The 56,671-nt window shown below is 72.2% G+C and carries 52 protein-coding genes (1 of these 52 only partly in view); 31 read left to right on the top strand and 21 right to left on the bottom strand.

Annotated elements, in window-relative coordinates:
- The first annotated feature begins 61 nt into the window (after positions 1 to 61).
- A complete protein-coding gene (locus tag ACWED2_RS17730) occupies positions 62 to 547 on the top strand; it encodes an AMIN-like domain-containing (lipo)protein (protein WP_449691551.1) in 486 nt (161 codons plus the stop codon).
- 34 nt (positions 548 to 581) lie between these two features.
- On the opposite strand, the gene ACWED2_RS17725 is transcribed toward ACWED2_RS17730, so the two are convergent.
- The 3 genes from ACWED2_RS17725 to ACWED2_RS17715 all read right to left on the bottom strand — a co-directional run bounded on the left by ACWED2_RS17725 (position 582) and on the right by ACWED2_RS17715 (position 3,600).
- Entirely contained in the window at positions 582 to 1,364 is a 783-nt protein-coding gene (locus ACWED2_RS17725; RefSeq protein ID WP_449691550.1) for a DUF1684 domain-containing protein, read from the bottom strand.
- Between the two features lie 84 nt (positions 1,365 to 1,448).
- Entirely contained in the window at positions 1,449 to 2,450 is a 1,002-nt protein-coding gene (locus ACWED2_RS17720; RefSeq protein WP_449691549.1) for a hypothetical protein, read from the bottom strand.
- Between the two features lie 445 nt (positions 2,451 to 2,895).
- A complete protein-coding gene (locus ACWED2_RS17715) occupies positions 2,896 to 3,600 on the bottom strand; it encodes a Crp/Fnr family transcriptional regulator (protein WP_449691548.1) in 705 nt (234 codons plus the stop codon).
- Positions 3,601 to 3,674: 74 nt separating this feature from the next.
- On the opposite strand from ACWED2_RS17715, the gene rnhA reads away from it, so the two are divergent.
- From rnhA to ACWED2_RS17695, 4 genes are all read left to right on the top strand, one after another.
- Positions 3,675 to 4,136 (top strand): ribonuclease HI, encoded by a 462-nt coding sequence (gene rnhA, locus ACWED2_RS17710; RefSeq protein WP_360180212.1) that lies wholly within the window; start codon positions 3,675 to 3,677, stop codon positions 4,134 to 4,136.
- 62 nt (positions 4,137 to 4,198) lie between these two features.
- Positions 4,199 to 4,579 (top strand): YchJ family protein, encoded by a 381-nt coding sequence (locus ACWED2_RS17705; protein ID WP_449691547.1) that lies wholly within the window; start codon positions 4,199 to 4,201, stop codon positions 4,577 to 4,579.
- 31 nt (positions 4,580 to 4,610) lie between these two features.
- Positions 4,611 to 5,843, top strand: a complete 1,233-nt coding sequence (locus ACWED2_RS17700) for a hypothetical protein (RefSeq protein WP_449691546.1) — start codon at positions 4,611 to 4,613, stop codon at positions 5,841 to 5,843.
- Positions 5,844 to 5,958: 115 nt separating this feature from the next.
- On the top strand, positions 5,959 to 9,030 hold the full coding sequence (locus tag ACWED2_RS17695; RefSeq protein ID WP_449691545.1) for a glycosyl hydrolase 2 galactose-binding domain-containing protein: 3,072 nt from the start codon (positions 5,959 to 5,961) through the stop codon (positions 9,028 to 9,030).
- 34 nt (positions 9,031 to 9,064) lie between these two features.
- Here the strand turns inward: ACWED2_RS17695 and ACWED2_RS17690 are convergent, their stop codons facing one another.
- Positions 9,065 to 10,450 (bottom strand): carboxylesterase/lipase family protein, encoded by a 1,386-nt coding sequence (locus tag ACWED2_RS17690; RefSeq protein WP_449691544.1) that lies wholly within the window; start codon positions 10,448 to 10,450, stop codon positions 9,065 to 9,067.
- A gap of 122 nt (positions 10,451 to 10,572) precedes the next feature.
- Between ACWED2_RS17690 and ACWED2_RS17685 the strand changes: the two genes are divergently transcribed.
- Both ACWED2_RS17685 and ACWED2_RS17680 read left to right on the top strand, forming a co-directional pair.
- Positions 10,573 to 12,456 carry a Na+/H+ antiporter gene (locus ACWED2_RS17685; protein ID WP_449691543.1) on the top strand — a complete coding sequence of 628 codons (1,884 nt, stop codon included), beginning with the start codon at positions 10,573 to 10,575 and terminating at the stop codon, positions 12,454 to 12,456.
- 64 nt (positions 12,457 to 12,520) lie between these two features.
- Positions 12,521 to 13,207: a histidine phosphatase family protein gene (locus ACWED2_RS17680; protein WP_449691542.1), complete on the top strand. Its 687-nt coding sequence runs from the start codon at positions 12,521 to 12,523 to the stop codon at positions 13,205 to 13,207.
- Here ACWED2_RS17680 and ACWED2_RS17675 read toward each other — a convergent pair.
- Positions 13,191 to 13,934, bottom strand: a complete 744-nt coding sequence (locus ACWED2_RS17675) for an ABC transporter permease (RefSeq protein ID WP_449691541.1) — start codon at positions 13,932 to 13,934, stop codon at positions 13,191 to 13,193. The genes ACWED2_RS17680 and ACWED2_RS17675 overlap by 17 nt on opposite strands.
- 17 nt (positions 13,935 to 13,951) lie before the next feature.
- Positions 13,952 to 14,422, bottom strand: a complete 471-nt coding sequence (locus ACWED2_RS17670) for an MmpS family transport accessory protein (RefSeq protein WP_449691540.1) — start codon at positions 14,420 to 14,422, stop codon at positions 13,952 to 13,954.
- 166 nt (positions 14,423 to 14,588) lie between these two features.
- Here ACWED2_RS17670 and ACWED2_RS17665 point away from each other — a divergent pair, with 166 nt between their 5' ends.
- From ACWED2_RS17665 to ACWED2_RS17650, 4 genes are all read left to right on the top strand, one after another.
- Positions 14,589 to 15,401, top strand: coding sequence for a helix-turn-helix domain-containing protein (locus tag ACWED2_RS17665; protein ID WP_449691539.1), 813 nt, complete (start codon positions 14,589 to 14,591; stop codon positions 15,399 to 15,401).
- 105 nt (positions 15,402 to 15,506) lie between these two features.
- A complete protein-coding gene (locus ACWED2_RS17660; protein WP_449691538.1) occupies positions 15,507 to 16,484 on the top strand; it encodes a LacI family DNA-binding transcriptional regulator in 978 nt (325 codons plus the stop codon).
- A gap of 465 nt (positions 16,485 to 16,949) precedes the next feature.
- The gene (locus ACWED2_RS17655) at positions 16,950 to 17,531 is read left to right on the top strand and encodes a DNA-binding protein (protein ID WP_449691537.1); all 582 of its coding nucleotides are present in this window, start codon (positions 16,950 to 16,952) and stop codon (positions 17,529 to 17,531) included.
- A 51-nt stretch (positions 17,532 to 17,582) separates the two neighbouring features.
- Entirely contained in the window at positions 17,583 to 18,239 is a 657-nt protein-coding gene (locus ACWED2_RS17650; RefSeq protein WP_091315215.1) for an RES family NAD+ phosphorylase, read from the top strand.
- On the opposite strand, the gene ACWED2_RS17645 is transcribed toward ACWED2_RS17650, so the two are convergent.
- From ACWED2_RS17645 to ACWED2_RS17635, 3 genes are read right to left on the bottom strand one after another with little or no spacing between them, the layout of a single operon-like run.
- A complete protein-coding gene (locus ACWED2_RS17645; RefSeq protein ID WP_449691536.1) occupies positions 18,221 to 18,856 on the bottom strand; it encodes an HAD family hydrolase in 636 nt (211 codons plus the stop codon). The two genes, ACWED2_RS17650 and ACWED2_RS17645, sit on opposite strands and share 19 nt — an antisense overlap.
- A complete protein-coding gene (locus tag ACWED2_RS17640) occupies positions 18,853 to 20,790 on the bottom strand; it encodes a S9 family peptidase (RefSeq protein WP_449691535.1) in 1,938 nt (645 codons plus the stop codon). Before ACWED2_RS17640 ends, ACWED2_RS17645 begins: the two co-directional genes overlap by 4 nt.
- 54 nt (positions 20,791 to 20,844) lie before the next feature.
- Positions 20,845 to 21,807 (bottom strand): TerC family protein, encoded by a 963-nt coding sequence (locus tag ACWED2_RS17635; RefSeq protein ID WP_449691534.1) that lies wholly within the window; start codon positions 21,805 to 21,807, stop codon positions 20,845 to 20,847.
- Between the two features lie 304 nt (positions 21,808 to 22,111).
- On the opposite strand from ACWED2_RS17635, the gene ACWED2_RS17630 reads away from it, so the two are divergent.
- The 3 genes from ACWED2_RS17630 to ACWED2_RS17620 are packed head-to-tail and all read left to right on the top strand — an operon-like array spanning position 22,112 to position 26,720.
- Positions 22,112 to 24,982 (top strand): alpha/beta fold hydrolase, encoded by a 2,871-nt coding sequence (locus ACWED2_RS17630; RefSeq protein ID WP_449691533.1) that lies wholly within the window; start codon positions 22,112 to 22,114, stop codon positions 24,980 to 24,982.
- A gap of 31 nt (positions 24,983 to 25,013) precedes the next feature.
- Entirely contained in the window at positions 25,014 to 25,943 is a 930-nt protein-coding gene (locus ACWED2_RS17625; RefSeq protein WP_449691532.1) for an ABC transporter permease, read from the top strand.
- Positions 25,944 to 25,979: 36 nt separating this feature from the next.
- A complete protein-coding gene (locus tag ACWED2_RS17620) occupies positions 25,980 to 26,720 on the top strand; it encodes an enoyl-CoA hydratase/isomerase family protein (RefSeq protein ID WP_449691531.1) in 741 nt (246 codons plus the stop codon).
- Here ACWED2_RS17620 and ACWED2_RS17615 read toward each other — a convergent pair.
- Positions 26,717 to 27,220, bottom strand: a complete 504-nt coding sequence (locus ACWED2_RS17615; protein ID WP_449691530.1) for an SRPBCC family protein — start codon at positions 27,218 to 27,220, stop codon at positions 26,717 to 26,719. The genes ACWED2_RS17620 and ACWED2_RS17615 overlap by 4 nt on opposite strands.
- Positions 27,221 to 27,442: 222 nt before the next feature.
- On the opposite strand from ACWED2_RS17615, the gene ACWED2_RS17610 reads away from it, so the two are divergent.
- Together ACWED2_RS17610 and ACWED2_RS17605 are read left to right on the top strand one after the other, a co-directional pair.
- On the top strand, positions 27,443 to 28,828 hold the full coding sequence (locus ACWED2_RS17610; protein WP_449691529.1) for a S28 family serine protease: 1,386 nt from the start codon (positions 27,443 to 27,445) through the stop codon (positions 28,826 to 28,828).
- Between the two features lie 60 nt (positions 28,829 to 28,888).
- A complete protein-coding gene (locus tag ACWED2_RS17605) occupies positions 28,889 to 29,278 on the top strand; it encodes a VOC family protein (RefSeq protein WP_449691528.1) in 390 nt (129 codons plus the stop codon).
- Between the two features lie 174 nt (positions 29,279 to 29,452).
- Here ACWED2_RS17605 and uvrB read toward each other — a convergent pair whose 3' ends face one another.
- Genes uvrB through ACWED2_RS17590 form a run of 3 tightly spaced genes read right to left on the bottom strand, consistent with a single transcriptional unit; the run spans position 29,453 to position 33,933 of the window.
- Positions 29,453 to 31,609: an excinuclease ABC subunit UvrB gene (gene uvrB / locus ACWED2_RS17600; protein WP_449691527.1), complete on the bottom strand. Its 2,157-nt coding sequence runs from the start codon at positions 31,607 to 31,609 to the stop codon at positions 29,453 to 29,455.
- Between the two features lie 46 nt (positions 31,610 to 31,655).
- Positions 31,656 to 32,267, bottom strand: a complete 612-nt coding sequence (locus ACWED2_RS17595; RefSeq protein WP_449691526.1) for a carboxymuconolactone decarboxylase family protein — start codon at positions 32,265 to 32,267, stop codon at positions 31,656 to 31,658.
- Positions 32,268 to 32,277: 10 nt separating this feature from the next.
- A complete protein-coding gene (locus ACWED2_RS17590) occupies positions 32,278 to 33,933 on the bottom strand; it encodes a DUF5685 family protein (protein ID WP_449691525.1) in 1,656 nt (551 codons plus the stop codon).
- A gap of 105 nt (positions 33,934 to 34,038) precedes the next feature.
- On the opposite strand from ACWED2_RS17590, the gene ACWED2_RS17585 reads away from it, so the two are divergent.
- Positions 34,039 to 34,557 (top strand): DUF402 domain-containing protein, encoded by a 519-nt coding sequence (locus tag ACWED2_RS17585; RefSeq protein WP_449691524.1) that lies wholly within the window; start codon positions 34,039 to 34,041, stop codon positions 34,555 to 34,557.
- 58 nt (positions 34,558 to 34,615) lie between these two features.
- Positions 34,616 to 34,801, top strand: coding sequence for a hypothetical protein (locus ACWED2_RS17580; RefSeq protein WP_449691523.1), 186 nt, complete (start codon positions 34,616 to 34,618; stop codon positions 34,799 to 34,801).
- Here the strand turns inward: ACWED2_RS17580 and coaE are convergent.
- Positions 34,798 to 35,982, bottom strand: coding sequence for a dephospho-CoA kinase (gene coaE / locus ACWED2_RS17575; RefSeq protein ID WP_449691522.1), 1,185 nt, complete (start codon positions 35,980 to 35,982; stop codon positions 34,798 to 34,800). The genes ACWED2_RS17580 and coaE overlap by 4 nt on opposite strands.
- 146 nt (positions 35,983 to 36,128) lie before the next feature.
- Between coaE and ACWED2_RS17570 the strand changes: the two genes are divergently transcribed.
- Both ACWED2_RS17570 and ACWED2_RS17565 read left to right on the top strand, forming a co-directional pair.
- Positions 36,129 to 36,377 (top strand): hypothetical protein, encoded by a 249-nt coding sequence (locus tag ACWED2_RS17570; protein ID WP_449691521.1) that lies wholly within the window; start codon positions 36,129 to 36,131, stop codon positions 36,375 to 36,377.
- A gap of 120 nt (positions 36,378 to 36,497) precedes the next feature.
- Complete coding sequence (locus ACWED2_RS17565) at positions 36,498 to 36,755, top strand: hypothetical protein (RefSeq protein ID WP_449691520.1); 258 nt, start codon at positions 36,498 to 36,500, stop codon at positions 36,753 to 36,755.
- Here the strand turns inward: ACWED2_RS17565 and ACWED2_RS17560 are convergent.
- Positions 36,752 to 37,198 (bottom strand): OsmC family protein, encoded by a 447-nt coding sequence (locus tag ACWED2_RS17560; protein ID WP_449691519.1) that lies wholly within the window; start codon positions 37,196 to 37,198, stop codon positions 36,752 to 36,754. The genes ACWED2_RS17565 and ACWED2_RS17560 overlap by 4 nt on opposite strands.
- A 165-nt stretch (positions 37,199 to 37,363) precedes the next feature.
- Here ACWED2_RS17560 and ACWED2_RS17555 point away from each other — a divergent pair, with 165 nt between their 5' ends.
- Entirely contained in the window at positions 37,364 to 37,978 is a 615-nt protein-coding gene (locus ACWED2_RS17555) for a TetR/AcrR family transcriptional regulator (RefSeq protein WP_449691605.1), read from the top strand.
- 69 nt (positions 37,979 to 38,047) lie between these two features.
- On the opposite strand, the gene rpsA is transcribed toward ACWED2_RS17555, so the two are convergent.
- Entirely contained in the window at positions 38,048 to 39,547 is a 1,500-nt protein-coding gene (gene rpsA, locus ACWED2_RS17550; RefSeq protein ID WP_003098851.1) for a 30S ribosomal protein S1, read from the bottom strand.
- A gap of 332 nt (positions 39,548 to 39,879) precedes the next feature.
- On the opposite strand from rpsA, the gene ACWED2_RS17545 reads away from it, so the two are divergent.
- The 6 genes from ACWED2_RS17545 to ACWED2_RS17520 all read left to right on the top strand — a co-directional run bounded on the left by ACWED2_RS17545 (position 39,880) and on the right by ACWED2_RS17520 (position 45,876).
- A complete protein-coding gene (locus ACWED2_RS17545) occupies positions 39,880 to 40,731 on the top strand; it encodes a class I SAM-dependent methyltransferase (protein ID WP_449691604.1) in 852 nt (283 codons plus the stop codon).
- Complete coding sequence (locus ACWED2_RS17540) at positions 40,728 to 41,645, top strand: GNAT family N-acetyltransferase (RefSeq protein WP_449691518.1); 918 nt, start codon at positions 40,728 to 40,730, stop codon at positions 41,643 to 41,645. Before ACWED2_RS17545 ends, ACWED2_RS17540 begins: the two co-directional genes overlap by 4 nt.
- 23 nt (positions 41,646 to 41,668) lie before the next feature.
- The gene (locus ACWED2_RS17535; protein WP_449691517.1) at positions 41,669 to 42,589 is read left to right on the top strand and encodes a GNAT family N-acetyltransferase; all 921 of its coding nucleotides are present in this window, start codon (positions 41,669 to 41,671) and stop codon (positions 42,587 to 42,589) included.
- Positions 42,590 to 42,713: 124 nt separating this feature from the next.
- Positions 42,714 to 43,412 (top strand): ABC transporter ATP-binding protein, encoded by a 699-nt coding sequence (locus ACWED2_RS17530; protein WP_449691516.1) that lies wholly within the window; start codon positions 42,714 to 42,716, stop codon positions 43,410 to 43,412.
- The gene (locus ACWED2_RS17525) at positions 43,409 to 45,307 is read left to right on the top strand and encodes a YhgE/Pip family protein (protein WP_449691515.1); all 1,899 of its coding nucleotides are present in this window, start codon (positions 43,409 to 43,411) and stop codon (positions 45,305 to 45,307) included. The genes ACWED2_RS17530 and ACWED2_RS17525 overlap by 4 nt, the downstream gene beginning before the upstream one ends.
- Positions 45,304 to 45,876, top strand: a complete 573-nt coding sequence (locus ACWED2_RS17520) for a TetR/AcrR family transcriptional regulator (protein WP_449691514.1) — start codon at positions 45,304 to 45,306, stop codon at positions 45,874 to 45,876. Before ACWED2_RS17525 ends, ACWED2_RS17520 begins: the two co-directional genes overlap by 4 nt.
- On the opposite strand, the gene ACWED2_RS17515 is transcribed toward ACWED2_RS17520, so the two are convergent.
- The gene (locus ACWED2_RS17515) at positions 45,873 to 46,592 is read right to left on the bottom strand and encodes an AraC family transcriptional regulator (RefSeq protein WP_449691513.1); all 720 of its coding nucleotides are present in this window, start codon (positions 46,590 to 46,592) and stop codon (positions 45,873 to 45,875) included. The two genes, ACWED2_RS17520 and ACWED2_RS17515, sit on opposite strands and share 4 nt — an antisense overlap.
- A gap of 81 nt (positions 46,593 to 46,673) precedes the next feature.
- On the opposite strand from ACWED2_RS17515, the gene ACWED2_RS17510 reads away from it, so the two are divergent.
- Positions 46,674 to 47,585, top strand: coding sequence for an NADP-dependent oxidoreductase (locus ACWED2_RS17510; protein ID WP_449691512.1), 912 nt, complete (start codon positions 46,674 to 46,676; stop codon positions 47,583 to 47,585).
- A gap of 441 nt (positions 47,586 to 48,026) precedes the next feature.
- Here the strand turns inward: ACWED2_RS17510 and ACWED2_RS17505 are convergent, their stop codons facing one another.
- The 3 genes from ACWED2_RS17505 to polA form a co-directional block, all read right to left on the bottom strand.
- Positions 48,027 to 49,628 carry a trypsin-like peptidase domain-containing protein gene (locus ACWED2_RS17505; RefSeq protein ID WP_449691511.1) on the bottom strand — a complete coding sequence of 534 codons (1,602 nt, stop codon included), beginning with the start codon at positions 49,626 to 49,628 and terminating at the stop codon, positions 48,027 to 48,029.
- A 102-nt stretch (positions 49,629 to 49,730) separates the two neighbouring features.
- The gene (locus ACWED2_RS17500; RefSeq protein WP_449691603.1) at positions 49,731 to 50,270 is read right to left on the bottom strand and encodes an EF-hand domain-containing protein; all 540 of its coding nucleotides are present in this window, start codon (positions 50,268 to 50,270) and stop codon (positions 49,731 to 49,733) included.
- 90 nt (positions 50,271 to 50,360) lie between these two features.
- The gene (gene polA / locus ACWED2_RS17495; RefSeq protein WP_449691510.1) at positions 50,361 to 53,102 is read right to left on the bottom strand and encodes a DNA polymerase I; all 2,742 of its coding nucleotides are present in this window, start codon (positions 53,100 to 53,102) and stop codon (positions 50,361 to 50,363) included.
- A gap of 62 nt (positions 53,103 to 53,164) precedes the next feature.
- Between polA and ACWED2_RS17490 the strand changes: the two genes are divergently transcribed.
- Positions 53,165 to 53,605 carry a PaaI family thioesterase gene (locus ACWED2_RS17490; protein WP_072480163.1) on the top strand — a complete coding sequence of 147 codons (441 nt, stop codon included), beginning with the start codon at positions 53,165 to 53,167 and terminating at the stop codon, positions 53,603 to 53,605.
- A 5-nt stretch (positions 53,606 to 53,610) separates the two neighbouring features.
- Positions 53,611 to 54,582, top strand: a complete 972-nt coding sequence (locus tag ACWED2_RS17485; RefSeq protein WP_449691509.1) for a LysR family transcriptional regulator — start codon at positions 53,611 to 53,613, stop codon at positions 54,580 to 54,582.
- On the opposite strand, the gene ACWED2_RS17480 is transcribed toward ACWED2_RS17485, so the two are convergent.
- A complete protein-coding gene (locus ACWED2_RS17480) occupies positions 54,548 to 55,318 on the bottom strand; it encodes an alpha/beta hydrolase family protein (RefSeq protein ID WP_449691508.1) in 771 nt (256 codons plus the stop codon). The genes ACWED2_RS17485 and ACWED2_RS17480 overlap by 35 nt on opposite strands.
- Positions 55,319 to 55,865: 547 nt before the next feature.
- Here ACWED2_RS17480 and ACWED2_RS17475 point away from each other — a divergent pair.
- Positions 55,866 to 56,671: the 5' portion of a branched-chain amino acid ABC transporter substrate-binding protein gene (locus ACWED2_RS17475; protein ID WP_449691507.1), read on the top strand. 352 nt of this gene lie beyond the right edge of the window; only the first 806 of its 1,158 coding nucleotides appear in the window; it begins with the start codon at positions 55,866 to 55,868; its stop codon lies off the right edge, out of view.

Raw genomic sequence — 56,671 nt, 5'->3', positions numbered from 1 at the left:
GGCGTCACCAGCAAACCCAGCGCTGGGACTTCCACCGGTTCACTCGGCCAGGAGGCCCATCATGTCCAAGACCCTCAGACGCGCGCTCGCCGCCGTCATGCTGCTGCTCGCCGGGACGCTCGCCGCGGCGGGCCCGGCTCAAGCCGCGCCCACCACAGCCGCCCTCGTCAACATCCGGACCGGGCTCAACCCCGGGTTCGACCGGATCGTGCTCGACCTGTCGGCCGGGCCCCTGCCCACCCTGATCAACCAGCGGTTCACCGACGAACTCACCGCCGACCCGACCGGGGACATCGTGTGGCTCACCGGGGAGTTCTTCATCGAAGTCTCCGGCTTCCCGCTCGTCGCGCACGACGAGAACGGCAACCCCACCTACCCCGGGCCGCAGAAGTTCCGGACCCGGAACCTGCGCAACGTCATGGCCATCGCCCTCACCGGTGACTTCGAGGCGCAGACCTCGATCGGGATCGGGGTGCGGTCGCAGACCTCGGTGAAGGTCTTCACCCTCACCGGGCCCAACCGCATCGTCATCGACGTCGCCCACTGAACCCGCTGATCCCGCTGAGCGGCAGGCGGGGGAGTCAGCCGCGCTCGTACGGCGTCTTCTCCCCCGCCTCGACCGCGAACGGCAGGTGGTTGCCGGCCGGCGGCAGCGGGCACGTCGCGAAGTCGGTGAACGCGCACGGCAGGTTCACCGCGCGGTTGAAGTCCAGCGTCACCGAGCCGTCCGCGGCCGGTGCCCCGACCGGCAGCGACCGGTTGGCCGCGTAGGTGGTCACGCCGCTGGTCCCGTCGGTGAACAGGATGCTGAGGCCGCCGTCCTTGCCGTTGAACGCGGTCAGCGTGTGCTCGGCGCCATCGCGGGAGAAGCGGACGACGCCGGGCGCCGTGTAGACGTGGCTCAGTCCTTCCACGACCGCGCCCACCGTGGTCGGGCGCGGCGAGTCGAACGGCTCGAACCGGCCGGACAGCACCCAGGACGGCGACGGCTCGTACGCCGGGACGCCGCGGAACTCGCGCAGCACCTCGGCCTTGGGGTCGTGGACGCGGATCAGGTACCCCGAGCGGCGGGCCACCTCGATCTCGACGTCGCCGGACAACACGCGCGTGCCCGCGCCGCTGTTGACCAGCTCGAACCGCCGGACTTCGGTGATCGGTTCCCCTTCGTGGACCAGCGGGGCGCCGGCCGGGTCGACGTACGCCGCGTCGGCGTCCTGCCACCAGCGGCCCGGGATGCCGGGGTACTCACGCGGGGTCTCGGTCAGCCAGTCCAGCGAAACCAGCGCCAGCCAGCCGTGCGGCTCGGCCAGGTCGGTCTCGCGCCGGGCCTTCCAGTCCTGCCACTCGCTCGTGAACGTGCTCATCGCGGGCCCCTTTTCCGTCGGCTACGACCATGCCAACCCGGTGCTCGCGCCGCTATTCCGCGTCCCAGCATCCGGACGCCGGCCTCAGGTCCCGCGCGGCTCGAACGACCACTGCAGCCCGTAGCTCAGGCCCTGGTGCAGGTCGTGGAACTCGAGGCAGACCTCGCCGACCCGGTTGACGGTCAGCGCGTCGCCCGAGTCGACGCCGTCGTCGACCACCCGGCCCGGTACGCCGTTGAGGCGCCACACCCGCGACGGCGGTGCCGCCCGGTCGAACCGGACCCGCACCGAGAACTCCTCGCAGCGGCGCAGCGGCGTCATGGCGTAGTACGGCCGCAGTTCCGTGCGCCTCGGCGTGAGCCGGATGCCGTACTCGTGGCGCTGGCCGAGCCGCAGCGGGTTCGGCAGCCGCATGATGAACTGGGCGTGGCTCGCCGACACCTGGCGCGCTTCGACGATTTCGCCGCCGTACAGCGCGTCCGCGGTGAGGTCCGGCACCGGGTCGCTGCCCGCTTCGGCCGGCACGCTGAACGGCAGGACCAGCTCGTCGAGCTCGTCGACCTCCGCGACGATCCGGCGCTCCTCCTGCAGTTCCGGCGGGTGGCGGTCGAGCCGGAGCATCGCCTTCATCGACTCGACGTACCAGCCGGCCAGCGGGTGCAGGTCGCCACGGGGCGCGGGCGCGCCGAGCAGCTCGTCGAGCCGGCGGAACGCCAGGTCGATCCGGCGCCGGGCGGTGCGCGGGTCGCGGTCGAGGACGCTGGCCAGCCACGAGATCCGCCGGTCGAGGAACTCGCCCGCGGCGTCCTCGTGCAGGCCGAGCGCCGCCAGCGCGGCGAGCTTCAGGTCCGGCGGCAGCCGCCCGCACAGCTCGGTGAGCCGCAGCACGAGCTTCTGGCGCGCGGCGGCCGGCTGGTCGGTTTCGGCGATCGCGCACGCCGCCCGCAGGAGCGGGCCGATCCGCTGGTGCAGATCGGCCGCGTCGAGGCCGCGGCCGCGCCGCAGTTCGTTGAGTTCGCGTACGAACGGGGAGGCGTGTTCGTCCGTCGTCCCACCCCCTCGACCCCGCGCGGCAAGCTTTCCCACGTTACCAGTTCCCGTTCTCCGAAAGCAGGACAGATCACGGACGTCGACATTCGGCAATACCCGGTCGGCCGACCCCCCACGAGCCGGCCGGCCGGGTCGCACCGCGGGTCAGTTCACCCCGAAGATCAGGGCCCAGATCGAGTGGCTCTCCATCAGACACACCTCCTCATCGCTGTACCCAGGCCGAGGCGGAAAGCGGCGCGGAGCCGTGCAACGCCGGAGCTGCCGGTTCCGCCGCACTTCCGGCGGCCACCGCGAAACCCGCGACGGCGCCGACCAAGAACGCGGCGAAGACCGATTTCACCAGGGTCAGAATTCTGCAGTAGACGTTCACGGCACGGGCTCCCCGACCTCGCTCGAAATGAAATCCGGCCGGGTGGCATCGCATTCTTTTCCGGCCGGATTCCAGGATCACCGGTCGGCGCCGTCCGTCAGAGGCCTCGTGTCACGGCTCTTGTGTGCCGTTTGGCTCAGAGCGGGCGAAGGCGCGCAGGACGCGCAGTTCGCGGATGAGGAAGCGGCGACGGCCGGTCTCGACGATCCCGCGCTCCCGCAGCACGCGCAGTGCCCGTGCGACGGTACGCCGGGCCGCGCCGATCTGCGTGGCGATGTCCTCCTGCGACAGCGCGTCGACGACGACCCCCTCCGGCACGCTCCGGCCGCGCTCCTCGGCCAGCCGGACCAGAACCGCCGCGACCCGGCGGCTGACGTCGAAGGCGGCCGCGTCGAGCCGCGCGGACTCGGCGTTGCGGAGCCGGGCCGCGACCGTCTTGATCGTCGCGACGGCGATCGCGGGCCGGGCGTGCAGGACCTCGACGAACTGCGCGCCGGTCAGCTGGACGGCCGTGCAGGGCTCGATCGCGCGCACCGACGCCGACCGCGGCCGCCCGGTGACCGCGGCGAGGTCGCCCAGCACCTCACCCGGGCCGCGCAGGCCGAAGAGCAGCTCCCGGCCGTCCTCGACGATCGCGGAGACGCGCACCCAGCCGGAGACCAGCACGTGCACGTGGTCGGACGGGTCGCCCTCCATCAGCACGTAGGCGTTCGCCCGGAACCGGCGGCGCGTGCCGCGGGCGAGCAGGTACTCGCGGTCCGCGTCGGCGAGGTACGCCAAGAGCGCACCCTCCGCGTTGTCGTCGTGCCCGCCCATGGTTCCCCTCCGGAGGTTCACCGTAACCCGGCGTGGCAGCGTTCGGCGAGGGGCGCGACCGGTAGGGTCGCCGCGTGGACGTGGAGATCTACACCGACGGCGCGTGCAGCGGGAACCCGGGACCGGGCGGCTGGGGCGCGGTGCTGCGCTACGGCAGGCACGAGCGCGAGCTGTACGGCGGCGAGGCCACGCCGACGACGAACAACCGGATGGAGCTGACGGCGCCGATCCGCGCCCTGGAGAGCCTGACCCGGCCGTCGCAGGTGCGGGTGTACACGGACAGCACGTACGTGCGCAACGGCATCACGCAGTGGCTGCCCCGCTGGAAGAGCAACGGCTGGCAGACGGCGGCGCGCGCCCCGGTGAAGAACGCCGACCTGTGGCAGCGCCTCGACGCGGCGATCGGCGGGCACACGGTCGAATGGCTGTGGGTGAAGGGCCACGCGGGCCACCCGGAGAACGAGCGAGCCGACCGGCTCGCGGTGCGGGGTGCGCAGGAGGCGCGGGAGAGCGGGAAACCGGTCAACGCGGATTAGGCGGAACAGTCCGGAGTGGATGGTCGCCCGGGCACCGGGACCGGCCGTGGCAGAATTCCCCGATGCCTCCCGCCTCCTGCCCGTGCGGCCTCGCCGAGTCCTACGCCGCCTGCTGCGGCCGGTTCCACGGCGGCGGGCTCACCGCTCCCACCGCCGAACTGCTGATGCGGTCGCGGTTCAGCGCCTTCGCCGTCGGCGACACCGGCTACCTGCTGCGCACCTGGCACCCGGACACCCGGCCGCGGCAGCTGCGGCTCGATCCCGGCCAGGAGTGGACGCGACTGGAGATCCTCGGCCGCACCGGGGGCGGGCTGCTGCACAACGAAGGCACGGTCGAGTTCCGGGCGCACTACCGCCACCGGGGCCGGGACGGCTTCCTCGAAGAGAACAGCCGCTTCCGGCGTGAGGACGGCCACTGGGTCTATCTCGACGCCGAGGCCTGAACCCGCCCGTGTCGTGCTAAACAAGGCGGCGATGGGAAAACTGACGCGCCGCGCCCGGGCCAAGGCGGACTACCTCGGCTTCATCGGCGCCCGGGAGTGGCCGCTCGCCGCGTCCGGGGCGGGCGTTGCGCTCGGCGTCGTCACCATCCTCCCGAGCGCCGTCGGCGTCGTGCTCTCCGTCGTCGCGCTCGCGCTGGGCGTCGCCACCTTCACCCGGGACCTGCGGCTGCTGCGCCGCCGGTGGGCCGGGTTCGAGTTCACCACCATCGCCGCCCCCTTCCCCACCGCGGAACTGCCGCCGCCGCCCGCCTACCCGGAGGCGGCCTACCTCGCCGTGCCCGCCCGCGGGACGGCGCTGGTCAGCGCCGCCATCGACCGGGACCTGTGGCAGGAACGGCACACCATCGACGTCGCCGAGGAGCGTTACCGGCTGCCGCCGTCGCTCAAGGCCACCGCACCGCACGTGCTGCCGCTGCGGGCGCGCGGGCGGCTGCTGTTCAACGGCCCGATCGTCGGCATGCGCGGCGATCCGCTGCCCGCCGCCGGTGCGCGGCCCGCGCCGATCCGGCTGCACCGGGCGCGGTTCTTCGACGCCGTCTGCTCGAACGAACTCGCCGCGCTCCGCATCACCCGCACCGAAACCGGTGAAGAGTACGACCTGCGCAAGGCCGAGCTCACCGACTCCGCCGGCGCCCTCCGGGAGCTGGGCAGCAGCACCTTGGCCGACCTCGTCGGCGTCTCGACGGTCGCGTTCACCACCGACGGCAAGCTGGTCACCGTGCGGCAGTCGCCGCTCAACTCGGTCAGCGGACTGCTGCTCGCGCCCTCGGGCAGCGGCTCGCTCGAACCCCGTGACCTGCGCACGCCCGACGGCGGCCCGCGCCGGTTCCTGCACACCGCGGTCCGCGCCGGGATGGAACGCGAACTGTGCGAGGAGAGCGGCCTCACCCCCGAAGACGTCCGCGAGACGAAGGTGGTCGGCTTCGCGCGCTGGATGGAGCGCGGCGCCAAGCCGGAGTTCTTCGGGCTGACCGCCCTGTCGGTCGACAGCGCCGAGGTCGCCCGGCGCCGCCCGGTCAGCGGCGAACGGCTCTACAGCGCCGGCCTGACCCTGTTCGACGTCGATCTCCCCGCCGTCGGCGCCGCGCTGGCCGGCGGTGTCCCGCTCAGCGAAGCACTTCCTCAGCGGCTCTGGGAAGACGGTTCCCTGCCGCTCCTGCTGGCCCTGCGCGCCGCCGCGGCGTGGCAGGCCGCCCGGGTCTGACGAAACGGCCCTGTTCCCGACGTGACCGGGCCGCTACGATCGTCACAATTGTTAGGAAAGTTCCCTAACGATGGTCCGCTGTCCCCCGCCGCCGTGGTGCCTAGGAGGCGCGCTAGTGAGCTATCGGCAGAGAAGAACCCGGACTCTCCTCGCGGCGGCCGTGCTGGCCGTCGCGGCGACCGGGGCGACCGTCCCGGCCGCGACCGGGCAGGAACCGGTCGAGGCGGTCGTCGCGGCCGCGGCACCGGCGACCGCGGTCCCCGGCTTCCTCATCCAGACGTCCGCACAGGTCGGCGACGACTCCGCGGTGTCCAAGCCCGGCTACAACACCTCCGGCTGGTACCCGGTCGGCCCGCGCTCGACCGTCTACGCCGGCCTGCTCGCCAACGGCAAGTACGCCGACCCGTTCTACTCGACGAACATGAAGAACGTGCCCACCGCGGACTTCCAGGTCCCCTGGTGGTACCGCACCGACCTGACCATCGCCGACACCACCCAGCGCACCTACCTCGACTTCAGCGGCGTGCTGTCGAAGGCCGACGTCTGGGTCAACGGCACGCGCGTGGCCGACAAGACGCAGGTCACCGGCGCCTACACCCGCCACGACCTGGACATCACGTCCCTGGTGAAGGCGGGCACGAACAGCGTCGCGTTCAAGGTCTACCCGAACGACCCGAACAAGGACCTGTCGATGGGCTGGATCGACTGGGCGCAGACCCCGCCGGACCAGAACATGGGCATCGTGCGGGACGTGCTGGTCCGGCGCAGCGGCCCGGTGGCGCTGCGCGGCGGCCACGTCGTCACGAAGCTGACGGGGACGAGCCACGCCGATCTGACGGTGAAGGCCGACGTCCGCAACGACTCCGCGGCGGCCGTCTCGGCGACGGTGTCCGGCACGGTGGCGGGCAAGGCCATCAGCCAATCGGTTTCGCTGGCGGCCAAGGAGAAGAAAACGGTCACGTTCCCGGTGATCGGGATCGACAACCCGCAGGTCTGGTGGCCGGCCGGGATGGGCGGCCAGCCGCTCTACGACCTCGACCTGACCGCGAGCGTCGGCGGCACGGCGTCGGACTCCTCGCACTCCAGCTTCGGCGTGCGCACGGTGACGGCGAACAAGAACGCCAGCGGCGGCCGGTCCTACACGATCAACGGGCGCCCGCTGCTGATCAAGGGCGGCGGCTACTCGCCGGACCTGTTCCTGCGCTGGAACGCCCAGTACGCGGCCGACAAGCTCGCCTACGTCAAGGACCTCGGGCTCAACACCGTGCGCCTGGAGGGGCACATCGAGCCGGACGAGTTCTTCGACCTCGCCGACCGGATGGGCGTGCTGACGCTGCCCGGCTGGGAGTGCTGTGACAAGTGGGAGGGCCAGGTCAACGGCGACGAGAAGGGTGATCCCTGGACCGCCGCGGACTACCCGGTCGCCAAGGCGTCGATGACCGCGGAGGCCGAGCGGCTGCGCGACCACCCGAGCGTGATCTCCTTCCTCATCGGCAGCGACTTCGCCCCCGACGCGACGATCGAGAAGAACTACCTCGACGCGCTGTCCGCCGCGGACTGGGCGACGCCGGTGGTCCCGGCCGCGTCGGCGAAGTCGTCGCCGCAGCTGGGGTCGTCCGGGATGAAGATGAACGGCCCGTACGACTACGTCCCGCCGAACTACTGGTACGACAAGGCGCACAACGACCTCGGCGGCGCGTGGAGCTTCAACTCCGAGACCAGCGCCGGGCCGGACATCCCGACGATGGACACGCTCAAGCGGATGATGTCGTCCAGTGAGCTCGACACGATGTGGAAGAGCCCGCAAACCGCGCAGTACCACCGGTCCTCGTCCTCGACGTTCGCCAACCTGATGCTCTTCGGCAACGCGCTGACCAGCCGGTACGGCAAGCCGTCGAGCCTAGACGACTTCGTCCGCAAGGCGCAGCTGGCGCAGTACGAGAACGTCCGCGCCGAGTTCGAGTCGCACTCGCGCAACTTCAGCGACGGCTCGAACCCGGCCACCGGGATCATCTACTGGATGCTCAACAGCGGCTGGACGTCGCTGCACTGGCAGCTGTTCGACGCCTACCTCGACCAGAACGGCTCGTACTTCGGGGCCAAGAAGGCGAACGAGCCGCTGCACATCCAGTACTCCTACGACACCAAGTCGGTCGTCGTGGTCAACCACGATCACGACGCGGTGTCCGGTCTGACCGCTCGCGTGCAGCTGTTCAACCTGGACGGCACAGCGAAGTTCGACCAGTCCAAGGCCGTGTCCGTGGGCGGTGACGGCGCCAAGACGACGGCGCTGACCATCGGTTCGGTGAGCGGGCTGTCGACGACGTACCTGGCGAAGCTGGTGCTCACGGACGCGTCGGGCAAGGAGGTCAGCCGGAACGTGTACTGGCTGTCCACCAAGGCCGACACCCTCGACTGGGGCAACAGCGACTGGTACTACACCCCGCAGTCGGCGTACGCGGACCTGTCCGGGCTGACCGGCCTGGCCCAGGTGACGCTCGGGTCGTCGGCGACCTCGACGACGAACGGCGACGGCACCACGACGACCAAGGTGACGCTGAAGAACACCTCGACCGGCAAGATCCCGGCGTTCTTCGTCGACGCGCACGTGGTCGGCGCGGCGGGCGCACCGGTGCTCCCGGTGCGGTGGACCGACAACCAGGTCAGCCTCTGGCCGGGCGAGTCGACGACGCTGACGGCGACGTACCGGACCGCGGACCTCCGCGGAGCCGCGCCCTCGGTGCGGGTCGCGGGCTGGAACACCGGGACGAAGACGATCCCGGCGGACGGCTCGGTCGACCCGGGCACCCCGGCCGACCACCAGGCCGAGGACGCGTCGATCACCAACGGGGTCGTGGAGTCGAACCACACCGGCTTCACCGGCAGCGGGTTCGTCAACTACGACAACGCGGTCGGCAGCGCGGTGGAGTTCAGCGTCGACGCGGCCGCGGCGGGGCCGGCGAACGTGGTCCTGCGGTTCGCCAACGGCACCACGACGAACCGGCCGATGGACATCACGGTCAACGGCACGAAAGTGGCGGCGGCCGTGGCGTTCGGCGGCACGGGCAACTGGGACACGTGGCAGACCGTCACGGTCCCGGTCACCCTGACCGCCGGGACGAACAAGATCAAGACGACCGCGACGACCGCCAACGGCGGCCCGAACCTCGACAAGATCACCGTGTAGGTCCGAGCCGGGGCGGTCTGACGGCCGCCCCGGCTCAGTCCCAGAGGAGGCGCTGCTCGCGGTCCGGGTCCGACACCGTGGTGCTCACGTCGTCGAAGAGGCGGGTGACCCGGTCCGCGGTCGTGTAGCGCGGCCAGCCCGGGTCGCCGGTCGCGACGAAGCGGACCCACGCGTCGAACATCTCCGTCGCCACCGCCTGCATCCGCTCGGCCGGGAACGTCCGCCCGGCGAAGAGGAACCGCCAGTTCTTGTTCCGGATGTCGTCGAACATCAGCGGCAGGTCGAGCCCGTGCACCGCGCCCAGGCCACGGCCGCGCGGGGCGATCCGCCAGTCCAGGCGGTACATCCAGGCGTCCGGCTGCCGCTCGGCGAACCGGATCGCCGGGATCCACCAGTCCCCCGCCGTCAGCACGCGGTTGCGGAGCTGGTCCTCCGGCCGGCCGAACAGGTCGTCATACGCCGCGACGGCCTTCTCGACCTTCTCGGGGGTCAGCATCGTGGAGCCGACGCCCAGCAGCTTCGCGCCACCCGATTGCAGCCAGCTGAACAGGTCTTCCTCGTCGGCCGTCGTCCCGATGAGCAGCGGGACTTCGCGGACGCCGTCCAGAGGCCGCCGGGGCAGCAGCTCGTCGCCGACGACCACCCGGTAGGTCACCTTGGTGCCCGAACCCGCCGAAACGCGTTGCTGCGCCTCGAGGATCCGCGTCACCGGCAGCCGTGCCAGGTCATCCGGCGACGCGTCCAGCTCCGCGAGGACCGCTTCGGCCACGGCCGCACCCTCGGCCGGGGTGTGCACGACCGAGCCGACGCCGGTGCCGCTCTGCACGATCGCCTGGTGGACCAGGCCACGGGTGGCGGGCACGGCCAGCAGCGTCCCCACCGTGCGGCCGCCGTTGGACTGCCCGGCGAGGGTGACGCGGCCGGGGTCGCCCCCGAAGGCGCCGATGTCGTCCCGCACCCACTCCAGCGCCGCGACCTGGTCGCGCAGGGACAAGTTGGAGTCGGCGACACCGGGCAGGTGCAGCATCCCGAGCACGCCGAGCCGGTAGGCGATCGTCACGACGACGACCCCTCGCCGCGCGTACGCGGACGCGTCGAACTGGTGCGGCGCGCCCATCACACCGCCCCCGCCGTGGATCCACACCAGCACCGGGTACGAGCCGGGCGCGGCGGGCGCGTAGACGTTCAGGTACAGACAGTCCTCGTCGCCGGTGAAGCCCCGCCCGGTCAGTTCGGGCTGCGGCGCCCGGGGCGCCCACTTCGTCGCGTCGCGTTCGCCGGCCCAGGGCGACGCGGGCCGGGGTGCCCGGAACCGCAGCTCCCCCACCGGCGGTTCGGCGTACGGCACGCCGAGGAACGTCCGGACCCCGTCCCGTTCGGACCCGCGCAGGGCGCCTGCCGTGATCTCCACCGTCGTCACGCCGCCAGCCTATGGACGACACGGCGTCCGGCACAGCGCAGGCCGTGTCGTCCACCGGAGTACGCGTGTCGTCCGGCCCGGCCAGGTGACACCCGCCGCGGCGGGCGGGTAATGATTACCCCGTGCACATAGCGGCAGAGATAGTGGCGCTGGTCGTGACCGTCCTCGTCGTCAGCGCGGTGGCGCGGCGGCTGGACTGGTCGGCCCCGCTGTGCCTGATCGTCGTCGGCGTCGCCGGCTCGTACGTCCCCGGCGTGCCCGAGGTCCACCTCGACCCCGAAGTCGTGCTGCTCGGCCTGCTGCCGCCGCTGCTGTACTCGGCGGCCATCCAGACGTCGCTGGTCGACTTCCGGAAGAACCGCGGGGCGATCGGGCTGATGTCGGTCGGGCTCGTCGTGTTCACCGCGCTCGGCGTCGGCGTGGTCGCCTGGGCGGTGATCCCCGGGCTCCCGCTGGCCGGCGGCATCGCGCTCGGCGCCGTCGTCGCGCCGCCGGACGCGGTCGCCGCCAGTGTCGTCGCCCGGCGGGTCGGGATGCCCCGCAAACTCATCCGGCTGCTCGAAGGCGAAAGCCTGTTCAACGACGCCGCCGCGCTGGTCGCCCTCCGCACGGCCATCGCCGCGCTGGCCGGCTCGGTCAGCCTCTGGCAGGTCGGCGCGGACTTCTTCCGCGCGGCCATCGGCGGGGCCGTGGTCGGTCTGGTCGTGGGGTTCGTGGCCGCGTTCATCCGGGCCCGGCTGAACGAGCCGGTGCTCGACACCGCGCTGTCGTTCGCCGTGCCGTTCATCGCCTACATCCCGGCCGAAGCGATCCACGGCTCCGGCGTGCTCGCGGTCGTCATCGCCGGGCTCATCCTCGGGCACAAGGCACCGCAGATCCTGTCCGGTTCGACGCGGCTGGCGTCCCGGCTGAACTGGCAGACCATCCAGTTCCTGCTGGAGAACATGGTCTTCCTGCTGATCGGCCTGCAGCTGCGGCGGATCCTCGCCGAGGTCGGCGAGAGCGGGCTGTCGCTGGCCATGCTCACCTGGATCTGCGTCGCCGTGCTCGCCGCGACCATCCTCACCCGGGTGGCGTGGATGGCCGGGATCGGCATCGTGAAGCGGGTGAAGCGGCGGCTGCTGCCGAAGAAGAACCAGCCGAAGGTCTGGCCGTGGCGCTACTCCGCGGTCATCGCGTGGGCCGGCATGCGCGGGGTGGTGACGCTCGCGGCCGCGTTCGTGCTGCCCGCCGACACCCCGCAGCGGGCCGTGCTGGTGCTCGCCGCGTTCGTCGTCGTGGCCGGCACCCTGGCCGTGCAGGGCATGACGCTGCCCCCGCTGATCCGGAAGCTGCGCCTGCCCCGGCCGGACCCCGCCGAGGACGCGCTGCAGGAGGCGGCCGTGCTCCACGACATGACCCGGGCGGCGCTGGCCAAGCTGGAGGAGATCCGGCAGCCCGACGACCCGCCGGAGATCATCCAGCGCCTGCGCGACCGCCTGCAGCACCGCGCCGACTCGGCGTGGGAGCAGCTCGGCCGGCAGAGCGCGCTGGCCGAGACGCCGAGCGACGCCTACCGGCGGCTGCGGCTGGAGCTCCTGGAGGTCGAGCGCGACCAGTTCCTCAAGGCCCGCGACAGCGGCAGCGCCGACGACGACGTCCTGCGCAAGGTCCTGGAGCGGCTCGACATCGAGGAGTCCATGCTCGACCGCGACGAGGCCGAGCCCGACACCGAGGGCCGCGAGCTGCGCACCCCGGCCGCGACGGCGGGCTCGTGCAAGCACCTGGCCCACGAGTGGGTGGACAAGGACCCCAGCTCGGCCGACAGCTGCGCCGCCTGCGTCGCCGAGGGCACCACGTGGGTGCACCTGCGGATGTGCCTGAAGTGCGGCAACGTCGCCTGCTGCGACTCCTCGCCGCGCCGCCACGCGACCCAGCACTTCCACGAATCCCGCCATCCGGTCATGCGCAGCTTCGAGCCGGGCGAGACGTGGCGATGGTGCTTCGTGGACAAGCAGCTGGGCTGATCTCCACCTTCCTCCCCGCCACCACCCTCAACGGAGGCGCTTCGCGCCGCTGTACCGTCGAAGCATGAGCACCCCGGAGCAGGAGATCGAGTACCGCCAGCACCGCTTCAGCCCACCCCCGGGCTCGACGGAGATCTTCCTGGTCCGGCACGGCGAGTCCGCTCCGGCGCGCGGCGACGCCCCCTTCGACCTCGTCGACGGCCAGGCCGACCCGGACCTCGCCCCGGAAGGCCGCGACCACGCCCAGCGCGTCGGCGTCCGGCTCGCCGGGGAGCGGATCGACGCGATCTACGTGACGACGCTGCGCCGCACGGTGCAGACGGCCGCGCCGCTGGCGGAGAAGCTGGGGCTCACGCCGGTCGTCGAGCCGGACCTGCGCGAGATCCACCTGGGAGACTGGGAGAACGGCCTGTTCCGGAAGTACACCACCGACGGTCACCCGATCGTCGACCGGCTGTGGACCGAGCAGCGCTGGGACGTGATCCCGGGCGCGGAGTCCGACGAGCGGTTCGGCGCCCGGCTGCGCGGCGCGCTGACCCGCATCGCGGCCGCGCACCCGGACCGGCGCGTCGCGGTGTTCACCCACGGCGGTGTGATCGGCGAGGTGTTCGCCCAGGCCGGCCGCGCGGTCGAGCGGTTCGCCTTCCTCGGCGCCGACAACGGGTCGATCTCGCACCTGGTGCTGCACGGCGACAACTGGATCGTGCGGCGCTTCAACGACACCGCCCACTTGGCTACTCCGCTCGGCTGAGCTTCCCGGCCGCGACCAGCTGCACGGTCACCAGGATCGAGCAGGCCTGCGCGGCCAGCAGCCCGATCAGCACGAGCACCTGCGTCGTCCCGGCCTGGAGCGGCCCCGCGCCGCCGAGCAGGACGCCGACGTAGGCACCGGGGAGCGTCACCAAGCCGACCGTGCGGGTCTGGTCGAGCGCGGGGATGAGCGCGTGCCCGGCGCTCGGGCGGCAGATCTCCAGCGCGGCCGGGCGCGGCAGGAAGCCGAGGGCCAGTGCGGCTTCGTACTCGCCGTGCCGGGCCTTCAGCTCGTCGAGGGCGCGCCGGGCGGCCTGCGACGTCGCGGTCATCGCGCCGCCGATCACGATGCCGGCGATCGGCACGACCGCGATCGGCTTCGGCGGGACGACCCCGGCGCCGAGGACCAGGGCGAGCACGGGCACGACGCCGGCGGCGATGGCCAGCGCCGTCCACGGGAGGTTCCGGCGCGTGCCGACGCGCCGCGCCGACGTCACCGCGGCGATCCCGAACATCACCAGCACGAACAGGCCGGTCAGCGGCGCCGAGCGCAGGACGGCGGTGATCACCAGCGACACGGCGGCGAGCTGGGTGACCGCCCGGGCGGCGGCGATCAGCACCGCGCGTCCCTCGCCGAGACCACCGGCTTTCACGACGGCCGCACCGGCGAAGGCCAGCAGGGCGAGGACGGCCACCAGGGCGGGCCCGAAGGTGATCGCGGCGTTCACGCCGCCGATCCTGCCGCTCAGACGGCGCAGCTGAAGAGGCGCCCCGGCTCGGTCTCGGTCTTTTCGGCGACGACGGCGCCGTCGACGACGATCCGGCACCGCAACGCGCCGGGGCCGGGGTTGCGGGCGGCGATGCTGTAGAACTCGGTGCGCACGACGGGTCCGACCCGGGTGAACTGCGTGGACCACGGCGTCGCGACCTCGGCCTGCTGGGTCAGCGTCGAGCCCGCGGCGGCGTAGGTGACGTTGCGGGCGCCGTGCGCGCCGAGCAGCTCGTAGACGACGCTGTGGTTGACGGTGCGGACCGCGGCCGGGGCGACCGGCGCGGATTCTTCCTTGGCCGCGGGTCCGCGGGCGGACCGGGGCACGACGTGGGCGGTCACCGCGAAGGCCGCGGCGAGCACACCGAGGACGACGACGAAGCTGCCGGCCGACCGAGCCCGCCCGGCGCGGTCGCGCCGGTGCCGGGTCGCGGTGGGAACGCCCATGGAGAGGTCTTCTCTCGTCCCGCGCACTTCCGTCGAGTGCGTCGACCTCTATCTCGCCGTGACCTGACGGGGCGTTAGCAGCTCCTCGCGGAAAGTTCGATGTTCACCCGGACGGGTGGCTGCCTCGGCGCCGGTTTTTGTCGGACCCGAGGGGGATGATCGGGGTGTGTACGAGGAGGTGGCGGCGCCGGCGGTGGTGCGGGGCGTCGCGAGATGCGTGTGGCGATCGGCTTCGGAGGGCCCGAAGCGGATCGTCCCGGACGGCTGCGTGGACTTGGTGGTGGGTGACGGCTCGGCGTTCGTGGCGGGGCCGGACACGGCGGCGTGGTCTTCGGAGGCGGAGGGGGTGTTGACCGGGGTCAGGTTCGTGCCGGGCCGGGCGGCGGCGGTACTGGGCGTGGCGGCGGACGAGCTGCGGGACCGGCGGGTGCCGTTGGCCGAGCTGTGGGGGCGGCCGGTGGCGGAGCGGTTGGTGGAGGGGGTGTTGTCGCCGGTTTCCGCGGTGGCCGAGCGGGTGGCGGACCTGGCGCCACCGGATTTCGCGGTGACGGAGTTGATCGCGCGGCTGGATGCGGGGGTGGCGCGGGTCGGCGACGCGGCCCGAACCATGTTCACCCGGCCGGTTTCCGCCGCGCCGAGGGGCACCGGCGCCGTTGCCGATCCGGCGGATCTCGTGGCGGAGCGGGCCGGGGCTCCGAGTTTGTCCGGCGCGGTGAGCGAGCGGCGGCTGCGGCGGCGGTTCGTCCAAGCCGTCGGGTACGGGCCGGCCACCTACCTCCGGGTCAGCCGGTTCCAGCGGGCCGTCGCGCTGGCTCCGTTCGCCCCCACCCTGGCCGCGCTGGCCGCCGCCGCGGGGTATGCCGATCAAGCTCACCTCAGCCGCGAGTGCCGGGCGCTGACCGGCCTCACGCCGCGCCGCCACTTCGGTGCACTCTCCACTGTGGACGTTGCCGTGCGTGATCGACTCCGTTCGGCGTAACCCCTACGGTCAACCGGAAGTGGCTGTTCACCCAAAAAGGTAAGCGGACGGTAAACGACTACCAAGAGCGCTATTCTCCCCTCGACGAGTGATCAGGGAGGGCGTGTGGCCACCATCAGCGACGTCGCGGCAAGAGCCGGCGTCTCCACGGCGACCGTGTCGCGCGCGCTCAACGGAAAGTCCACTGTGGACCCCACCCTCGCCGCGCGGGTCCAGGAGGCGGCCGCCGAGCTCGGGTATCACCCGAACGGGTTGGCCAGGAACCTCCGCCGTCAGGAGACGGCGGTGCTCGCGCTGATCATCTCCGACGTCGAGAACCCGTTCTTCACCGCCATCGCGCGGGGCGTCGAGGACCTCGCGCAGCGGTCCGGGTATTCGGTGGTCCTCTGCAACTCCGACGAAAACGAGGACAAGGAGCGGCGCTACATCGAGGTCGCGCTGCAGGAGCGCGTCGCCGGCGTGGTGCTGTCGCCCACCGGCCGGTCGACGAACGTCGAGGGCCTTCGCCGCCAGGGCACGCCGCTGGTGGCGGTGGACCGGCCGTTGCAGGCGGCGGAGGGCGACCAGGTGCTGGTCGACACCCGCCACGCGGCCGCCGAAGCCACCCGCCACCTGCTCGACGGCGGCTACCGGCGCGTCGGCTGCCTGACCGGGCCCTCGGGCGTCCGCACGGCCGAAGACCGTCTGGCGGGGTACGCCGATGTCGTCGGCGATGAGAACGTCCTGTTCCGCCGGGCGGAATACCGCGCCGAGGGCGCCCGGCTGGCGGCGCTGGAACTCCTCGACGAGCCGTCGCCGCCGGACGCGCTCTTGGTCGCGAACAGCACGATGGCGATCGGGGTACTGGAGGCCCTCGCGGCCCGCGACCTGCGCCCGGGCAGCGACGTGGGCATCGTGTCGTTCGACGACGCACCGTGGACGACGCTGATCGACCCACCCCTGACGGTGGTCGCCCAGCCGGCGTACGAGGTCGGCCGCGTGGCGGCCCAGCTCCTGCTCGCCCGCATTTCCGACAGCAGCCGCGACGCAACCACGACGACGCTCGAAGCCCGGCTCATCGTCCGGAAGAGCTCCCGCCGCTGACACGAGCAGGACAGGGCGTCCGCCCGCCAGGGCAGGCCGGCGTGCCGGGACGGTCGGCCCACTCACCCAGAGAGTCGACCCACGCACCCGAAGGGTCGGCTGGCGTACCCAGAGAGTCGGGTCGCCGAGCTGGGGCCGACGACGTGCCTGGGGGCCGGCTCGTGCCGGGCCCCCAGGCACGCCCCACCCCCTGTGTCCCCCATCACCGGCGCCGGAACGCCGGGTCCTGTGGCCACGGAGCGGAAATCGTTTACTCTTCCGGAACGTAGGTCCGCGCGCACGCAGTGTCAAGCCGGAGCAGGGCTGGACAACCGCGGCCGTTCCAGGGAAACTGTCGAGAAGTTGCCTACTCAACGTGTTGGATGATGTGCCCTAAGTGTCGATCTGTGGTGAATTCACCCACAGACAGGGCAAGAAAGCGCACGAACCCGCACATCCGCGCTGTTTCGGGTTAACCTGAGCCACATGTCTGTAGCGCTGGAGAACATCCTCGCCAAGGCGGGCCTGAAGGTCGACGCGAATGAGTTCCTCACTCTCGTCGAAGACGCCGCACGCAGACTGTCGCCACCGAATCCGGATCCCTCGCACTACTTCTCGGCCGACCAGCGCGCCGCGCTCACCGACGTCGGCCTGGATCTCTCCCCGCGGCGCGAAGACGAACCCGACTTCCGGGCGCGCACCGTCGCCGCCCACGCCGTGCTCGCCGAAGGCGCCCTCAGCGTCAACGAAGCCGCCAAGACCCTCGGGGTCGACGACAGCCGGATCCGGCATCGCCTGAAGGAAGGGCGGCTGACCGGCTGGAAGGACGGCGGGTGGCGGCTCCCCGCGTGGCAGTTCGCCGGCTCGGGCGTGCTGCCCGGCCTCGAAGTCGTGCTCAAGGCGCTGCCCGAGGACCAGCCCGCGCTCGTCGTCGCCGCCTTCATGAGCACCCCGCAGGCCGATCTCGTCATCAACGACCAGGCCGCGACGCCACGCCAATGGCTCCTCTCCGGTGGTGACCCGGACCACGTCGCCCGCCTCATCGCCACGCTCGGCACTCCGCTCTAGGCTGGACCCTCCCGAGCAAGATCACCGACAAGGACGGACCACCCCCTACCCATGGCCCGGCTCCCGCTGCCGCCCGCCCGATCCGTCCTGGTCCGGCAGCTGAACCGCGCCGACGACGTGGTGACGGTCCAGCCCGCGACCAGGCTCGTGCGGATCTTCACCGCGCACGGCAGACACCCCCAGCAGTGGAACTCGTTCCGCTACACCGGCCCGCTCCCGCACGGCCGGTTCGACCAGCAGACGCCCGGCCGCGGCGGTGCGCCGGTCACCGATCCCGCGAACGGCGTCCTCTACTTCGGCCTCACCGTGCGCACGTCGGTCGCCGAGGTCTTCCAGACCAGTTCGACGGTCGACCGCCGCACCCGCGGTCCCCGGCTGGTCGTCGTCCGCCCGACGCGCACCCTGCGCCTGCTCGACCTGACCGGCCTCTGGCCGACGCGGGTGGGCGCCTCCCAGGAGATCTCCAGCGGGCCGAAGAAGCTGACGCAGGCGTGGGCCCGGGCGATCCGCGGCGCGTTCAGCGACCTGGACGGCCTCTGGTACCGCTCGTCGATGGACTCCGGCGATCCCGCGATCTGCCTGTGGGACCCGCCGGCGGGCGCCGCGCTCCCGATCGCGCCGGACGTGCTGCTGCCGCTGGACCACCCGGGCCTGGACGTCCCGCTGGGGCGGGTCTGCGAAGAGCTCAACTACACGCTGCTGAACTGAGCCTCGAGCAGCGGGATGATCGCCCGCAGGTCCGGCCCGTCGACGACATGGGTGGCGATCGCCCGGGCGGCCGGGGTCGCGTTGAAGGCGATGCTCGTTCCGACGGCGGCGAAGAGCGGCAGGTCCGACCGGCTGTCCCCGACCGCGGCACACCGCTCCGGCGCGAAGCCCTGGGCGAGTGCGAAGTCCCGTTTGCCGTACTCGTCGAAGTGCTCGGCGACGCGGCCGGTGTAGCGGCCCCCGACGGCTTCGGGCACCGGGCCGCAGTACGCCGCGAACCCGAACCGCGCGGCGAGCAGCCGGCCCACCGGCGTCCACGCGAGCGTGGTCAGGACCGGGCGCAGATCATGGTCGCGGCACCAGGTCACCGTCTCGGCGATTCCGTCGACCAGCGGCAGCGTCGCCAGCCGGGCCGCGATCTCCGCCTCGGTGTGCCCCGCCCAGCCGCGGGCGTCGATGACCGACGCTTCCTGGTTGGTCATCGTCCCCGCGACGTAGGCCGCTTCGGCGGCGACGAGCTCGGCCTCGTGCCCCAACGCGGCGGCCACCCACGCGCACGAGCTGGTGCCCGGGACGAGGGTGCCGTCGACGTCGAAGCAGACCAAGCCGCGCGTCACAGGTGCCGCGCCCACCACTCCAGGACCGCCTCGAAGCGCTGGACCCGGTGCCGCGGGCGGCCCGAACGGCTGAGCTCGTGGCCTTCGCCGGGGAAGATCAGCATCTCGGCCGGCGCGCCCGCGCGGCGCAGCGCCACGAACATCCGCTCCGCCTGCTCCAGCGGGCAGCGCCAGTCCTGCTCCGAATGCACCACCGCGAACGGGATCTCGATCTGCGCCGCGTACGAGAGCGGCGACCGGTCGCGCTGCACTTCCGGCGAGGAGCCGATGTAGGCGTCGACGAACATGTAGCCGATGTCGGAGCTGCCCAGCATCGAGTCCCACGCGTTGACCGCGCGCTCGCTCCACGCCGCCTTGAAGCGGTCGCCGTGGTGGGCGGCCAGCCAGCTCGTCATGAACCCGCCGTACGAACCGCCCATGATGCCGACGCGGGAGGCGTCCAGGTCCGGGCGTTCCAGTGCCTTGTCGAGCAGCGCCAGGACATCGTCGACGTCGACGGTGCCGAAGCCGTGCGTGATCGCGTGGCCGTGCGTCTGCCCGTAGCCCGCCGACCCGCGCGGGTTGCCGACCACCACCGCGTAGCCCGCCGACGCGTACACCTGTGCCTCGTCGAACACCGCCCACTCCTGCTGGGTGAACGGGCCGCCGTGCACCACGCGCAACACCGGGTGCGGGCCTTCGCCCTCGGGCAGGACCAGCCAGCCGTGCACCGGGTAGCCGTCCGGGGCGGTGGTCTCCAGCTCGATCATCGGCCGGATGCCCTTGTCCCGCAACGGCTTCGAGTAGTCGGTCAGCACGCGCGGGCCGCCGTCGCCCAGCAGCACGAGCTCGCCCGCGGTCGACGGCGTCGCGATCACCGCGACCAGCACCGAGCCGTCCAGGGCGAACGAGCGGACCGCGGCCTGGTCCGCGTGGACCACCGCGAGGTCGGCCAGCGGGGCTTCGACGGCGTCGACGGCGACCGCGCGCAGTTCCACCGCGCCGCGGTTGCGGACCGCCACGAGCACGTCGTCCCCACGCGGAGCCGGCGGCCCGGCCGCCGCTTCGCAGTCCACGGTCTCGGCGTCGGTGAGCCGCCGGGCCTTCACCGGGCCGGCCCCGAATTCGGGCGTCGCCGCGTAGAGGCCGGTGGGCACGGCCTCGTGGTGCTCGTCGAATGACTGTCCGAAGTAGAACAGGGTGCCGTCGGCGCCGAACACCGGGCGCTCCGAGTACCCCTCGCAGCGCACGACGACCTCGGGTTCGCCGCCCCCGGCGGAGATCGCGCAGATGTCGCGCGCGTCGCTCTCGGCCGCCCCCCAGTCCGGCGGGGCGGTGAAGACCACGCGCGTGCCGTCCGGCGTCCAGACCGGGTGGGCCGCGTCGAACCCGTCGCCGGTCAGCGGCTCGAGGTCCCCGGGCTCGAGGGCATCGACGACGAACAGCCGCTGCATGCGGTCGCGCACGAAACCGACGTCGTCGATCCGGTAATCCATCCGGGTGATCCGGCGCGGCGCCTCGGCGGCCGGCTCCGGCGTCTCGCCGTCGGCGTCCGGCGTGCCGTAGCGGCCGGCCTCGGGCACGCGCGCGGTGAACGCGATCCGCCGCGAATCCGGCGCCCACACCGGCTCCCCGGCCCCGAGGTGCAGCGAAGTCAGCCGGCGGGCCTCCCCTCCGTCCGACGGCATCACGTGCAGCTGCGGGCTGCCGTCGGCGCCCTTGCCCTCTCCAGCGCGGAGGAACGCGACCCAGCGCCCGTCCGGAGAGATGGCCGGGGCCGAGTCGCGCGGACCGTGGGTCCACGCGGCCTCGCCGCCGTCGAGGGCCACCCGCCGCACCGCGCTGTGGGTGGCGTTCGCTGTGAGATCCGGTCTCTTGATCGCCGTGAGCAGCAGGTTTCCGCGCAGGGCGGGACGGCCGGGGACGACGAGGACTTCGATGTCGGCAGGACGCACGTCCCGACCGTACCCGATTCCTTAGCGATGCGAACGAGTTTTACGGGTACTCGATCACGCGGCGACCTGCTTGCGCTCGTCGCGCCGGGCCTTCGCCAGGCTGGCCACCGTGGTCACGGTCAGCACGACGACGATCACGCCGAGGGAGATCCAGTTGTTGATGTCCAGCCAGTCCGGGACGACGTGGTACTCGTGCAGGGCGTGCAGGAACAGCTTCGCGCCGATGAAGGCGAGGATCACCGCTAGGCCGTAGCTGAGGTAGACGAGCTTGGTCACCAGGCCGCCGAGCAGGAAGTACAGCTGACGCAGGCCCATCAGCGCGAAGGCGTTGGCGGTGAAGACGAGGAATGCCTCCTGCGTGATCCCGAAGATCGCCGGGATCGAGTCGACGGCGAAGAGCAGGTCGGCCGAGCCGATGGCCACGATCACCAGCAGCATCGGCGTGATCATCCGCTTGCCGTTGATCTTCACCGTGTAGTGGTGGCCGTGGTAGTCGTCGGTCACCGGGGCGAACCTGCGGACCTGCCGGGTCACGGCGTTCTCGTGGTACTCCTCTTCCTCGCCCTTGCCGCGCAGCATGCTGATCGCCGTCCAGATCAGCACCGCGCCGAACAGGAAGAACACCCAGACGAACTGGGCGATCAGCGCGGCGCCGATGGCGATGAAGACGCTCCGCATGGCGAGCGCGAGCAGGATGCCGACCAGCAGCACGCGGTGCTGGTGGATGGCGGGCACCTTGAACGAGCCCATGATGATCATGAAGATGAACAGGTTGTCGACGCTCAGCGAGTACTCGGTGATGTACCCGGTGAAGAACTCGACGCCCGGGTCGTGCCCGGCGAAGACCCACACGCCGATGCCGAAGACGATCGCGCACGAGACGTAGAAGATGACCCAGCGAGCCGCTTCCCCCGTGGTCACTTCGTGCGGCTTGCGATCGACGATGACCAGGTCCAGCGCGATCAGCGCGAGCAGGCCACCGATCGTGGCGATCCACAGCCACAGGGGGACAGTCATGGAACCAGAACCTCCGGATAGTGCGCAGCAGCAACTAACCGGAGGTCTCTCCCGCCGGTGAAACCACCGGCCGACGGTGCCGGGGGCGCAGGGCCACCGTGCTGACGACACCGCCGCGAAGGAATACTCCCCTCACAGCGCGTCCAGTTTGCCGGTTCCCCCCACCCGAGCGCCAGCCGGGATCGCGCACGTCACCGGGTTGGTCGTGTAATTCCGGTCACCTCGGTCCACCAGGTGGTCCGAAACGTGTGATCACTGTGAGCCGCGGAGAACACTCTCAGGAAACTTCACATACGGTCACGTCGTGCCCCGACTCCCGCTCCCGCGCACCCGCCGAGCCCGGCTCACGGCGCTCGGCGCCGTCGTGGCGGTGCTCGCCGCCGCGACCGTCCTCTGGGCGACGCGCGACACGGCCCCGCCCGCGGTGCCCACCCAGGACGCCCTGCTCGACCTGCCCGCCGCCCCCGGCTCGGCCGAGCAGGTCAAGATCGACACGACCACCTACCTGCCCGCGACCGTGCCGGCACCGGCGGTGCTGCTCGCGCACGGCTTCGGCGGCGACAAGAACAGCGTCGCCGACGACGCCCGCGAGCTCGCGCGGAAGGGTTTCGTCGTGATGACGTGGTCCGCGCGCGGCTTCGGCAAGAGCACCGGCAAGATCGGGCTCAACGATCCGGACGGCGAGGTCGCCGACGCGAGCCGCCTGATCGACCGGCTCGTCGCGCAGCACCAGGTGACGCTCGACGCCAAGGGCGACCCGAAGGTCGCCGTCACCGGCGCCTCCTACGGTGGCGCGCTGTCGCTCCTGCTGGCCGGTACGGACAAGCGCGTCGACGCGATCGCGCCCGTGATCACCTACAACGACCTCGCCCAGGGCCTGATCCCGAACGCGGCGACCCCCGCGTCGGCCGCCCCGGGCACCCCGTCCGCCGGTGCCTTCTCGACCGACGGCGTCTTCAAGAAGAGCTGGGCCGGCATCTTCTTCTCGGCCGGCTCGGGCGCCGCGGCGAGCGGCTCGCCGTCCGCCGAGGCACCGGAGGCCGGGCAGGAAACCGACACCGGCTCCACCGGCGCCGCCGGGACGGCCGCCGCCGCGGGGGCCGCCCTGCCCGCCGGGCCGCCGGGCGCGGGCGGACCGCGCACCGCGCCGGCCGATCCCTGTGGCCGGTTCACCGCCGCGGTCTGTCGCGCCTACACCGAACTCGGCACCACCGGGCAGGCGAGCCAGGCGAGCGTCGACCTGCTGCGCCGCGTTTCCCCAGCGTCCGTCACCGGCAAGATCACCGTGCCGACGCTGCTGGTGCAGGGCGAGAGCGACACGCTGTTCGGCCTCGACCAGTCCGACGCGAACGCCCGGCAGATCACCGCGGCGGGCGGCAAGGTCAAGACGATCTGGTACACCGGCGGCCACGACGGCGGCAAGCCCGGCCCGCAGCTGCGCGCCAAGATCGCCGACTTCCTGAAGACGGCGCTGGACGGCGGCGACCCGGGCACCGGTTTCAGCTACGACGTCCAGGGCACCTTGCGCGCCAACGGGACGCCGTCGGTCCGCACGGTCACCGCGGCCGCCTACCCCGGGCTCGACGGCTCGGCCACCGAGCGGCGGCTGCTCGCGCTGGGCGGCCCCGAGCAGCCGGTGGTGCGCCCGGCCGGGGCGAACCCGGCGGCGGTCAGCGGGATCCCCGGCCTCAACGGCGTCGCGAGCAGTTCGTCGCGGCTCGGCGCGCTGTTCAGCAACGACCCGCCCGGCCAGGCCGCGCAGTTCGCCACGGCTCCCTTCGACGGCCAGGTCGTCGTCAGCGGCTCGTCCACCGTGCGGCTGCGGGTCGCCGCGGACCCGGCGCACCCGCAGCCGGACGCGGTGCTGTTCGCGAAGCTCTACGACGTCGGGCAGGACGGCTCGCGCGTGCTGCCGGCCAACGCCATCGCGCCGTTCCGGGTGAGCGGGCTGCCCGCCGACGGCACCCCGGTCGACGTCACCGTGACGCTGCCCGGCATCGTCCGGCCGATCGAGGGCGGGCACTCGCTGCGGCTCGTCGTCGGCACCACCGACCAGGGCTACGCCACGCCGGCCGCGCCGGCGGTGTTCCGGATCGGGCTCGCCGGCGGCACCGCGCTGGCCGTGCCGGTCGTGCCGGGCAAGTCCGTCGGGTCCCCGGCGCCGGTCGGGCAGCTGGTGGGTATCGGCGTCACGCTGGCGATCGGCCTCGCCGCGGTGCTCTTCGCCGCCCTGCGCCGCCGTCGCGCCACTGACGTCGACCCGGGGCTCGCGACGACTCCGCTGGTCATCGAGGGCCTGCGCAAGCAGTACGCGGGCGGGTTCGTCGCGGTGAAGGACCTCTCGTTCCGCGTCGAACCGGGCCAGGTGCTCGGCCTGCTCGGGCCGAACGGCGCCGGCAAGACGACCACCCTGCGGATGCTGATGGGCCTGATCACGCCGACCGAGGGCAGCATCCGCGTGTTCGGGCACAAGATCACCCCGGGCGCGCCGGTGCTCTCGCGCATCGGCTCGTTCGTCGAAGGGTCGGGCTTCCTGCCGCACCTGTCCGGCCGGGCGAACCTCGAGCTGTACTGGGCCTCGACCGGGCGTCCGGCCGACAAGGCGCACTTCGCGGAGGCGCTGGAGATCGCCGGGCTCGGCAACGCGGTCGAACGCCGGGTGCGGACCTACAGCCAGGGCATGCGGCAGCGGCTGGCGATCGCCCAGGCGATGCTCGGCCTGCCGGAGCTCATGGTGCTCGACGAACCGACCAACGGGCTCGACCCGCCCCAGATCCACCAGATGCGCGAGGTGCTGAAGCGGTACGCCGCGACCGGCCGCACCGTGGTGGTGTCCAGCCACCTGCTGGCCGAGGTCGAGCAGACCTGCACGCACGTCGTGGTCATGCACCGCGGCTCGCTGGTCGCCTCCGGCGAGGTCGGCGAGCTGGCCGCGGCCGGTGGCGAGGCGACGTTCCGGGTCGACGACCCGGCCGCGGCCGCCGCGGCGCTCAAAGCGCTCAGCGGTGTCACCGACGTCGACGTCGAGGGCGAGCTCGTGCACGCGAACCTCGGCGAGCTGCCGCGGGCCGAGGGCGTGGCCGCGCTGGTGCGCGCCGGCGTCGCGGTGGAGCAGGCCGGGCCGAGGCGCCGGCTGGAAGACGCGTTCCTGCAACTGGTCGGAGAAGAGTCGTGACCGCCGACGTACTTCCTCCCGCGGAGGCGAAATGAACACGGATTCCGGGGTGCACACCGATCCGCACGCGCTCGACGAGCTGAGCGACGTCGCGTCGGCCGAGCACGCGGGCGTGGGGCCGGACGGCGCGGTCGAGGGCTACTCCGCGCGGCGGACGCTGCGGCTCGGCGTCGAGCTGCGGCGCCAGCTCAAGCGGCGGCGGACGCAGTTCCTGCTCGGGTTCGTCGCGATCCTGCCGTTCATCCTGGTGATCGCGTTCCAGCTCGGGCAGTCGAACCCGAACCGGCGCAGCGGCGGCTTCGTCGACCTCGCCACGGCGTCCGCGCCGAACTTCGTCGTGCTGGCGCTGTTCGTGTCCGGGACGTTCCTGCTGCCGATGATCGTCGCGCTGTTCTTCGGCGACACCATCGCGAGCGAGGCGTCGTGGTCGAGCCTGAAGTACCTGCTGGCCGTGCCGGTGCCGCGGCAGCGGGTGCTGCGGCAGAAGGCGATCGTGTCGGGACTGCTCTCGGCGTTCGCGCTCGTGCTGCTGCCCTTGGTGTCGCTCGGCGTCGGGGTGCTCTGGTACGGCGCGGGCGACGCGATCAGCCCGACGGGTGACGCGGTTTCGTTCGGCGACAGCCTGCTCGCCATCGCACTGTCCACTGTGTACATCATCCTGCAGCTGGCCTGGGTGGCCGGCCTGGCGCTGGCGCTGAGCGTGTCGACCGACGCCCCGCTCGGCGCGGTCGGCGGCGCGGTGCTGGTGGCGATCCTGTCGCAGATCCTGGACCAGATCACCGCGCTGGAGGGGCTCCGGAACTACCTGCCGACGCACTACGCGTTCTCCTGGATGGACCTGATCTCGACCGACGTCGACTGGACCAACCTGGCGAGCGGCATGCTGTCGGCGGCGATCTACGGGACGGTGTTCTTCCTCTACGCCGGGCGGCGGTTCGCTCGAAAGGACATCACCAGCTGAGGCTCACGGGGTGGCTCGCCGCGGTACGGTCAGGCCGTGCCGATCAGCCTGGACAGCCACCGCGACGTCGCCGTGCTCCGGATCGACCACGGCCGGGGCAACACGCTCGACACGGACTCGTGCCGGGAGCTGGTGCGGCGGCTCGAGGACGCCGAGCAGGCCAGGGCCGTGGTGCTCACCGGCACCGGCGGCATCTTCTGCGCGGGCGTCGACCTCAAGCGGCTCGACGCGGGCGGGGCGCCGTACGTGGCGGAGTTCCTGCCGCTGCTGTCCGACGCGCTGCTGGCCGTGTTCGGCTGCCCGCGTCCGGTGGTCGCCGCGCTGAACGGGCCCGCCATCGCGGGCGGCGCGGTGCTCGCCGCGGCCTGCGACCACCGGGTGCTGGGCGCCGGCCGGATCGGCGTGACCGAGCTGCTCGTCGGGCTGCCGTTCCCGTTGGCCGCGCTGGAGATCCTCCGCTGCGCCTACGGGACGGCACGGCTGCCTTCGCTCACCTACACGGGTGAAACCTGGGGCGGGGCCGAGGCCTTGGCCCGCGGGCTGGCCGACGAGCCTGCCCCGCCGGAGGAGGTGCTCGAGCGGGCCCTCGCCGTCGCGGTCCGGCTCGGCGAGCTGCCCGCCGAGCCGTTCGCCCACACCAAGGCCCAGATCCGGCAGCCCTTCCACGAGCGGATCGCCGAATACCGCCACTCGGACGACCCGCGAGTGGAGCGGCTGTGGCAGTCCGCCGAGGCGCTCGCCGCCGTCAAGTCCTATGTGGACAGGGTGCTCCGCTAGGCGGCGTGCACGCCGCTCTCGGCCAGTGCCTTGATGCCCTCGACGGTCTTCTGCATGTTGGCCTGCAGCTCACCGAGCCGCATCGCGACGATCTCCTCTTCGTGCTCGGGCATCGAGCCGATGATCCTCGTCAGATTGGACGGGCCGGGGCCGATCCGGGCCCACTGCCGCAGGATCGTGCCGTCGCCGTCCGGGACGAGCTCGAAGCGCCACGACGCGGCCGGGTTCGTCACGTCCATCACGGTCCAGGCGAACAGCCGCCCGGGCTCGTAGCCGGTGACGGTCGAGATCGTCTCCCACTCCCCGGCGACCGGGTGGGAGTTGCGGCCGCGGAACCGCGCGCCGAGACCGGGCTCGGCGCCCTCGACCCAGCCGCCGCCCTGGAACTCGGTGGAGAACCGGGCCGGCAGGTCGACGTCCAGCAGCCAGGACCAGACCTCGGCCGGCGACGCGTCGATGCGGACTTCGACCTGCGTCGTGGGGCAGTCGGAAACCTTCATGGCGGACCCCTCGCTCGATGACGGTGCCTACGGATTCGGACCGTACGTGGGCCGGATCACGCGGACAACTCGCACGATGCCCGCGGTCGGCACGCCGGAGGACGCGGCGCCACCCGCCGAAAGTCGGATCCTCACCGATGCTGCGCCCGGACAGCCGATTGCCGACCGGCGCCGGTTCTGTGAGGGTCCCACCGAGGGTTCCACGAGCCGGGAGGGTGCTCGATGCGCAGACTTTTCACCGCGGGTGCGGTCCTGCTCGCGCTGGCCGGCCTGGCGCCGGCGGCCGCGGCGGCACCCGACATCAAGGCACAGCTGCAGCGGATCCCGGGGCTGACGGTCGTCTCCGAGGACGCCGCGCCGGCCGGGTTCCGGTTCTTCAAGCTGACCTACACCCAGCCCGCCGACCACCGGCACCCCGGCGCGGGCACGTTCCAGCAGCGGTTCACCTTGCTGCACCGCGACTTCGCCGCCCCGACGGTCGCCTTCACGAGCGGCTACAACGTCAGCGGCTCGCCGAACCGCTCCGAGCCGACGCAGATCGTCGACGGCAACCAGCTGTCGATGGAGTACCGCTACTTCACGCCGTCCCGGCCGGAGCCGGAGAACTGGGCGAAGCAGCTGACGATCTGGCAGGCGGCGGCGGACGAGCACCGCGCGGTGCAGGCGTTCAAGGCGATCTACCCAGGCAAGTGGCTGGCCACGGGCGGCAGCAAGGGTGGCATGACCGCGACGTACTTCCGGCGCTTCTTCCCCGACGACGTCGACGCGACGATCCCGTACGTCGCGCCCAACGACGTCATCGACCCGGTCGACGTCTACAACCGGTTCCTGTCCCGCGTGGGCACCGACCCGGCGTGCCGCGACGCGCTGAAGGCGATCCAGCGCGACGCGCTGAAGCGGCGTGACGAGCTGGGGGCGATCGCCGCGGCGGACGCGGCGCAGCGCGGGCTGACGTTCTCGATCGTCGGGTCGGCCGACAAGTCCCTCGAGATTTCGGTGATCGACTCGTACTTCGCGTTCTGGCAGTACCAGAAGCAGGCGGACTGCGCGACGGTGCCGCCGCCGGGCGCGCCCGCGGCCGACGTCTACGCCTGGTACGAGAAGGTGGAGAGCCTCAACACGTACTCCGACCAGGACCTGGCGCCGTACATCCCGTACTACTACCAGGCGGCGGTGCAGCTGGGCTCGCCCGAGGCGTACGACGGCTACCTGCGCGACCTGCTGCGCTACCCCGGCGCCGACCAGCCGAAGACGTTCGTGCCGGCGTCGATCCGCCTGCCGCGCTTCGACTACCTGGCGATGCCCGACATCGACTTCTGGGTCAAGTCCCGCGGCACCCGCCTGCTGTTCGTGTACGGCTCCGACGACCCGTGGGGCGCGGAGCCGTTCGAGCTCGGCTTCGGCAGCCGCGATTCCTACCGGTACTACGTGCAGGGCGGCAACCACGGGTCGAAGATCGCCCAGCTGGCCCCGGCCGAAGCCGCGGCGGCCACGGCGACGGTCCGGCGATGGGCCGGCCTGCCACCGGCCGCGCCCCTGGCCCGGCGCTCGGCCCCGGCGGGCTTCCCGGACTTCGACGCGGACCTGACGCCGCGGGCGCGACTGTAACTTTTCTCAGGCCGGGCGTACTCTCACCACACCCTGACGGCCCGGCCTGAGGAGGCGCGCATGCCTCGTCCCGTCCACTTCGAGATCCACGCGGGCGACCCCGAACGCGCCGTGGCGTTCTACACGGCGGTGTTCGGCTGGAAGTTCGAGCGCTGGGGCGATGTGCCCTATTGGGTGATCACGACCGGTGAGGGCCCCGGAATCGACGGCGGGCTGCTGCCTCGGCAAGGCCCGGCTCCGGAGGCGTCGGCTCCGATCCACGGTTTCGTCAACACTGTCGAGGTGGCGAACCTGGACGAGTCGTTGGGGGATGTCAATCGGGCGGGTGGGACGCTGGCTCTGCCGAAGAACCCGGTGCCCGGGGTGGGCTGGCTGGCTTATTGCAAGGACACCGAGGGGAATGTGTTCGGGATGCTGCAGCCGGATGAGAACGCTCCTACGCCTGAGTGAGCCTGATGAACCGGCCTTGGGGAGGCCCTTAATCCCCGATTGTGACTACGGCCGGCGACACCGCGTCAAGGCGGGGAAAGCGTGCCTTGACCCGGTGCCGCCGGCCGTGTCGGGGCTTCGGATCGGGATGCAGGGCGGGGTCTGGCTGTCGGTCCGGGCCCGGCGACCCGGCCGCTACTTGATGCCGGCCGCGTCCATGCCCCTCAGCTCCTTCTTCAGGTCCGAAATTTCGTCGCGCAAGCGTGCCGCCAGCTCGAACTGGAGGTCACGCGCCGCCTGCATCATCTGGTCGGTCATCTGCTGGATCAGGTCCGCCAGCTGGGCGCGCGGCATCGCCGACACGTCCTTGTCGACCAGCATCCCCGAGCTGCGCACCCGGTCGCCCTGCTCGGGCTTCTTGCCGCGCGAGGAGTTGCGGCCCGAGCCGCCCACCGAGACCTGCTCGGTGTCCTCGGCCTCGCTGTACACGCGGTCGAGGATGTCCGCGATCTTCTTGCGCAGCGGCTGCGGGTCGACGCCGCGCTCCTTGTTGTACGCCACCTGCTTCTCGCGGCGGCGGTCCGTCTCTTCGATCGCGTGCTGCATCGAGTCGGTGATCTTGTCCGCGTACATGTGGACCTCGCCGGAGACGTTTCGCGCCGCGCGGCCGATCGTCTGGATCAGCGACGTGCCGCTCCGGAGGAAGCCTTCCTTGTCCGCGTCGAGGATCGCCACCAGCGACACCTCCGGCAGGTCGAGGCCCTCCCGCAGGAGGTTGATGCCGACCAGCACGTCGAAGTCGCCCGCCCGCAGCTGCCGCAGCAGCTCGACCCGGCGCAGCGTGTCGACCTCCGAGTGCAGGTAGCGCACCCGGATGCCCAGCTCCAGCAGGTAGTCGGTCAGGTCCTCGGCCATCTTCTTCGTCAGCGTGGTGACCAGGACGCGCTCGTCGCGATCCGCCCGCTCCCGGATTTCGTGCACCAGGTCGTCGATCTGGCCCTCGGTCGGCTTCACGACCACCTTCGGGTCGACCAGGCCCGTCGGCCGGATGACCTGCTCGACGAACTCGCCGCCCGCCTGGCCCATCTCGTACGGCCCCGGCGTCGCCGACAGGTACACCGTCTGGCCGATCCGGTCGGAGAACTCCTCCCAGGTCAGCGGCCGGTTGTCGACCGCGCTCGGCAGCCGGAAGCCGTACTCCACCAGGTTGCGCTTCCGGGACATGTCGCCTTCGTACATGCCGCCGATCTGCGGGACGGTCTGGTGCGACTCGTCGATCACCAGCAGGAAGTCTTCGGGGAAGTAGTCGATCAGCGTCGCCGGCGCCGAACCCGGGCCGCGGCCGTCGATGTGGCGCGAGTAGTTCTCGATGCCCGAGCAGAAGCCGACCTGGCGCATCATCTCGATGTCGTAGGCCGTGCGCATCCGCAGCCGCTGCGCCTCCAGGAGCTTGCCCTGCCGCTCCAGCTCGGCGAGCCGCTCCTCGAGCTCCTTCTCGATGCCCTGGATCGCCTTTTCCATCCGCTCCGGGCCGGCGACGTAGTGCGTCGCCGGGAAGATCCGGACCTCGTCGACCTCCTTGACGATGTCGCCGGTCAGCGGGTGCAGGTAGTACAGCTTCTCGACCTCGTCGCCGAAGAACTCGACCCGGATCGCCAGCTCCTCGTACGCCGGGATGATCTCGACCGTGTCGCCACGGGCGCGGAACGTGCCGCGCGCGAAGGCGATGTCGTTGCGGGTGTACTGCACGTCGACCAGGGCCCGCAGGAAGACGTCCCGGTCGAGCTGCATGCCGACCGCGAGCTTCGAGGAGCGGTCCAGGTACGACTGCGGTGTGCCGAGGCCGTAGATGCAGGAGACACTGGCGACCACGATGACGTCCCGGCGCGAGAGCAGGTTCATCGTCGCCGAGTGCCGCAGCCGCTCGACGTCGTCGTTGATCGACGAGTCCTTCTCGATGTAGGTGTCCGTCTGCGCGATGTACGCCTCGGGCTGGTAGTAGTCGTAGTAGCTGACGAAGTACTCGACCGCGTTGTGCGGGAAGAGCTCGCGCAGCTCGTTCGCCAGCTGGGCGGCGAGGGTCTTGTTGGGCGCCATCACCAGCGTCGGCCGCTGGACGCGCTCGATCAGCCACGCCGTCGTCGCCGACTTGCCGGTGCCGGTGGCGCCGAGCAGCACGACGTCCTTCTCGCCCGCCTTGATCCGGCGTTCGAGCTCGTCGATGGCCGCCGGCTGGTCGCCGGCGGGCTGGTAGTCACTGACCACCTCGAACCGGCCGCCGGTCCGCGGGATCTCCGAGACGGGCCGGAAGTCGGACTGGGCGAGTACGGGGTGTTCGGTTGCGAAAGCCACGTGGAACAGAGTAGGCCGACCCACCGACAATTTCCGTTCGCCCTGGTCAGCGGGAGCGGAACACCGTGACCGAGGTGACATCGCCGCCGTCGACACTGCAGTGCAGGACCGCGCCGGGGACGGGGTCGTCGCCGAAGCACGAGACCAGCACCCGGTCGGGGCCGGTCGCCTGGACCTCGGTGCGCGGGAACGCGGCCAGCACCTCGGCGACCTCGCCTTCGGGAGCCGCGAGGTGCGCGAGGACGGCCTCGCGCGGCGACGGCGGGGGCGGGATGGGCAGGCCGTGACCTTCGAAGAGGCGGTTCAGCTGGTCGGCGGCGGAAACCGCGCGCGGGAAGCCGGCGAAGGCCGCGGCCTGGACGACGACTTCGCAGATCTCCGCCGGCGACAGGCCCGAGGCGAGCCCGGTGCGGAGGTGGACGCTCAGCGGCGGGCCCACCATGCCCGCGGCGACGATGGCGGCGAGCGTGGCGGCTTCGCGCGTGCGGGCGTCGAGCGCCGGGCGTTCGTGGAGGTGGCCATAGACCGTGCCGACGGCCAGCTCGCCCAGCGCCGGGACGGTGGCGAAGAGCGCGTCGAGGCGAGCTTTTCCGCCGTCGACGAGCTCGGCGAAGTTCTCGCGGCCCTGTTCGTGGAGCTGGGCCATCGGGTCGGTCATGGTCTCCCCTTCAGCAACCGCAGTCACAGCAGGAACAGCAGTCGCAGCAGTCGCAATCGCATCCCCAGGCGTCGATCGGCTTGCCGCTCCACGGGCCAGGGTAGGGGTCGCGGCAGCAGAACTGACAGGTGCAGCACATGTAGGGGATGAGGGCGCAGCCGAGGAAGGCGTTGCGCTTCTTCGGCGGGACGGCGAATTTCGGGTACCAGAGGCCGCCGCCCTTGCCGTCGTGGAACTTGGGCTTGTCGCGCTTGCCGGGGTCATTGGGGTCTTTGGGGCCGCCCGGTCCGCCGGGCCCACCGGGGCCACCCGGACCACCGGGGCCACCCGGACCACCGGGGCCACCCGGACCACCGGGGCCACCCGGACCACCGGGGCCGCCTGGGCCGCCGGGACCGCGGCCGCCTGGACCGCCGGGGCCGTTCGGACCGCCGGGGCCACGACCGCCGGGAGCGCCCGGCGGCGGGACCGGGCCCGGCGGCGGCGCGCCCCAGCCGGGCGGCACCTGGTGCGGGTGCTGCTGAGGCGCCGGCCCACGCCCGACCCAGCCCGGCGGCGGCTGGTGGGGATGCTGCTGCGGAGTGGGCCCCGGCCCGATCCACCCAGGCGGCGGCGGCTGCTGGCCGGCCGGGCCGCCCGGCCACGAGCCGTGCTCGGGCGAGGACCACTCGCCGGCCGACGAGGAAGAGCCCTCCCCCGCCCCGGAGCCGCGCCCGAAGAACAAGACCTCGCCCTGCCCCGAGGCGTGGCCGTGCCCGAGCGGCGAGCCCTCCCCCGAGCCGTGCGCGTGGTCGTGGCCGTGGGCGTGGGCGAAGCCGTGGCCGAAGGCCCTTCGCACCGCCTGGCGCAGCTCGTGCACCAGCAGCGCGTGCACCAGCGCCGGCTCGGCGAAGTCCGCCTCGCGCAACGCCAGCTCCACCCCCAGCACCGCGTCGTCACAGAGCCGGCGGGCCTCCTCCGGGCCCGTTCCCGTGGCCAGCAACGGGTTCCACGCCCCCACCGCCGCGTCCGCCGCGTAGTCCTCGACCGCGTCCAGCAGGTGTGCCACCCGGCCGAACAACCGGCCCGCCTCGGCCAGCGCCGCCGCGTTGCCCGGCTTGCCCGCCAGCTCCGCCGTGCGCGCGAACGCCGCCGCCGTGGCTCGCTCGGCCGGTTCCGTTGCCAGCAGTGGCGAATCGCCGAGGCGCACCGACGATTCCAGGGTGCCCTGCCCCTCGACCGCCTCCGTCAGCACCGTCGTGTCGAAGCCGACCTGGCCGCCCGTGCGCCTGCCCTGCGCCGTCCAGCGGGCCGCGACCCGGCGCGCCGCCGCGGCCACCGGGCGCCTTCCGAACGCGCCGTCGCCGTCCTCGACGTGGTCGCCGACCTTGGCCGCCGCCAGGACCAGGGACACCGCCGCCGCCAGCTGGGCGCCCTCGCCGCGGGCCACCGACGCCGTCCGCATCCCCCGCAAGGGGCACGGGCCCGCTTCGCGGCGGCCGTCCGCGCGCGGTGCCTGCGCCTCGACCAGCACCGAGATGATCAACCCGTCGTAGTTGGTGACCACCCGGGCGAACTGGCCGTGCTCGTCGCGCAGCGTCAGGCACAGCCCGCACAGGTGGGCCAGCCAGTCCGCGTGCAGGCTTTCGGCCAGCCGGTGCCGGCACGGCCTGATGATCCCGAACATCCCCGGTTCCCCCTCGTTGCCGCAACGCTCGGCGCACCTTAGCCCGAATGCGTGACGCCGGTGGCGGGAGTTCGCGTTTCGTGACCGGCCCGGCAGGATGACCGCATGGCCGCACTGCACCCCCCGAAGGTCGAGGTCTTCGACCCCGCCGCGCGCGCGAACATCGACCCGAAGGGCATCCTGCGGGAGGTCGAGGAGTTCCGCGAGGAGCCGTTCGGCCTGTACCTCGCCCGCCCCACCCCGGGCCGCGCCCAGTTCCACTACCTCGAGTCGTGGCTGGTGCCCCGGCTCGGCCTGCGCTTCACCGACTTCTGGTTCTCCCCCGGCCACGAGCGCGACCAGGACTTCTACCTCGACGTCGTCCGCGTCCACCGCGACGGCCCGCGCTGGGTCGCCACCGACCTCTACGTCGACATCGTGCTCAAGGACAAGCTCTCCCTCCGGGTGATCGACACCGACGAGCTCCTTGAAGCTCTCGAGGCGGGCCTGGTCACCGCCGAGGAAGCCGAGTACGCGCTGAAGGCCACGTACACCGCCGTCGAAGGGCTGGCCGCGCACGGCTACGACCTCGCCGCGTGGCTGGCCACCCTCGACATCGCGCTGACCTGGCGGCGTCACCCCTGACCCGGCGGCGCCGGGCCCGCACGTAGGGCGCGGGAAGACCGCCGACGACACCCGCAACGTGCTCTTCGTCGGCTACGACCCGTCGAAGATCGCGAAGCACTTCGGCGACGCGAGGATCGTCGGGCAGGTCGGCAATCGGCTCGGCCTCCGCAACGCGAGCGAGCGCATGCCGGTCCGGCTGCTCACCGGGCGGGGCGGCAGCTGGGCCGAAATCTGGCCGCAGCTGCGGGACATGCGTGCCTAAGGCGTCCAGCCGGTGGCCGCCGCCCACTTCTCCGCGCGGGCGAACACGCCGTTGACCCACTCCTGCTTCTCGTCGGCGTACGCCTCGACCGTGCCGTCGGCGGCGTGCACCTCGGCCAGCCGAAGCTTGACGTCGCGGTAGTCGTCGCGCTCCTCCGGGTTCGCGCGCAGGAAGTCGCGGAAGAGCAGCGCTAGCCGCCACGCCGGCGTCTCCACCGATCGGACGTGCAGGTTCACCGGGCGTTTCGGGTCGGCGCCGACGTGCAGGCGCTTGGGCCAGCTGCCGGCGCCGTCCTGGGCGTCGTCGACCCAGTCGCCCTCCAGCCGGGGGAAGCCGGCGTCGGCCAGCAGGCCGCCCAGCGTGTCCGCGTCGTCCAAAGTGGACACCGTGAGCTGCAGGTCGAGGACGTCCTTGGCGGGCAGGCCGGGCACGGCCGTCGACCCGATGTGGTCGGCGCGGCGGGCCAGCTCCCCCGCCGCGGCGCGGACCCGGGCCAGTACCCGCTCGGCCTGGGCCGGCCAGGTGAGGTCGTACTCGGCGATCTTCGGCGACACCGGCGGCCGCGGGCGGCGCAGCCGGACGTTGGCTTCGAACGGCACCAGCCGGTCCGCCCACAGCGCGTCGACCTCGGCGAGCACGGCGTCCGCGGCACCGCCGTTGTCCAGCCAGACGTCCGCGACGGCCCGGCGCTGCTCGGTGCTCGCCTGCGCCCGGATCCGCGCCCGCGCGTCCTCCTCGGCCATCCCGCGCGCCGACACCAGCCGCCGCACCCGCACCTCGACCGGCGCGTCGACGACCACCACCAGGTGGTAGGCCGTCGCGAGGCCGTTCTCGACCAGCAGCGGGATGTCGTGGACGATGATCGCGTCCGGCTTCGCGGCCGCCATCAGCTCCCCGGTGCGCGCGCCCACCAGCGGGTGCACGATCGCGTTCAGCCGGTGCCGCGACTCGTCGTCGGCGAACGCCTTCGCGGCGAGTGCCGGCCGGTCGAGCGAACCGTCGGCGGCCAGGATGTCGGCGCCGAACTCCGCCACCAGCCGGGCGAGCCCGTCGGTGCCGGGCTCGACCACCTCACGGGCGATCCGGTCGGAGTCCACCAGCACCGCGCCGTGTTCGGCGAGCCGGTTCGCCACGGTCGACTTCCCGGCCCCGATCCCACCCGTCAACCCCACACGCAACATGCCGATCACCCTAGTCACGCGGCCGTCGCGCCCCCGGGTGGACAGTCCGGTCAGATCTGCGCCATTTGTGTGACAAGTGGGAAATTGACGTAACAGAGAGCTGGTCCGGTCGATATCCCCGGCGAGGGCGTCATCGAGGGGGACTCGTGAGGACGACGAAGATCGGCAGCGCGGCCGCGGCCGCGCTCTGCGTGGGCGGGCTCGCCGTGGCCGCGCCCCAAGCCGCGGCCGCACCGCCGACACCAGCGGCGAGCGTCGCCGCGCCGCCGGCGCACTGCCTGTCCGGGGTCCGCCGGGTGCAGGTCACGTGCCTGCACACGCCGTTCCGGCGGCTGTACGTCGTCCAGAGCGTGTGGATGCCGTACACCACGTCGCCGTGCCTGAAGAGCGGGTGATCCGCAAGACGATCGGGACAGTGACTCAACCGATATCCGGACACGCCGCGTTGCTTACCCACCTGGAACCGCGCCAGTGCGTACGGTGCGCGCGAGCAGTGTCGCCCACGCGGAGGAACGATGGCGGACAGCAAGCACGCCGGAAGGCACCGGCTCGGCACGCCGGGGCTGGTGCACTGCCTTGTCCACCGCCCGGTGGCCGACGCGCTGGCCGACTACCGGCGGACCTGGCTGAGCACGCTGCTGATCCCGGCCAAGCACAGCTTCGCCGGCCTCCGCCGCAAGGCCCGCGCGGCCGCGCTCGAACGGATCTGGGTGCCGTCGGTCAGCCCGGTCCGGCCGGCCGGCCGGGCCGCGGTGACCTTCCGCGCCGCCTAACGGACGGTTTCGCGCGTCTCGATCACGATCTCCGACGACAGCGTGCGGTGCACCGGGCACTTGTCGGCGATCAGCATGAGCTTGGCGCGCTGCTCGTCGTCGAGGTCGCCTTCGAGCTCGATCTCCCGGCTGATCCGGCTGAGCAGGCCGCGCTCGGTTTCGCACCGCGCGCAGTCTTCGGCGTGGATGCGGTCGTGCCGGAGCCGGATGGTCGCCCGGGTCAGCGGGATGCCCTTGCGGTCGGCGTACATCCGCAGCGTGATCGCCGTGCACGAACCCAGTGACGCGAGCAGCAGCTCGTACGGGTTCGGGCCGGCGTCGGCGCCTCCGACCTCGGCCGGCTCGTCGACGAGCAGCGTGTGGGTCGCCGTCTCGACCTGCTGTGTATACGTGCCGTCGCCGCTCGCCGTGACGACGACGGTGCCGGGTTCGGGGTGATCCATCGGCCTGGATTCCTCTCGGGTTGCGGGAGGCGGCCGATCCGGACATCCGGCGCATTCCCAAGACGCGGCGGATATCGTATCTTCTGCTGCGAGTGGGTCACCCGGACGCCGTCCCGCGCCCGGCAGCCGCAAAGGGGGTGCGCCGTGGCTACCAGGCACTTGCCGATGCGCCCGGCCGACCAGGGCGGCCGCGAGCGCTACCTCGACGCGGCGCTGTCGGTGCTCGTGGACCGCGGGGTCCCCGGCCTGACCGTCCGCGGGGTGGCCGAAGCGGCCGGCGCGTCCACCCTCTCGGTCTACGCCCGCTTCGGCGGCCGCACCGGCCTGCTCGACGCCCTGTACGAGCGCACCTTCGACTCCCTGCGGGAACTGCTGGAAGGCCTGCCGCCCTCGAGCGAGGACGGCGTCGCGGATCTGCTGCACCTCGCGCTGGAGTACCGGCGCTTCGCCCGCGAGAGCCCGACCCGGTACGCGCTGATGTTCGAGCGGCCGGTGCCCGGGTTCGACCCGGACCCGGCCCTGCGGTCGGCGGTGCTGCGGACGACGTTCTCCCTGTTCATCGGCCGGGTCCAGCGGGTGTGCCCGCCGGGTGCGGACGCCCGCTCGGCGGCCTACCGGCTGTGGACGGCCATCCACGGCCTCGTCGGCGCGGAACTGCTGATGGCCTCGCGGCGGCCGTTGCCGGACTGGTTCATCCCGCCGACCGAAGAGGCGCACGAGCAGATGTACCGCGAAGGCGTCACCGCGATGATGACCGGCCTGGGTTTGCGCAACCACTGACCCGGAACGCGAAGCACCCCCGGTCCACAGAGGACCGGGGGTGCTTCGTTCAGCTCAGCGAGCCAGTGCTCACGCACCACCGGAAAGCTTCTCGCGGAGCGCCGCGAGCTGCTCGTCGGAGGCCAGCGTGCCACCGCTGCTCTTGGAGTCGGCCGGGGCCGAGCCCGAGGTGTAGCTTTCCGCGCCACCCTCGATGCCGGTCGCCGCGTCGGCCGCCGCTTCGGCGTCCGCCTCGACGGCCTTCTGGACCTGCTTCATGTGGGCCTCGTAACGAGTGTGCGCCTCGGCGTACTGGCGCTCCCACTCCTCACGCTGCTTGTCGAAGCCTTCCTGCCACTCCTGGGTGTCCGGGTCGAAGCCTTCGGGGTAGATGTAGTTGCCCTCGGCGTCGTACTCGGCGGCCATGCCGTACTGGGTCGGGTCGAACTCGGTGTCCGGCGTGACACCCTCGTTCGCCTGCTTCAGCGACAGCGAGATGCGACGGCGCTCGAGGTCGATGTCGATGACCTTGACCATGACGTCGCCGTTGACCTGGACGACCTGCTCCGGGATCTCGACGTGGCGCTCGGCCAGCTCCGAGATGTGGACCAGGCCCTCGATGCCCTCTTCGACGCGGACGAACGCACCGAACGGAACCAGCTTGGTGACCTTGCCCGGCACGATCTGGCCGATCGCGTGGGTGCGGGCGAACTGGCGCCACGGGTCTTCCTGGGTCGCCTTCAGCGACAGCGAGACGCGCTCGCGGTCCATGTCGACGTCCAGGACCTCGACCGTGACCTCCTGGCCGACCTCGACGACCTCGGACGGGTGGTCGATGTGCTTCCAGGACAGCTCGGAGACGTGCACCAGGCCGTCGACGCCACCCAGGTCCACGAAGGCACCGAAGTTGACGATGGACGACACGACGCCCTTGCGGACCTGGCCCTTGGCGAGCGCGTTGAGGAACTCGCTGCGCACCTCGGACTGGGTCTGCTCGAGGTAGGCGCGGCGGGACAGGACCACGTTGTTGCGGTTCTTGTCCAGCTCGATGATCTTCGCCTCGAGCTCGCGGCCGACGTACGGCTGCAGGTCGCGCACGCGACGCATCTCGACCAGGGACGCGGGGAGGAAGCCGCGCAGGCCGATGTCCAGGATGAGGCCGCCCTTGACGACCTCGATGACGGTGCCCTTGACGGGCTCGTCCTTCTCCTTGAGCTCCTCGATCGTGCCCCAGGCGCGCTCGTACTGCGCGCGCTTCTTGGACAGGATCAGACGGCCTTCCTTGTCCTCCTTCTGGAGAACCAGGGCTTCGACCTCATCGCCGACGGTGACAACCTCAGCCGGGTCGACATCGTGCTTGATGGAGAGCTCACGCGAGGGGATGACACCCTCGGTCTTGTAGCCGATGTCGAGCAGGACCTCGTCGCGGTCGACCTTGACGATGGTGCCCTCGACGATGTCGCCATCGTTGAAGTACTTGATCGTCTTGTCGATCGCCGCGAGGAAGTCTTCCTCCGACCCGATGTCGTTGATGGCGACCTGCTGGGGCCCGGTGGGGGCGGTCGGGGCGGTGGCGGTGTCGGTGGTCATTAGGCGGGTTGCTCCGGTGGATGGGAATCGAGGGTTGGCAGTTGTCGGCGCGATGGGCGGCATGCGACGACCCTGCAAGCAAACGTCCACCAGTGAACGACCGCGGCATGACCCCGCATACGGTGCGCGACCCGAGTCCCAACCAGAAGCTGAGCGGAAGGCAGCGCGAACCCACTGCGCTAACACTTATCCTACGCGGCAGTCGCTAGGCGGCACAATCAGGGTCCCCCTGGCTCGCTAAGGTCCTCGCGGAAGCAAACCGCACGCACGAGGACGCAGGTGGAGCAGGCAATATGAACGCCGGGCAGGCCACCGGGACCGGAGACACCATCATGCCACCGGAGCAGGCGCCCGCGCCGGGGCGCCACGACGCCGCCGAGCACCGGCTGGGCACCGCGGCGGTCGCCTACCGCGCGGTCGGCGGGGCCGAAGCCGCGGCGGCCAACCTCGCCTGGTGGGACGCCGACGCCGACGACTACCAGGCCGAGCACGGCGGGTTCCTCGGCGACGCCGACTTCGTCTGGTGCCCGGAGGGCGTCCGGGAGGCCGAGGCGCGGCTGCTCGGCGACGTCCGGGGCAAACGCGTGCTGGAGGTCGGCTGCGGGCAGGCCGCCTGCGCGCGCTGGCTGGCGGCCGAGGGCGCCGACGCGGTGGCGACCGACCTGTCCGCCGGCATGCTGCGCCACGCCCGCGACGGCAACGCGCGCACCGGCCTGGACGTCCCGCTCGTGCAGGCCAACGCCGAGCACCTGCCGCTGGCGTCGGGCAGCTTCGACGCGGCCTGCTCGGCCTTCGGGGCGATCCCGTTCGTGGCGTCGGTGGACGCGGTCTTCGCCGAGGTGCACCGGGTGCTGCGGCCGGGCGCGCCCTGGGTGTTCTCGGTGACGCACCCGATGCGGTGGATCTTCCCCGACGACCCGGGCCCGCAGGGGCTCACCGTCACCCAGCCGTACTTCGACCGCACGCCGTACGTCGAGGTCGACGACGAGGGCACCGCCACTTACGTCGAGTACCACCACACCCTCGGCGACTACGTGCGCGCGCTGGCCGCGGCCGGGTTCACCCTGACCGACCTGGTCGAGCCCGAGTGGCCGGCGGGGCACACGCGGGTGTGGGGCCAGTGGAGCCCGCTGCGCGGCAAGCTCTTCCCGGGCACCGCGATCTTCCGCACGCACCGCTCGTGACCACCCTCGAGGAGCAGCAGAACGCGCGGTTCGCCGCGCTCGACCCGCTGCTCCCGCCGATCGCGGCGCCGCCGTCGCCCTCGAACGAGCCGCTGGTGGTGACCGTCGGCGGGCGCAAGGCGGGCGGCCTGCTGACGAGCGCCGTGCACACGCCGGGGACGTGGCCCTCGCTCTGGGGTCCGTCGGACATCCGGGAACTCACCGCGGTGCCGGGCGACAGCGGCGCGGCGGGCCTCGCGGCGCTCTTGGGCGCGTGGCGCGACCGGCTGCGCGGGACGCCGGCCGGCCCGGACTCGGCCTGCACGCTGACCTGGCCGAGCCGCGACGCCGAGGCGTCCGCGGTGCTGCTGGCGCACGGGTTCGCGCCGATGACGTGCCTGGCCGTGCGCGGCCCCGACGCACCCGCCGCCCCCGGGCCGGCATCGGTGACCGTCCGCCGTGCCGGGGAGGGCGACGTCGACGCCCTGACCGACCTGCGGCTCGCCGAGTGGCGCTACACCTCGCTGGTCGGCACCGCGGTGCCGCGGCCGGGAGCGCGGGAGCTGCTGCGCGCGGAGGTCGTCCGCGCGCTGCGCTTCAGCGGGCTGGTCTGGCTCGCGGAGGAGGAGGGCGGCGTGCCGGCCGGGATGGCCTCCTGCGCGCTGGCCTCGGCGGCGCCGGGCAACTCCGTCCACGGGCGGCTGCTGCCGGGGCGCTGGGGGTACGTCGACACGCTGTCGGTGGCGCCCGCGGCCCGCGGCGGCGGGGTCGGCCGGGCGCTGATGACGGTGGCGCACCGGGAACTGCTCGGCCACGACGTGCGCGGGACGTTCCTCTTCTACCATCCGGCGAACCCGCTTTCGCCGGTCTTCTGGCACCGGCAGGGGTATCGTCCACTGTGGACCATGTGGCTCCGGCGCCCGGCCTGGTCCTGATCGCACACACCTCGGGGGGAACCGTGGAAATCGCCGAACCGCTGCTCGCCGCGCACCGGGCGCGCTTCGCCGCCGTCGACGCGCTGCTGCCGCCCGCCGCACCACCGGCCGACGGCGAGCGCCTGGACGCGGCCACCGCGGACGGCACGCAGGTCACCGGGGTGCTGCAGCGGCAGCGGCTCGCGCCCGGCGACGTCCCGATGCTGTGGTCGGCCGCCGACACGTGGCAGCTCTTCCCGTACTTCGGCGACACCGGCACCGAAGGCGCAGACCTCCTGCTGCGCGCGCTGAAGGCCCGGTTGTCCTCGGAAGCGGTCGGCGACGACTCGGCGTGCGTGGTCGTCTGGCCCAGCCGGGACGCCGAGGCGATCCGCGCCTTCCTCGACCACGGTCTCGTGCCGCTGTCGGCGGTCGGCGTGCGCACCGCTCCCCCGCCCGAGGCTGAGGCGGGGACCACCGTCCGGCGGGCCGGGCCCGGCGACTTCGACGCGGCGCTCGAGCTGGCGACGGCGACGTTCGACTACACCGGGCTCGTCGCCTCGCCGCGCCGCGACAACACCGCCGAGCTGCTGGCGCCCTCCCTGCGCGACGCCCTCGCCGCGGACGAACCGGCCGTCTGGCTGGCCGAGGCGGACGGGGAGCTGCGCGCGTTCGCCCAGTGCGCGTGGCTCGACGCGGTCCCGGGCAGCGAGGCGGGCGAGCTGCTCCCGCCGGGGCGCTGGGGGTACGTGAACAACGTCGTGACCGCGCCCGGTGAGCGCGGCGGCGGGTTCGGCCGGGCGCTGATGGCCCACGTGCACCGGGAGCTGCACCGCGGCGGCGCGATCCACACGTACCTGTACTACAACCCGACCAACCCGCTGTCCTCGGTGTTCTGGCACCGGCAGGGTTACCGTCCGCTATGGACGACGTGGGAGGTGCGCCCGGCGACGGCGCTGCGGTGAGGCGGCGCCCCCGGTGAGTCACTCACCAGTGTGACGTGCGTCCGGTGATCTTGCCGCCACCACCCGCCAGGACTAACTTTTGAACTGACCGGTCAGTTCAAAAGTTCGCGAAGCGGGAGAAACCGTGCAGGTCCGAGCCGATCGGGTGTCCCTCGAGGGGCACCACGGCACCTTGTTGCCACCCACCTCACTGACCGTCGGCGAGGGCGACCTGGCGATCGTGCACGGCGAACCCGGCGTCGGCGTCACGGCGTTCGGCCTCGCGCTGGCCGGACGGCTGAAGCCGAGCACCGGCACGGTGCACGCCGAGGGCGTCGACGCGCCCCTGACCGAGCTCGTCGCCGTCGTCGACGCCCCCGGCGTCAGCGAACCGGACCACGCGCTGCCCCTGCGCGTGGTCGCCGGCGAAGAGCTGGCGCTGGCCCACCGCCCGGCGGGCAAGGAGGACGTGGCCCGCTGGCTCGCCGGCCACGACGCCGCGCCGTTCGCCGGCACACGCTTCGAGAACCTCGCCCCCGCGCTGCGCACGCGGCTGCTCACCGAGCTGGCCGCCGAGCGCAAGGGCGTTCGCGTGCTCGTGCTCGACACGCCCGACCGGCACACCAGCGATGTCGGCAGCTGGGCGGCGCTCGCGCGCGAGCTGGCCGAGCGCGGCCTTGCTGTCGTCGTGCTGGCCGCGACCACCCCGCTGTCCGCGCTGCCGGTCGTCCCCGCGGTCCTCGGCGCGACCGAGCAGCCCGCGCCGCAGCACTGTGCCTCTTCCAAGACTGCCCCCGAACCCACCGAAGAGCTCACCGAGAGCACTGACGGAGTCCCCGAATGAACGCCTTCCGGATCGCGCGCAACGAACTGCGCCGCCTCTCCGCCGGCACCCTGCCGAAGCTCGCGCTGGTCGCGCTCGTGCTGGTGCCGCTGCTCTACGCGTCCTTCTACCTCTACGCGAACTACGACCCGTACGGCCGGCTCGACAAGCTGCCCGCCGCGGTCTTCACCAGCGACACCGGGGCCAAGGACTCGAGCGGCCAGGAGCGCAACGTCGGCCGCGAAGTGACCGACGAGCTGGTCAAGTCCGGCACCTTCCAGTGGCACGAGGTGTCCGAGCAGGAGGCCCGCGACGGCGTCCGCGACGACAAGTACTCGTTCGCCATCGGCATCCCGAGCGGCTTCTCCGCCGCGCTGCTGTCGGTCGGCAACTTCCAGCCGCAGCAGGCGACGATCACGCTGACCACCAACGACGCCAACAACTACCTCTCCGGCACGATCGCCAAGCAGGTCGCCGAGCAGGTGCGCAAGACGATCGCGGAGAAGGTCGGCAGCGAGGCCGCGGACCGGTTCCTGGTCGGTTTCTCCACGATCTACGGCAAGATCCAGGAGGCCGCCACCGGCGCCGCGCAGCTCGCCGACGGCGCCGGGCAGCTCAAGACGGGCCAGCAGAAGCTGGCCGACGGCGCGGCGAAGCTCGCGGACGGCTCCTCGACGCTGGCGACCGGCCTCGGCACGCTCAAGAGCGCCACCGCGTCCCTGCCGTCGCAGACGCAGCAGCTCGCCAACGGCGCTTCGCAGGTGGCCGCCGGTGACCAGAAGGTCGCCGACGCCGCTTCGATCGCCGCGACGGCGTCGTCCGACATCCAGGGCAAGCTCGACTCCTACCGCAGCCAGTTGCAGACCGACCTGCGCGCCGCGGGTGTCCCCGACGCGCAGGTGCAGACGATCCTGGCGAAGGCCGACCAGCTGCGCTCCCCCGTCGACCAGGCCAACGGCAAGATCCAGCAGGCCAACAGCGACCTCGCGAAGCTGGCCGACGGCGCCCGTCAGGTGTCCGACGGCGCGGCCAAGCTGGCCGCGGCGTCCCCGCAGCTGGCGAGCGGCATCGCGCAGGCGTCCGACGGCGCGAACCAGCTGCGCGACGGGGCGTCCCAGCTCAGCGACGGCGAGAAGACCGCCGTCAACGGCACCAACCAGCTCGCGGACGGCGCGGTGAAGCTGCGCGACGGGCTCGCGGCCGGGCTCAAGCAGATCCCGAACCCCGACGACCCGACCCGCTCGGCGACGGCCACCACGATCGCGGACCCGGTGGCGGTGAACGCCAACGGCGAGGCGTCGGCGGGCACGTACGGCGCCGGCCTCGCGCCGTTCTTCATCTCGCTGGCCACCTGGATCGGCGCGTTCGTGCTGTTCCTGATCCTGCGCCCGCTCTCGACGCGCGCGCTGACCGCGGGCGCGTCGCCGTTCCGGGTCGCGGTCGGCGGCTGGCTGTCCTCGGCACTGCTGGGCGCCGCGCAGGTGGTCGTCCTGTTCGGCGCGGTGACGTGGCTGGTCGGCATCCACATCGCGCACCCGCTGGAGGCGATCGGGTTCGCGGTGCTGGTGTCGCTGACGTTCACGTCGGTGGTGCACGCGCTCAACGCCTTCTTCGGCGCGGTCGGCAAGTTCCTCGGCCTGGTGCTGCTGGTGCTGCAGCTGGTGAGCGCGGGCGGCACGTTCCCGTGGCAGACGATCCCGGACGCGCTGTACCCGCTGCACGTGGCGCTGCCGATGGGGTACGCGATCGACGGCTTCCGCCACCTGTTCTACAGCGGCGCCTCGACGGGACGGCTGCTCGGTGACATCGGGGTGCTGCTGGCCTACCTGGCAGGCGGGCTCCTGGTGTCCACTTTGGCCGCCCGCAAGCGTCGCGTTTGGACGGTGTCCGCGCTCAAGCCCGAGCTGAGCCTGTGAGCGGCGGGACGAAGCAGAAGCTCTTCGAGGCGACGTTGGAGCTCTCGAAGAGCCGGGGCCTGGTGGGCCTGACGGTCGACGACATCGCGGCGGCGGCCGGTGTCGCGAAAGGCACGGTGTACTACAACTTCGGGTCGAAGGACGGCCTGGTCGACGCCTTGCTGCGCTACGGCGTCGACATGCTGGCCGGCCGGCTGCGGGCCGCGGTGTCTTCCGGTGATCCGCTGGACGTGATCGAGGCCCAGGTGGACACGACGCTGGAGTTCATCGCGCAGTACCCGGGGTTCTCGCAGATCCTGGTGAGCGAGCTGTGGCGGACGCCGGGCCAGTGGCACGGAACGCTGTCGCTGCTGCGCGAGGAGATCATCTCGATCGTGAAGGAGCAGCTGTCGCGCCTGGAGGCGGCGGGGCGGCTGCCGGAGGGCGTGCAGATCCCGACGGCGGCGGCCGGGCTGTTCGGCACGATGCTGGTGGTGGCGCTGGACTGGCAGGTGTTCGGGCCGCAGCGGACCCGGGCCGAGGTGCGGGACGCGGTGATGGTCCTCATCCGCGGCCTGGGCCGCCGCTAACCGCGGCGCGCGTTCGCGCGGTACCGGCCCGGCGTCTGGCCGACGAGCTCGGTGAAGGCGTCGATGAAGCTGCCCGGGTTCGCCCAGCCCAGCCGGGTCGCCGTGGCGGTGACCGAAGCGCCGTCGCAGAGTTCGAGCAGGGACCGCTGCACGCGCAGCAGCGTGCGCCACTGGTGGAAGGACATCGACAGCTCGCCGCCGAACAGCCGGCTGAGGGTGCGGTCGCTCGAGCCGGTCCGGCGGCCCAGCTCGGCCAGCGTCGCCGGGCTCGCCGGATCGGCGTGCAGCAGGTCGGTGACGGCCTTGAGGCGCGGGTCGGCAGGTTCCGGGAGGCGCAGTGGTTCCTGCTCGGCGCGGGCGAGCTCGGTGAGGACGACCTCGAGCAGCAGCCGGGCGCGCGGGCTGCCGTCCGGCTCGGTGTGCATCGCCAGGCAGGCCTCGCGCAGCAGCGGGCTGGCCGCGAACACCGTGGGCCGGGCCGGCAGGCGCCCGGCCTGCGCCGCCGGAACGCTGAGCAGGCGGACGACGGTCGCGCCGTGCGCGCGGCTGCGGTGGACGTGGAACGGCGGCACCCAGGTGATGCGGTTCGCCGGGGCCACCCAGGTGCCGGCCGCGGTCGTGGTGACCAGTGCGCCGGTGGCGGCGTACCGGAGCTGGCCGAAGTCGTGGGAGTGCGGGGCGACGTCCTCGCCGTGGGCCAGTGGCTCGCAGGTCACGGTCCCAGCATAGGCGGGTTTTCGGAAAAACCCGGCGGGACACCGGTGGTACGCCCGCGCGGTGCCGATCATCGTGGAGGCATGCGAACGATCACCCAGCACACGTACGGCGGTCCCGAGGTCCTCACCATCGTGGACGCCCCCACCCCTGCGCCCCGGCCCACCGAAGTCCTCGTCCGGGTCTCGGCGATCGGCCTCAATCCCCTCGAGCCGCGCCTGCGCGCCAGCGAATTCCCGTTGCTGGGCCGGCCGCCGTTCGTGCTGGGCTGGGACATCAGCGGCGTGGTCGAAGCGGCGCAGACCTGGCGCTTCCGCCCCGGCGACGAGGTGTTCGGGATGCCGCTGTTCCCCCGGGCGGCCGGCGGGTACGCCGAGTTCGTCGCCGCACCGGCGTTGCACCTGGTGCCCAAGCCGGCGGCCCTTTCCCACGTCGAGGCGGCGGCGTTGCCGATCGTCGGGCTGACGGCATGGCAGGGACTCGTCGACCTCGGCGGCGTGACCGAGGGCGACCGCGTGCTGATCCACGGCGGTGGCGGCGGCGTCGGCCACGTGGCGATCCAGCTCGCGAAGTCGCTGGGGGCGTACGTGATCACCACTGCGCGCGGGGACAAGCGCGAGTTCGTTTCGGAGCTGGGCGCGGACGAGGTCGTCGACCACGACTCCGCGGTCGACGACGTCGATCTGGTGCTCGACACGCTCGGGGGCGAGACCGCTTGGCGCTCGCTCGAGGTGCTCCGGCCGGGCGGTCACCTCGTGACGGCGGTCGCCGACGAGGACACGGAGCTCATCGCGAAGGCCGAGGCGGCCGGGCTGCGGTTCAGCGGCATCGCGGTCGAGCCGGACCCGGTTGCGCTGCGGGGACTGGTCTCCCTGGTCGAAGCCGGGAAGCTGCGGGTGCACGTGGCGGAGACGTTCCCGTTTTCGCAGGTCGCCGACGCCCATCGGCGGCTCGAGCGGGGGAATCTGCGGGGGAAGGTCGTGCTCACCGTCTGATCCCGCGGCTCGCGGGGGCGCCCCCCGGTTTCCACGCTACCGGACGGCACCGACAATTCCGGGCGCCGGAAAGCCACTCGGCCGCTGGCCCGCGGGGGCGCCCCCCGGTTCTCACGCTACCGCCTGGCACCGACGATCCGGCGCCCGGAACACGGATCGGCCGCGGTTGTCCACAACCGGGTCGGCCGGGGTGTTCCCACACCCCGGTCAGCCGCTGTTGTCCACACCCGGACCAGCTGCGGTTGTCCCACACCCCGGTCAGCCGTGGTTCTCCACAACCCGGATCAGCCGCGGTCGTCCCACACCCGGATCGGCCGCGGTTGTCCACAATTCGGATCAGCCGCGGTCGTCCCACGCCCGGATCGGCCGCGGTTCTCCACAACCCGGATCAGCCGCGGTCGTCCCACACCCGGGTCAGCCGCGGTTTCTCCACACCCCGGGTCAGCCGCGGTCCTCGATCCTCGCCCGGACCGCCGCCGCGTAGGTGTCGACCGCCGTTGCCGCTGCCGTCAGCTCGCAGGGGCCGTCGATCAGCAGCCTCTTCGCCGGGATGTACGCCTGCTCGATCTCCGGGTCGCCCACCAGTCCTTGCTCGCGGGCCAGCTCGACGTCTCCCGCCAGCCGGGCGCGCAGTTCCTCGCGGCGGGCGACCAGGCCGTCGAGCACCGCGCGCTGGCGGCGGCCGTCCTCCACCGCCGGGGCCACCGCGTGCTCGTGGCTGTCGATGTGGCGCTCCACCCACTCCGCGTCGCCGTCCACCTCCGCCGACCGGAGCTGCTTCAGCGCGCCCTTCAGCCGCTGGGCCCGAGCCGGCAGCATCGCGACGCCCGTGAAGCGCGTTGCCACGCGCAACTGGTACGCCTCGATCTCCGCCAGCTCCGCCACCGCCTGGGTGAGCACCTCCAGGCGGCCGGCGAGGTCGTCCGGGGCCGGGCGGGCCTGGCCCGTGCTCGCCCGGACCGCCGCCACCCCCGGCGACGACTGCTCGCGGAACCCCAGCAGCAGGCGGAGGCCCAGCTCGGCCGCGCGGCCGGCCAGCGGGGCCAGCACCTCGCCGACGAGCCGGTCTGGCTCCGCCGAGTCGTCGATCCCGTCGACGACCAGCGTGCGGCCCGCGACGCCGGTGGTGAGCCGGTCCGCGATGCGGTGGCGGACCGCGTCGGCCGTGCGGCCCGTCGCGTCGACCGCCAGGTCCACGCTGCCCGGCGGCGGCACCTCGCCGAGCGCCGGCGGCAGGCCGGGCACGCCGAGGGAACGTTCCCGGTCGGCGAGCACGATCCCGAACCGCAACGCCGCGGCGACGGGCGAGCCGGCCTCGCCGGTGTCGACGACCCAGACCGTCCCCGGCTCGGCCTTGGCGAACCAGTCGGCGACGCGCTGCACGAACGACACGTCGACGGCCTCGCCGACCGGGCGCGAGAAGCTCGCGTCGACCGCCGGGCTGCCGGACGCCCAGAGGCTCAGCTGCGGCAGGTGCCCGAGCATGGTCTCGACCGGCACCATCCAGGTGCCGGTGTCCTTGCCGACGACCATGCCGACCACGTGGCCGGTCGCCTCGTCGATCACCGCCGTGCCGCCGAAGCCGGGGCCGAGCGGTTCGGCCTCGGCCGTGCGGAAGAGGCGGACCCACTCGCCGCCGGTCTGCTCCGGGCCGCCGAGCCGGGCGTGCGTCCAGCGGCCGACCGAGCCCGGCGGGAAGCCGAACGCGCGGACCAGCTGGTGCTCGCCGAGGGGCATGCGGTGCAGCGGGGCGCGGAACACGCGGGATTCGGGACGTTCCAGGCGCAGCAGCGCGAGATCGCCGTGGCCGCCGCCGTCGGAGGGCACCCAGCAGCCTTCGACGACGCTCGCGGCGCCGGGCATGGCTTCGGCCAGGCCGACGAAGTCGACGCTCAACGCGGATCGCGGCCCACCGGCGGACTCGACGACGTGCGCGCTCGTGAGCACGTGGTACTCGTCCAGTACCGTGCCCGCTCCGCACACCCGGCCGAGTTCGTCGTGCAACCGGACCCGCCAGCGTCGTCGCTCACGCTCGAACCCCATTCGGCGGACCCTACGCCGTGATCGCCGCGCGCCGCCGCCGACCTCCCTACCCAGGGGTAATGGCTCACCCGAACGGAGTCATCCGTTCGGCACAACGCGCGTTCAGAAGCGGCCGAACACGCGACTGCCGGGCGCGGCCGGGTCGTCGCCGGCCCAGAACTCGAACCAGTGCCGGGAGAACTCCTCGCGGGACAGGCGGCCGTCGCCGTCGGAGTCGAGGAGGGCGAAGACATCACCGGACGGCGTGCCGACGCCGTTCCACGCCGCGATGAGGCGGTCGTACTCGGCGGCGGAGATGACGCCGTCGCCGTTTTCGTCGACGGCCTCGAACATCGCCTCGGCCGTGCCGGTGACCGCACCCGGCATCGCCGGCAGCTCGTCGACGACCTGGAGGACCTGGTCGAGGCTGACCTTTCCGCCGCCGCCCGCGGCGGTGTCGAGGGTGCCCCACCAGCCCATCATGACGGCGGCGAGCTTCTGCCCGTCCGGCGTGCTCGCGTCGGTGCCGCGGACGTCGAGCCACCGCGCGGTGAGCGCGCGGAAGTCCGCCTCCGTCAGGAATCCGTCGCCGTCGGCGTCCATGGCGCCGAAGACGCCGGAGATCTTGCGCCGCTGGAAGTCACTGGCCATGGCGCCCAGCATCGCCGCGGCGCGGGACACGCGACGACGTCCGCCCGAGTACTTCCGCGCCACGACCCGGTGATCCGGGCCGTGACGCAGAGCGAACAACTCCTAATGCGCGGCTTCGTTCCAGGACCGGCCGTAGCCGACCGAGACCTCGAGCGGCACCGCCAGGGCGTACGCCGAGCCCATGCCTTCGCGCACCAGCCGCTCCAGCTGCTCCTTCTCCCCTTCGGCGACCTCGAGCACCAGTTCGTCGTGGACCTGCAGCAGGATCCGGCTCTTCAGCTTCGCCTCGACCAGCGAGCGGTGGACGTTGAGCATCGCGACCTTGATGATGTCCGCCGCGCTGCCCTGGATCGGGGCGTTCAGCGCCATCCGCTCGGCCATCTCGCGGCGCTGGCGGTTGTCGCTGTTGAGGTCCGGCAGGTAGCGGCGGCGGCCGAAGATCGTCTCCGTGTACCCGCACTTGGCCGCTTCGCCGACCACCGAGTGGAGGTAGTCGCTGATGCCGCCGAAGCGGGCGAAGTACGCCTCCATCTGCTCCTTGGCTTCCTCGGTGGAAATCCGCAGCTGCTGCGAAAGCCCGTACGCCGACAGCCCGTACGCGAGGCCGTACGACATCGCCTTGACCCGGTAGCGCAGCTCCGGCGTGATCTCCTCCGGCGGCATCGAGAACGCCCGCGACGCGACGAACGTGTGCAGGTCTTCGCCGGAGTTGAACGCCTCGATCAGGCCCTCGTCCTTCGACAGGTGGGCCATGATCCGCATTTCGATCTGGCTGTAGTCCGCGGTCATCAGCTCGGTGTAGCCCTCGCCGACGACGAAGGCGTCGCGGATGCGGCGGCCCTCTTCGGTGCGGACCGGGATGTTCTGCAGGTTCGGCTCGGTCGAGGACAGCCGCCCGGTGGCCGCGATGGTCTGCAGCAGCGTGGTGTGGATGCGGCCGTCGTCGGCGACGGACTTGATCAGGCCCTCGACGGTGGTGCGCAGCTTGGTCGCGTCCCGGTGCTCCAGCATGTGCTGCAGGAACGGGTGCTCGGTCTTCTCGAACAGGCCCTGCAGCGCCTCGGCGTCGGTGGTGTAGCCGGTCTTGGTGCGCTTGGTCTTCGGCATGCCGAGCTCGTCGAAGAGGACGACCTGCAGCTGCTTCGGCGAGCCGAGGTTGATCTGCTTGCCGATCACCGCGTACGCCTCTTCGGCGGCCTGCGTGACGCGCGAAAGGTAGTGCGCCTCCAGCGAAGTCAGCTGCTCGAGGTCGACGGCGACGCCGGCGATCTCCAGCTCGGTGATGACTTCCAGCAGCGGCAGCTCCAGCTCGGCGAGCAGCTTCGCGCCGCCGATCTGCTCCAGTTCCTTCTCGAGCGCGCCGGCCAGCTCGAAGATCGCGCGGGCCTTCACCAGCTCGTCCTGGATCTCCTTCTGTTCCAGGCCTTCCGCGCCGCCGTCGAGCAGGGAGAGCTGGCCGTCGCCGCCGTCGGTCTCCGAGCGCAGCTCGCGGTGCAGGTAGCGCAGGGCGAGGTCGTCCAGCTCGAACGTGCGCTGGCCGGGCCGCACGAGGTACGCGGCGAGCGCGGTGTCCATGGCGAGCCCGGCGAGCGCCCAGCCGCGGGCGCGGATCGCGTGCAGCGGGACCTTGAGGTCGTGGCCGGTCTTGCGGATCGCCGGGTCGGCGAGCCACGCGGCCAGCGCCGCGTCGTCGGCCTGGTCCATGGCCGTGACGTCGACGTACGCGCCTTCGCCGTCGGCCGTGGCGAAGGCGATCGCGCGCAGGTCGGCCCGGACCGACGTGCCCACCGCGCGGAAGGACAGGGCCACCGGCTCCCCCGCGCCGGTGTGCGCGGTCAGCCACGCGCCCAGCGCGCCGGGCGCCAGCGCGGCCCCCGAGACCTCGAAGCCTTCGTCGGCCTCCGGCTCGGCGCTCTGCAGCGTCGCGAACAGCCTGTCGCGCAACACGCGGAACTCGAGCTCGTCGAACAGCGCGTGCACGGCCTCGCGGTCCCACGGGCGCAGCTCCAGCCCGGACGGCGCGATCTCGAGCTCGACGTCGCGGATCAGCTCGGTGAGCTGGCGGTTCAGCTGGACCGAGGACAGGTGCGCCCGCAGTGCCTCGCCGACCTTGCCCTTGACCTCGTCCACGCGGTCGATCAGGTCGCCGAGCGAGCCGAACTGCTTGATCCACTTGGCCGCGGTCTTCTCGCCGACGCCCGGGATGCTCGGCAGGTTGTCCGACGGGTCTCCGCGCAGCGCGGCGAAGTCCGGGTACTGCTGCGGGGTGAGCCCGTACTTCTCCTCGACGGCGTCCGGGGTGAACCGGGTCATCTCCGAGACGCCGCGCTTCGGGTACAGCACGGTGACGTGCTCGGTGACCAGCTGCAGCGCGTCGCGGTCGCCGGTACAGATGAGAACGTCGAAGCCGTCGGCCGTCGCCTGCGTCGTGAGCGTGGCGATGATGTCGTCGGCCTCGAAGTTCTCCTTCACCAGCGACGGGATGCCGAGCACCTGGAGAACGTCCTTGACCAGGTCCACCTGGCCGCGGAACTCGTCCGGCGTCGTGCTGCGGTTCGCCTTGTAGTCGGCGTACGTCTCCGAGCGGAACGTCTTGCGCGAGAGGTCGAACGCCACCGCGAGGTGGGTCGGCGCTTCGTCGCGCAGGAGGTTGATGAGCATCGAGGTGAAGCCGAAGACCGCGTTCGTGACCTGGCCGGTCTTCGTCCTGAAGTTCTCCGCGGGCAGGGCGAAGAACGCGCGGTAGGCCATCGAATGGCCGTCGATCAGCAGCAGCTTCGGCCGCTCGGCGACAGTGGTGTTTCCTGTGGCGTTGGCAACGGTCGTCTTCTCACTCGGGCTCACGGGCCCGAGTCTAGGCTGAGGGTCCGACACTCTTACGTGTCGCATAGGAACAGGAGCTTTGCGTGACGGACAGTGCCGCCCCCATCGACGTGGAGCGGCTGTCGGGCATCGACCCGGCGGCGGCGGACCAGCAGCTGAACGACAAGGTCGGGATGAAACTGCTGGAGGCGACGGCCGAGCGGGTGGTCGGCACGATCCCGGTCGAGGGCAACCTCCAGCCGTACGGCCTGCTGCACGGCGGCGCCAACGCCGTGCTCGCCGAAGCGCTGGGCTCGACGGTCGCCGCGCTGAACGCGGGCCCGGACCGCGCGGCGATGGGGCTGGAGCTGTCCTGCACGCACCACCGGGCCGTCCGCTCGGGCACGGTCACCGGCGTGGCGACGCCGCTGCACGTCGGCCGCGGCACGATCACCGCGGAGATCGTGCTGACCGACGACGAGGGCCGCCGCACCTGCACCGCCCGGCTCACCTGCGTGGTCCGGGACCGGCCGCCGGGCGCCTGAACCCCGTGGACCTCGACGTCGCCCAGGTCCGCGCCTTCGTGGTGACCGCGGAGCAGCGGCACTTCGGGCGGGCCGCCCAGTCGTTGTTCCTCACCCAGCAGGCGTTGTCGAAGCGGATCCGGAAGCTCGAAGACGCGCTCGGCACACCGTTGTTCCTGCGCACGCCCCGCTCGGTCGAGCTGACCGCCGACGGCGAGCGGTTCCTCCCGCACGCGCGCGAACTGGTGCGGGTGGCCGACGCCGCGGTGGCCGCGATGGGCGCCGAAGACCGGCCGCTGCGCCTCGACCTGGTCGACCACCGGCTCTCCCCGATGTACCTGCTCCGCCGGCTGGCCGCGCACGAGCCGGGGCTGCGCATCGACCGGGTCGCCGGCCGCGGGTTCGCGAACGCGATCGACCCGCTGCTGTCCGGGGAGCTCGACGCCGCGTTCGGCCGGGTCACCGGCTGCGGGCGGCCGCTGCCGGACGAGCTGGAGCACCGGCCGGTCCGGCTCGAGCCGCTGGTCGCCCTGCTGGCGCCGGAGCACCCGCTGGCCGTGCAGGACGTGCTGCGCCTCGACGAGCTGCGCACCGACGGGATCTGGCTGCCCGGGCTCGGCGGGCCGGCCGAGTGGCTGTCCTACCTCGAGGAGCTGTGCGACGAGTTCGCCGTGCCGATCGACGACTCCGGCGTCAGCTACGACCTGCGGCACACCTTGGAACAGACGCGGTACGGCAATCGGCGGGTCACCCTGGCCGGCGCCGACATGGAGCTCGCGCCCGACCTCAACCTGAAGGTGCTGCCGTTCGAGCCGTCGCCGCTGTTCCCGTGGTCGCTGGTCTGGCGGCGGGGCAAGGCGCACCCGGCGCTGCGGCGGCTGCTGGCCGTCGCGGGGCGCACCAGCCGCGAAGAGAACTGGTGCGCCTACGACCCGGAGCACGCCTGGCTGCCGCCCGGCGACGTCAGCCTCGCAACCGCCGCGCGAACCACTCGCTGAACGCGGCGTCGACGCCGGCCGCGGCCGGCGTCCCGGGCGGGAACTCGTGCGCCATCCCGTCGACGGTCACCAGCTCGGCCCCCAGCTTCGCGTGCAGCGCCGCCGCGGGCTCGCGCACGGCGACGTCGTCGTCCGTGCCGGTGACCAGCAGCAGCGGCGCGGTCAGCTCGGCGGCCCGGTTCACGTAGTCGTAGCGCGCCGCGACCGCGCGGGACCGCTCGGTCCACGCGTACGTCACGCCGAAGCGCCGCTCGTTGGCGGAGATCATCGGCGCGAGCTGGACGACCGGGCTGGCCACCGCCGCGGCCGCGATTCCGGCGTCGCCGCGAGCCAGGACCTCCAGCGCCACGAGCGCGCCCGCCGAGCCGCCGAACAGCCCCAGCGGCCCGGTCGCGCCCGGCAGCCGGTCGCGCAGCTCGGCCAGCGCGGCCGGGAACTCCCCGGCCGCCTGCTCGGTCACCGGCTCGAAGACGTTGAGGACGGCGTCCTCGCTCGCGCGCCGGAAGACCTCCCCGGGACCGCCCTCGGGCAGCCGTGCCCCGGAGAGCGGGAGCCCCAGGTACACGCGCCACGCCTGCAGGCCCGCCATCGGGACCGCCTCCGCCATCGCGCGTTCGCTCGACGGCGCGTCCATCAGGTGCCAGCCCGCCACCAGCGCCGCCGGCGCGTCCGGGGCCGCCGGCGGCACCGCCACGAACGGCACTCCCGCGGCGACGCCCTCGATCGTCTCGCTCATTCGTCTCCCTCTCTCTCGGCTGTCTTCAGCGAACCGCTGGGGAGGGGAGCGGGTCCAACAGCCGTTCCGGCGGCCACGACAACCGTTGGTTGTGATGGCCGGGCCGGACAGGTGTACTTTCGGGCAGTCCTCGAGCGGGGGGGTGGTCTGTTCGGCCGCCCGAACCGGACGTAAGGTGCATCCCTACGGCGGTGCCCGCCCCGGCCGACCCCCGCCAGGGTGAACAGCGGAGCACCGGGAAACGGGTCACCGCCCGGCCACCGAAATGGGCGATGACATACCGGTGAAACATCGCTGTCACCCATTCGCATAACGGGCGCCGATACTTAGCATCGCTGCGTGACCAGCAGCGGGTCACAGGGAAACGTCGTTCGCCTTTTCGTGCAATTCGTGTCGGTTGCGATCGTCACGATGTGGACACAGAGTAGTGAGGCCGCCTGTGCACAAGACGGGCGAGAGGGATATCTTCCTGCCCTAACCTAGCCCCTGTGTCGGGGGCAACGCCTACCGGCGGCTGGTTGGTCATGGGAGGTAGTCGGTGTCAGGAGTGCGTTTTGGACGGGTTCTCGCCCTCGCAGCGGCGACGTCGCTCGCGCTGGCGGGCTGCGCCGGTGGCGGCGGCTCGTCGAGCAACAGTGGCGACGCCAGCACGCTGAAGATCGGGTTCATGGGCGACCTGACCGGGGAGAACTCCGGGATCGTGATTCCGCCCAACAACGGCGCCAAGCTCGCCATCGACGAGTACAACGCCACGAACCCCAAGGTCAAGCTCGAGCTGAAGAACTACGACAGCCAGGGCAAGCCGGAGCAGGCCACCTCGCTGGTGCAGACCGCGATCGGGACGGACAAGATCACCGCCCTGATCGGCCCCGCGTTCTCCGGTGAGTCGAAGGCCATCGGCGGCGTCCTCGAGCAGGGCAAGGTCCCGAGCGTGTCGCCGTCGGCGACCAACCCGGGCCTGGCGAAGAACGGCTGGAAGTACTGGCACCGCGTCGTCGCGAACGACAACGACCAGGGCCCGGCCATCGCGAACTTCCTCATCACGGCGAAGTCGCCGAAGAACGCGTACGTCATCTCGGACGACCAGGAGTACAGCGTCGGCCTGGCGGACGCCTTCGAGAAGACGTTCAAGGACAAGGGCATCACGACCGAGCGCGACAAGTTCGCCAAGGACGCGTCGGACTACTCCTCGACCGTCTCGAAGGTCAAGGCCGCGAACCCGGACGTCATCACCTTCGGTGGCTACTACGCCCAGGGCGGCCGTCTGCTCAAGCAGCTCCGCGACGGTGGCGTGAAGGCCATCTTCGCCACCGGTGACGGTTCGCTCGACCCGCAGCTGGTCTCGGGCGCGGG

This window comes from Amycolatopsis sp. NPDC005003 (assembly GCF_053600695.1).
Note: the sequence above shows the minus strand (reverse complement) of the source record. Positions and strands in the feature narration are given on the sequence as shown.

Bases quoted from the DNA above. Each gene is read 5' to 3' on its own strand.
- ACWED2_RS17730 (WP_449691551.1), top strand. From the start codon at position 62: ATGTCCAAGACCCTCAGACGCGCGCTCGCCGCCGTCATGCTGCTGCTC.
- ACWED2_RS17725 (WP_449691550.1), bottom strand. From the start codon at position 1,364: ATGAGCACGTTCACGAGCGAGTGGCAGGACTGGAAGGCCCGGCGCGAG.
- ACWED2_RS17715 (WP_449691548.1), bottom strand. From the start codon at position 3,600: ATGGGCGGGCACGACGACAACGCGGAGGGTGCGCTCTTGGCGTACCTC.
- ACWED2_RS17705 (WP_449691547.1), top strand. From the start codon at position 4,199: ATGCCTCCCGCCTCCTGCCCGTGCGGCCTCGCCGAGTCCTACGCCGCC.
- ACWED2_RS17700 (WP_449691546.1), top strand. From the start codon at position 4,611: ATGGGAAAACTGACGCGCCGCGCCCGGGCCAAGGCGGACTACCTCGGC.
- ACWED2_RS17680 (WP_449691542.1), top strand. From the start codon at position 12,521: ATGAGCACCCCGGAGCAGGAGATCGAGTACCGCCAGCACCGCTTCAGC.
- ACWED2_RS17670 (WP_449691540.1), bottom strand. From the start codon at position 14,422: ATGGGCGTTCCCACCGCGACCCGGCACCGGCGCGACCGCGCCGGGCGG.
- ACWED2_RS17655 (WP_449691537.1), top strand. From the start codon at position 16,950: ATGTCTGTAGCGCTGGAGAACATCCTCGCCAAGGCGGGCCTGAAGGTC.
- ACWED2_RS17650 (WP_091315215.1), top strand. From the start codon at position 17,583: ATGGCCCGGCTCCCGCTGCCGCCCGCCCGATCCGTCCTGGTCCGGCAG.
- ACWED2_RS17635 (WP_449691534.1), bottom strand. From the start codon at position 21,807: ATGACTGTCCCCCTGTGGCTGTGGATCGCCACGATCGGTGGCCTGCTC.
- ACWED2_RS17625 (WP_449691532.1), top strand. From the start codon at position 25,014: ATGAACACGGATTCCGGGGTGCACACCGATCCGCACGCGCTCGACGAG.
- ACWED2_RS17615 (WP_449691530.1), bottom strand. From the start codon at position 27,220: ATGAAGGTTTCCGACTGCCCCACGACGCAGGTCGAAGTCCGCATCGAC.
- ACWED2_RS17610 (WP_449691529.1), top strand. From the start codon at position 27,443: ATGCGCAGACTTTTCACCGCGGGTGCGGTCCTGCTCGCGCTGGCCGGC.
- ACWED2_RS17605 (WP_449691528.1), top strand. From the start codon at position 28,889: ATGCCTCGTCCCGTCCACTTCGAGATCCACGCGGGCGACCCCGAACGC.
- ACWED2_RS17595 (WP_449691526.1), bottom strand. From the start codon at position 32,267: ATGACCGACCCGATGGCCCAGCTCCACGAACAGGGCCGCGAGAACTTC.
- ACWED2_RS17590 (WP_449691525.1), bottom strand. From the start codon at position 33,933: ATGTTCGGGATCATCAGGCCGTGCCGGCACCGGCTGGCCGAAAGCCTG.
- ACWED2_RS17585 (WP_449691524.1), top strand. From the start codon at position 34,039: ATGGCCGCACTGCACCCCCCGAAGGTCGAGGTCTTCGACCCCGCCGCG.
- coaE (WP_449691522.1), bottom strand. From the start codon at position 35,982: ATGTTGCGTGTGGGGTTGACGGGTGGGATCGGGGCCGGGAAGTCGACC.
- ACWED2_RS17565 (WP_449691520.1), top strand. From the start codon at position 36,498: ATGGCGGACAGCAAGCACGCCGGAAGGCACCGGCTCGGCACGCCGGGG.
- ACWED2_RS17560 (WP_449691519.1), bottom strand. From the start codon at position 37,198: ATGGATCACCCCGAACCCGGCACCGTCGTCGTCACGGCGAGCGGCGAC.
- ACWED2_RS17555 (WP_449691605.1), top strand. From the start codon at position 37,364: ATGCGCCCGGCCGACCAGGGCGGCCGCGAGCGCTACCTCGACGCGGCG.
- rpsA (WP_003098851.1), bottom strand. From the start codon at position 39,547: ATGACCACCGACACCGCCACCGCCCCGACCGCCCCCACCGGGCCCCAG.
- ACWED2_RS17545 (WP_449691604.1), top strand. From the start codon at position 39,880: ATGCCACCGGAGCAGGCGCCCGCGCCGGGGCGCCACGACGCCGCCGAG.
- ACWED2_RS17525 (WP_449691515.1), top strand. From the start codon at position 43,409: ATGAACGCCTTCCGGATCGCGCGCAACGAACTGCGCCGCCTCTCCGCC.
- ACWED2_RS17510 (WP_449691512.1), top strand. From the start codon at position 46,674: ATGCGAACGATCACCCAGCACACGTACGGCGGTCCCGAGGTCCTCACC.
- ACWED2_RS17505 (WP_449691511.1), bottom strand. From the start codon at position 49,628: ATGGGGTTCGAGCGTGAGCGACGACGCTGGCGGGTCCGGTTGCACGAC.
- ACWED2_RS17500 (WP_449691603.1), bottom strand. From the start codon at position 50,270: ATGCTGGGCGCCATGGCCAGTGACTTCCAGCGGCGCAAGATCTCCGGC.
- ACWED2_RS17480 (WP_449691508.1), bottom strand. From the start codon at position 55,318: ATGAGCGAGACGATCGAGGGCGTCGCCGCGGGAGTGCCGTTCGTGGCG.